Raw genomic sequence first — 57,671 nt, 5'->3', positions numbered from 1 at the left:
AATCGAGCCTGCCATGGCCTTTCAATTCGGCATTCCAATCTTATTAGTGAGGGAGAAGGGAACGGACGTCAGTAATGGAATTTGGGCCGGAGGAATCACACCTCTCAACATATTTGTTGACTGGGATTCCGACAATCAATCGGTAGACGATTTCTTTAACAGTGTCCAATGGAGAGAAGTATTTGCTTATTGGGCCGCAGAGGTAAGGGGTAACTATTTGCTTCGCACGGAGCCATTGTTCAATAATTAAACTTCTGGGCTGATGGATACTGGACAAGAAAGAGGACCCTATCATTCCAATGAATGATGGGCCCAATCTACAATACTCTGTTTAACGATTACGAAGAAAATCTCAACAATTCACTTACCGTGACCAATCGGTACCCTTCCGCGACAAGTTCATCCACCAGCACTCGAACTGCTTCCACTGTCTCGGAACGATCCCCGTACCCGTCATGGAAAATTAACACGCTCCCGGGTTTCACCGCAGACCGGGTATGCTCCAGAATGTGCTCAACGCCGGGATTGTCCCAATCCTTCGCATCACCGTTTACCGCACCAATCGTTTGATATCCGCGCTCCGCCGCCAGAGACAGAATGTCATCGTTTACGCCAAAATACGGCGGGCGGAAGCAGCGGGTAGGTTGCCCCGTAATTTCTTGAACCAGACTTTCTGCACGTTGCAGTTCCTCTCCAGCTGCCTTCAGCGTCAGCTTTGTCAGGTCCGGATGCGTGTACGTATGGTTTCCAATCTCATGCCCTTCACGGTGCACCTCCGCCGCAATCTCCGGGTGAGCCTCCATCTCTTTGCCGATCATGAAAAACGTCGCCTGCCCACTCGCACGGCGGAATATCTCAAGCACTTGACGTGTATAGACTGGATGAGGCCCATCATCAAACGTGAACGCCACAACCTTTTCCCTAACAGATACCTGCTCTACCAACGCGATATTAACCATAAAGCAATGACCCCTCTCTGCAACTGCTACGTTCTCCCTTATTATTCCATGACTATATGCTCCGGTCTAGTCCAGAGATCACAATATGCAATTGGAATAGGATGGCGATCAGTGCCACGATTCGAGCATCAGGATTCCATTGCATAAGCTGTCTAGCAAAGGTAAACCATCCTCCAACTCTGCCAAAGTCGGCGTCAATTCGTCATCATGCTTTCAGAAGATTGCCAAGGATGCAGGGGATAGTTATTCCAAAATATGAAGTCCGTTGGCTTTCACCTTGAACTAGATAACACTTTGCCCCATATGATGGATGCTGTCAGTTCTGCAATCCGTATAGCGCCTTACTCCTGTTTTAAGTGATTATATCATAAAATGAAAAGCCACCATCCAGATCACTGGGTGGTGACTTTTGCTTACTCTAATAGAGGCGAGGGGCATCGCCCCCCATTTGGTACTTAATATTATCGATACTTGTAAGACTGGAATAATTGATGTAAGATGTGGGAAATTATCGACAAACGGAGGTATGTTGATGCATCCAAATCGAGAACAACTCCAAGATATTCTGATGCGTGCCAATCAACATGCACGTAAACAAGCGAGAGAATTAGGTGCATCAATTTACTATATAAAGGACAACACACGAATTCGTGAAGATGCTGAAGGAAACATGTTCGAGATCTCTTTTAATTCAGAAGGTAATCGATTAGAGGTTCGTTTTGATAAGTGGTAGAAGAAGTAGAAAGAGACCAGTCAATTGATCCAGTCTCTTTTCTTATATATGTGTGCATGTCTCATATATACCAGCTTTAAACACTTATACAAACAGGTCAACAACGTTGCGGATAATCTCCTCCTTTTTATATGCAAAGTCATTGATACTTGAGAAATATAACTTGTTTGAATTCATAGGAGTTACCATAACAGGCTGTTTAAATAACAGCATGACATAAAGTGAATTATCGGCACCAACCTTAATGTCCTTGTCAAAAAGTCCTTCCCATATCTGCTCAGCCATTTCTGGCATAAATAGATCAGAGTATCTCTCCATGTATGTTTTAACACCGTACTCAGACCACCACCACAAGGAAAAAGTCTTCCATACTCTTTCAGATGTATGAAAAACTGAATCCTCTCGAAACAAACGTTTAAAACAATCTCTAAAATGGATCGTTTTAAACGGGTTATCCATATACTGTTGTTGCTCATACTCCTTTACAATTTCATCCCAACTTGTGCTCAAGTTTTCTTTAAAACTCTCATATTCCAGTAATTCCTGTTCGTTTGAAATTAAGTACTTCCCCGGGAAGATTTCTTTTTCTCCATGGTAGCATTCATAAATATTTTCTATATATAAAAGAAAATTTAAGTCCATAGGGCAGAGGTTACTTATATTCAACTTCTTATGATTACGTGAATGTGCCATATCAGACATTTAATCCTATAACACATGGCGGTACGTACCAACTAAAGAGCTGAGAAGCATCTCTTGCTGAGCCAATTATGGAGACACTGTACTCACCTTTTGGTAAACCTAAACTTACAGTATCATAAGGTGTGGGGAGACCATTTATATATCTTGATATTACCAGTGTACCTGTAAAAAAGTGTACTGTAGAGAATCGAGGATTAACCTCCCATCTGACCGCACCACCAAGGCCAAATGCTGGCTCTATACGAGCATATCCTCCGTCTCCAGAACAAGTACTCAGTGGTCCAACCTCACCGTCAACTGATTGGAGCGCTAAATCATCATCCACACAGACATAATCGCCTTCGACAGTAATACTTTTAGGAAGTGATTCAAAATCTTGTGTGATCTCTACCTCTGGTACTACTTCATTAACTTTACCATCATGCGCAAAAGCATTAAGTGGAAGGGTGAACAGAAAAACAAGTAGCAGCAAAACAATTTTTTTCATCTTTTGTCCTCCCCTTATTTTTTTCATCACCCTTACTATATTACTATTATTTTCTATATTATCAATACTATGTTTGTAAAGATTTCTTAGGATTTTTCAAGTTTTTATCAATACTGATTAATAGTATTTATAGTACTTCAACCTTTACAACTTCGCGCTGATAATCTTATTTCTTCTCTGCTGGTATCGCCTCGAAGCTCTATGAGTCGCTTAGCAATCAATTGTTTCATAGTTGTTGGCCCCACCTTCCAAAAACACATTTCGTGTTGTTGACCTTATTATGTTGAATACATTTCGTGGTGTCAACACGTTTTGTGTTTCTGAATATTTTTTAACACGTATTGTGTTAATATTATGAATGGGTGATAATTGATGGCCACTTTTGGGCAAAAGTTACGTGCAATTCGCACGGGAAATAATCTAACGCAAAAAGACCTTGCTACAATATTCAAGGTCAGTGAAAGCGCGATTGGTATGTATGAAAGAGACGAACGGGAACCGTCATTCAAATTTATTAATGATGCTGCAGACCGTTTTGAGGTAACCACAGATTACTTACTAGGAAGAACTAGTGATACAAATCAAGGTACATCTAAGGTTATTTCAAAAGGAGTAAAAGAATTCCTTAGTGCAATTGAATTAGCTGACGATGAAGCAATTTTGAAGCTAAAAGGAATGTTGCGCCACGAAGGTAATGAGTTATCAGATGATGCTATAAGAGAAATTATTTCTTATGCTCGTTACAAAGCAAATCAAGAATAATGTCTGGTAGTTCAAATCGGAGTTCTTCAAAAATGTCCTTAACTTCGTATTCTTCTGTTTTCTCTTGGTCCATGCTGCCACTTCCGTTCCTGTTTCTTGATAAAAAATAGAACAATTGTTCCTATTTAATTCTAACATGTGCTCCTATGATTGGTAAATCCTCAGCAGTTATTTCTTATAATTATATATGTGGATCAGCACAGGAACGCTCACACTGGAGTAAAGAGTTACATCTGAAGAACGGCTGCATCAAAACAACATCTTACCATCATCTCGTAAATCGTCTTTACGAAGTGATGTTTACATATATAACACCTAATGTACGAGCAAATTCCCCAACCGATGGGACAGAGAAAAGAGAAGGTATAGAAAGATGAAAAAAATAGCTTTATTTACTATGGTTTTTGCACTTGTAGCAGTATTATCAGCATGCGGAGATACAAAGGAGAATTCTTCTTCGCAAGCCAGCCAAACAGAAACCAAACAAAAAGAAATTGAAGCAGAAAACCAAAAACTAAAAGAAGAAGCTGAAGCTTTGAAAAAAGAGTTGGCTGAAAAAGAAGCTTCCGAAGTTGAAACTGCAGCTACTGAGGTGAACACAGAAACGCAAGAACCAGAAACTAAAAGTGCTGTTACCGCGGAAATGATGAGTGTAGTTGTTCCTAATCTTGTAGAGGGTGGCGCTGTTGACCAAAAAACCTACGATTATTTGGTAAAACATGCTGATCTCTTTCCAGCTGTAACTGCTGAAACAAAAAAAGCTGCAACCAAGGAAGTAGATAGCAAAATCACTTCGAAGCACCTCTTTAAAAATATTACCCCTTACCTTGATAAGATGGTAAAAGTAACTGGTACCGTTGTGCAAGTACAAGAAGAAGAAACAGATTTCGGCACTGTAGCGTCTATACATATCATGGACGAATCCGGTAACTCCTTAATCGGTTATTATAATAATTCAACAGGAGATATTCTCGACGGTGATGATGTGACAATGCGCGGAGTTCCTACAGCAGTCTATTCTTTTGACAATATAAGTGGTGGAACTACGAATGCTATTATGTTGGCCGTTTCTACAGTTCAAAAAGTCCAATAATAAACTAACAGCAGATAAGCCCTACGGGGCTTTTCTTTCGCACAAATAACCGAACATACATTCCTAAAAGGAGCGAGTAAAATGAAGGCGGCCCTATACATCCGCGTCAGTACCGACCGACAACACGAGGAAGGATTCTCGATGGAGGCTCAACATGATCTCTTATGGAACTACTGGAGAAGAAAGGAATGGAGTTATACCGCGTTTACTCCGATCCAGGAATCAGTGGTAGAACGATTAAAAAGCGCCCTGGTATTCAAAGGCTTATAGAAGATATGAAAGCTGGAAAGTTCGATGCTGTATTGATTCATAAGTTGGATCGACTCAGCCGCAACCTGGGAGACTTGTATGACTTTATTGCCATGATCAACAAGCTTAATAAGCGTTTCGTTGTGGCATCTTTGGGGAGCGAGGAAATAGACACACAATCTCCAATGGGGAAAGCTTTCCTGTACTTTAACGGAATTTTTGCTGAAATTTATTCGGATAACCTTCGGGAGGAAACCTTAAAGGGATTTACAAAGAAAATGGAGAACGGTGGGCTGCATATGTCCAAGGCTCCTCTCGGGTATGATATCGAATTGATCGATGGAGAGCGTAAGCTGATAGTAAATGAATACGAAGCAGGACTGATTAAAGAAGTATTCCGGCTGTACCTTGCTGGCAAAGGGGTTGTGTCCATAGCGAAACATATGAATGGGCACAGTCGTGGAAAAGAAGGTGGAGTATGGGACAGCAAGTATGTAAGGATCTTACTGCAGAACCATACTTACACCGGTCATAATCACTTCAAGCCGGTACTGTGGGAAGAATCCAAAAGAATCATCAAACCTGGGGAACATGAAGCAATTATTTCTATGGAGGATTTCCTGAATGTACGTAGATGATGGAGCGACGTGGAGAGAATCACATGAGCAAACATAGTTATGATTATCCGTATGGAGGAATTGTTAAATGGGGGGCATGTGGGGCAACATACATTGGTAATGCGTCAAGACAGACACTCGTAGATGGAACCGTACGAGTATATAGGAGTTACCGCTGCCGAAATCAGTATTCAAACAAAACTTGTGATGCTCCAGGGATTTCAGAACATCACCTTCAGCAGCTCGTCTTCGAGGGACTGCAGATCACCAATAAAAAACTTCAGGACAAAAAAACGAGCGCTCAGGCTAAGAATGATCAACGCATGCTGCAAAAAGAAATAGAAGTGTCGAATCGCCGGCGAAAGAACTGGATGCTTGCCCTGGGAGACGGTAAACTCTCTGCTGATGATTATGCTGGGCTGATCGATGAGGAAGAAGCAAGAATGAAGGCAATCAATGCTCAATATGAAGAAAAAGAGGATTATTACATCAACGAGCTGTCGACCGAGGAAATAAAAGAGATGATGGCAAACTTAAAAGAAAACTGGATACTGATCGAACCAGAAACCCAAAAGCTACTGGTGCAATCCATGTTCCGTCAGGTTGTAATAAAAAAAGAATCAGCTCGGTGGACCATCCCTCAGATGCTCACCGTCTGATTCTTTTTTTTCTTGGAGATTTTCTCTAAACGCCTTCAACATAGTACTTAGTCGTTAAGTACCATCTTGGAGGCGAGGGGAGTCGAACCCCTGTCCGAAGATAACGACACATAAGCTTCTACGGGTGTAGTCACAGTTTTGATGTCACCCGAGTATCGCCCCGTAACCGGCTATACGTTGGGTCAGCCTGATTGTCTTCTTCAGCACACCCCAGGCGGAGATGTGACAGCGTATCCCACTACTTGTTAGCCCCTAATCCTGTCACATGGGCGATGCAGGTTAGAAGCACGCACACAGTTTCTTAGGCTGCGAAAGCGTAGTTTGTTTGTTGTTTGCCGTTTAATAGGCTTTAGCGTTGATGAAGTGGACGCGTCCCCACTACCCGCTACCCATGCTCGAACTATCCCCGTCGAATCCATAAACGCCCCCTCATATAAGAAGGGCTCCAGGATTAATCCGTGAATACGGAGCAAAGGTGCTGCACATCTTTTTCCTCCAAGGTAAAAAGATGCTTCTTTCAAACTCGGCATTCCTGTCTGCTACAAGAACATCATAACACAGGAACAATCACCGATATAGTACAGATTGCTGGAAGACGTTCCAGCAGGCTGAGCAACTGTGCAAGTTTAACCAACACACATATGAGGCTCAAGCGTCTACATATTATACCGCGTCCCTCAAGGGAAGTAAAGTTGAGTACCGAAGTGCAGACAATTCATGAACATGAACAACTTTTCTTAACTATCTTACCCACGATCCGAACAAAGTACGCAGTTATCAGCAAACTTACTCCAACGATTCTTTCCAGCAAACTTCAGAAGTTTTACCCGGTACCACATTACTAACATTTTTATTAGACAGGACGTGGCAACAACTGGGGTATCTCATATCAGAAACTGGCACAATAATCTGACAAACTTGGCCGTTATATTGCAGGTCAGCGTGATGCGCCAAACTCATCACACCGCTCCCCCGTAGCAAGGCCTCTCTAATCAAATCAAAAAATCCCAAGCTCACCCCATTACGGGCAAAACTTGAGATCCTGATTTATAACACAACTCGGGTTTCTCACTAACTACCATGTGCTATTCAACACATAGCAATCCGCAAATCCCAATCAACGAGCAACCTTCTGCTTCTCGCGCAGTACCCGTTGAATATCACGTTGTGCATCGCGTTTTGCAGCAGACTCCCGTTTATCGTACTGCTTCTTACCTTTACCCAGTCCGAGCAATAGCTTCGCATACCCGTTACGAATATAGATCTTCAGCGGCACAATGCTGTATCCGTCCTGCTTCGACAGCCCAAGCAGCTTGTGAATCTGCACTTTATGCATCAACAACTTGCGCGTACGTGTTGGATCAATTGGATTATGACGGTTCCCTTGTTCAAAAGGACTAATATGCATATTGTGAATATGAATCTCACCGTTCCGAATCGTGGCAAATGCATCGCCAATATTCGCACGGCCGTTACGAAGAGATTTGATCTCCGTTCCGGTAAGCACCATGCCCGCTTCATACGTATCTTCAATGAAGTAGTCATGGGAAGCCTTTTTATTCTGTGCAAGCACTTTACTCTGTCCATCATTCTTGCCCATGTCCTCACTCCTTCTCCGTAAAATAAGCCGGTACCTATGCTCTACAGCAGCGCACCACACATTTCTCTTGGTACCACATGCCAGACCTTAATTGTAGCAAGGACCGCTGTTAAAATCAAGAAAGAGGCGGTCTGCGCCGCCCCTTCTCATTCCATTCATTTCTTGCTCAGCGAAACGCGATTACTTTTTCTTCTTCCGTACAAACGCTGCCGTGCCATTACCAGCTGCACCTTTATTCTTCTTGCGCTTACGACGTGGTGCTCCGCCTTCCTGAACACCGCCTGGTGTAGCTCCTTCTCCGATAAACACACCGCTAGGTGAGGTGTTTTTGCGTCCACTACCGCCTTTTCCACCTTTACCGCCGCCCTTGCCGGACTTAAAGCTACCTTCACCGCGACTGCTGCCGCTGTTCAGACCAGTCCCTTGTCCACTAGCTGAAGTGCCTTCCTGGCCACCCGCTGTAGAACTATAACCGCCTTTGCCCGAGCCAAAACCAAAGCTTACCGCTCCCTTGCTCCGGCCAGCTGATCCGCCAGTATCTCCAGCACGACGCTCTCCTCTCGGTTTGCCGCCACCTTTGCCACCCGCGCTTCCTGCTGTGTTCGAAGCTCCGCTACGACCGCCACGGCCGCCTTTGCTGCTCTCATCGGCAGATCTGCCACCACGGCTGCCTCCAGCACCAGTTGGGGCACCTTTACCACCACGCGAGCCACTGAATCCACCAGAACCACTCTTCGCACCGCCGCGTCCTCCGCCACCAGCAGGACGTCCACCTTTACCGCCACGTCCACCATTGAAGCCACCTGGACGTTCGCCGCGAGGTTTCATGTCGACCATTTCAAAGTCAATTGTGTACTCCTCCATGCTCACACGCGCCACACGAATCTTCACTTCATCACCGATGCGGAAGACTTTGGAGGTGCGTTCGCCAATCAGAGCCATATGTTGATCATCAAAATGGTAATAGTCGTCTGTGAGCGCACTCAGGCGAATCAGACCTTCTACCGTATTCTCCAGTTCAATGAACATACCGAAGCTGGTAACACTGCTGATCATGCCTTCGAACTCTTCGCCGACTTTATCGAGCATGTACTCGGCTTTCTTCATTTTCTCTGTATCCCGTTCAGCTTCAACCGCCACACGCTCACGTTCCGAAGATTGCTGTGCAATATCGGCCATACGTGCAGCCAGATACTCTTGACGGTTCTCAGGCAATGCCCCATTGTTCTCAATCACTTCCCGTATAACACGGTGAATGACGAGGTCGGGATAACGACGGATTGGTGATGTGAAGTGACTGTAGAACTCTGCCGCCAGGCCAAAGTGACCGGACATCTCGGAATCATACTTGGCCTGTTTCATGGAACGCAACATCATTGTACTGATAACCGTCTGTTCCTTTGTTCCGTTAATATCCTCAAGCAGGGATTGAAGCGCCCGTGGATGAATCGCGTTGCCACGTCCTTTGACGTGGTGTCCGAAATTCGCCGCAAAGGCGAGAAAATTTTGCAGTTTTTCCTGATCTGGATCTTCATGCACACGATAGATGAACGGAACCTTCAACCAGTGGAAATGCTCTGCTACCGTTTCATTAGCTGCCAGCATGAATTCCTCAATGATTTGCTCCGCAATCGAACGCTCCCGTTTCACGATATCGACTGGTTTGCATTCTTCATCCACAATGATTTTGGATTCTTCAAAATCAAAGTCAACCGCACCGCGGCGCATACGCATCGCACGAAGCTTCAAGGCAATCTCTTTCATCAAGTGGAAATCATCCACCAGATCCTTGTAACGCTCCAACAATTCAGGCTCTTCACCTTCAAGAATTTTACGAACGTTGGAATACGTCATCCGCTCTTTGGTCTTGATCACACTTGTGAAAATGTCGTGTTTCACAACCTTCATCTGGTCGTTGAACTCCATCTCACAAGAAAGGGTCAAGCGATCTACTTGTGGGTTCAAACTACAGATCCCGTTGGACAACCGTTGCGGAAGCATCGGAATAACACGGTCCACCAGATACACGCTGCATCCGCGGTTGTAAGCCTCCTGATCCAACTTGGAGTTCTCCTGCACATAATAGCCTACATCGGCAATATGAACGCCCAGACGGTAGTTACCGTTAGGCAGTTTCTCCACATTGACAGCGTCATCGAGATCCTTCGCGTCTTCGCCATCAATCGTAACGATATTCAGCCCACGCAGATCGCGGCGACCTTGCTGGATAATTTCTTCTTCCGTAATGGCATCCGGTGCTTTTTCGGATTCTTCCACCACTTCATCCGGGAAGGCTTCAGGCAGCTGATGTTTACGAATTACGGACAAAATATCAATACCCGGCTCATCCTTATGACCGAGAATCTCGATCACTTCACCTTCTGCTGCTGCCCGGCCCTCTGGATAGCTGACGATTTTGGCAACCACCTTTTGCCCATCTACAGCTCCATTAAAGTTCGTACGCGGGATGAAGATATCCCGGTTAATCCGCTTGTCGTCCGGAATGACGAAGCCATAAACCTCGTGGCTTTGGAATACACCAACCACTTGCGTGACCGCACGGGTAACAATACGGACGATCTCACCTTCCAAGCGACCGCCAGAAGGGCCTTGGGACGTGACTTTAACCAATACCGTGTCACCATTCATCGCGCTTTTCATATCATTGGCATGGATGTACACATCCGGGTGCTCCTGATCCTCAGGGATGAGGAAAGCAAACCCTTTCGCATGAGCCTGCAAACGTCCGCGCACCAAATCCATACGTTCTGGCATACCGTAGCGGTTATTGCGGGTCAGCAGGACTTTACCGGATTCCTCCAACGTATTAAGCATAATTAAAAAGGCTTTGAAATCAGCTGCGTCTTCGATCTCGAAGTGCTGTTCCAGTTCCTGATAAGTCATCGGTTTATAAGCGGTCTCCCGCATGAAGTCGAGCAATTGTTGTTCTGTTATCATTAATATTCACCTCGGGAAACATAAAAGTGTAATCTTGTCTCATCTCTCTATGTATCAGTAACCTTACAGATGTAAAAGCCCTTTACCGCAGGCCACACTATCTCATACCCTAGTATACACGAATTCAATCCGGCGCATCCGTACCCTGCAAAATAAACCAAGCATGCATGGCCCCTTGCATAACCGCGCTTTCATGCATCATAACTGCATTTATGCTACATGTGTTTTGCTCTCGAAAAGACAGAAAAGAATCGGCCCAGAACAGGGCGAATATGTAGGAAGGTAACCGTACAGAAGTGAGAAGAAATCGAAGATCAGAATCATGTGGTTCATTGGAAAAGACTGGTCATGGATGAATTTATTAAAAAACCTCCGTTTCTTCTCGAAACGAAGGTTAATCATTCAAGCGTTCCTGCTCGAAACTATCTCGTTACATAAGGCACTCCGGCTTACTTGGAGACAACCGTAACGATGATAGACAAAATGAAGAATCCTGCACCCAGTACAACTGTTGCACGTTGCAGGAAAAGATCCAGTCCGCGCGCTTTCGTTTTACCGAAAAGATGTTCCGCACCACCGGAGATGGCACCCGCCAAACCAGCGCTTTTCCCGTGCTGCAGCAATACTACAGTGATTAGACCGATCGAAAACACCACGAGCAGCAATTTCAAAGCAATATCCATTCTTTCCACCTCCTACCCATGTGGGCATAACATCTCACCATAAAAACAGTTACTTTAATTGTAACACAGCTATTAACGTGATACAAGTAGTGGCATTTCCTCAATTACTGAGATACAGCCAATATTTTCAACCCTTTTAATCTTAAGCAATTATAGTGAACTTAATAAAAAAGACAAGCCGGTTATCCGGCTTGCCTAATGTTGTCGTAAGACAACTTATTTTTTGAGGTTGTAGAATCCTTTGAGACCATTGTATTGAGCCAGTTCACCCAGTTGATCCTCGATGCGGAGCAATTGGTTGTACTTCGCGATACGGTCTGTACGGGAAGGAGCACCCGTTTTGATTTGACCTGCGTTTGTTGCAACAGCGATATCAGCGATTGTGCTGTCTTCGGACTCACCGGAACGGTGGGAGATTACAGCAGTGTATCCTGCACGTTTAGCCATTTCGATTGCATCGAATGTTTCAGTCAATGTACCGATTTGGTTTACTTTGATCAGGATGGAGTTACCGATACCTTCTTCGATACCTCTACCCAGGCGCTCTGTGTTCGTTACGAACAGGTCATCACCAACGAGTTGTACTTTGTCTCCCAATTTTTCTGTGAGCAATTTCCAACCATCCCAGTCATCTTCGGACATACCGTCTTCAATTGTGATGATTGGGTATTTCTCAACCCAAGAAGCCAGAAGGTCAACATATTCAGCGGAAGTGTAAGATTTACCTTCGCCAGCAAGTGTGTACTTACCATCTTTGTAGAACTCAGTGGAAGCAACGTCCATACCCAGGAATACGTCAACGCCTGGTTTGTAACCTGCTTTTTCAATTGCTTCGATGATTGTAGTGATTGCTTCTTCGTTCGAACCAAGGTTCGGTGCGAAACCACCTTCGTCACCCACAGCTGTGTTCAGGCCTTTGGAGCTCAGTACAGATTTCAGGTTGTGGAAGATTTCTGCGCCTACGCGGAGAGCTTCTTTGAATGTTGGTGCTCCAACAGGAAGAACCATGAACTCTTGAACGTCGATGTTGTTGTCAGCATGCTCACCACCGTTGATGATGTTCATCATTGGTACTGGAAGTGCTTTAGCGTTGAATCCGCCCAGGTAAACGTACAATGGCAGATCCAGAGCGTCAGCAGCTGCACGAGCTACAGCCATGGATACAGCCAGGATTGCGTTAGCACCCAGTTTACCTTTGTTTGGCGTACCATCCAAAGTGATCATCAATTTGTCGATACCCAGTTGATCCAATGCATCCATACCGATTACTTCTGGAGCGATTGTTTCGTTTACGTTTTTAACAGCTTGCAGAACACCTTTACCGAGATAACGGGATTTGTCGCCATCGCGAAGCTCAACAGCTTCGTGGGCACCAGTGGATGCACCGGATGGAACGATAGCGCGTCCGATTGCGCCGGACTCCAGGTATACTTCAACTTCAACTGTAGGGTTACCGCGGGAGTCGAGGACTTCGCGAGCGTACACGTCAGAAATAATAGTCATGAGTGATAATCTCCTTTAATTTTAAATTTATTTTTAATACGTTCAGAATAGCCTGAGTTTCACCAGTCCACTCCGCACGCAGTACCATCTTCCGATCGCTGTTATCCCCTGATTCCTTTGAACTTATTTTCATAAGTTGGAATCATGTGATAAAGGCGAACGCTTCGCTTCTTCAGATCGGTTCTGCTTGCTTCGTTCCGGGTTCCACTTTGTATTATTCAACAACCTATTAAAACTAATTATTTACGGGTAGCGATGACAGATGTTCCTGTCATTTCTTCCGGTTTAGGCAATTGCATCAAGTCAAGAATCGTTGGAGCGATATCCGCGAGGATTCCGCCCTCACGCAGGGTAACATTAGCATCTGTAACGATGAATGGAACCGGGTTCGTTGTGTGAGCCGTGAACGGACGTCCTTGCTCATCAAACACCATATCCGCGTTACCATGATCCGCAGTAATCAGCACAACGCCGCCTTTAGCGAGAACTGCATCCACAACACGGCCCATGCATTCATCCGTTACTTCTACTGCCTTAATCGTAGGCTCCAGCATGCCGGAGTGTCCAACCATATCAGGGTTAGCGAAGTTCAGAATGATGGCGTCATGTTTGTCTGCTTCAATCTCGCGAACACATGCGTCAGCTACTTCATACGCGCTCATCTCCGGCTGCAAGTCGTACGTTGCAACTTTTGGTGAGTTGATCAGCACGCGTGTTTCGCCCGGAAGCTCAACATCACGGCCGCCGCTGAAGAAGAAGGTTACGTGCGGGTATTTTTCGGTTTCTGCAATACGCAATTGTTTCTTGTTATTCTGTACCAGAACTTCACCCAGCGTGTTGTCGAGGTTTTTAGGCGAGTAAGCCACATAACCTTCAACGGTCTCGCTGAACAAGGTCAGGCACACGAAGTGCAAGCCCACAGGGAACTTCGGACCACGGTCGAAACCACGGAAATCCTGGTTCGTGAATACTTGCGACAATTGGATCGCACGGTCAGGACGGAAGTTGAGGAAAATGACGGAATCGCCGCTCTCCACCAGACCTACAGGCTGGCCATCCGCTTTAACGATAACCGTTGGTTCAACGAATTCGTCAAAGACGGATTTTTCATACGATTCTTCAACTGCTTTGAGTGGATCAGTGTATTTAGGTCCATCACCATAAACGATGGCACGATATGATTTCTCAACACGTTCCCAACGTTTGTCACGGTCCATCGCATAGTAGCGACCTTGAACCGTTGCGATTTGTCCTACACCGACTTCTTCAATTTTGGCAATCAGCTTCTGCATGAATTCTTTACCGCTATCCGGCATAACATCACGGCCATCCAAGAAGGCGTGAATGTATACGTCATTCATTTCTTCTTTTTTGGCGAGATCCAGCATAGCGAACAAGTGGTCGATGTGACTATGTACGCCGCCATCGGACAACAAACCATACAAGTGAAGCTTTTTACCGTTTTGTTTTGCTTCGCGAACAGCTTTGACAAGTGTTTCATTGTCGTAGAACTCACCGTCACGAATCGATTTGGAGATACGAGTCAAATCCTGGTATACGATCCGGCCGGCACCAATGTTCAGGTGACCTACCTCGGAGTTCCCCATTTGCCCTTCTGGCAAACCTACAGCTTCACCGCAAGCAGTGAGAGTTGTGTGTGGGAATTGGCTCATAAAACGGTCATAGTTCGGTTTCTTGGCTTGCGCAACCGCGTTGCCTTCCTCCGTGTTACGAAGACCAAAGCCGTCCATAATGATCAGCGCTACAGGTTTTGGAGCTGTCATTACTTCGCCCCCTCAACAAGCGCGATGAACGAAGCCGGCTGCAAGCTGGCACCGCCAACAAGTGCGCCGTCGATGTCGCTTTGTCCGAGGTATTCTGTTACGTTCTCAGGTTTAACACTGCCGCCGTATTGAATACGAACTGCATCTGCTACCTTTTGGTCGTACAGATCCTTCACCAGCGTACGGATGTAAGCAATAACTTCATTCGCATCTTGGGAAGTGGAGGATTTGCCTGTACCAATCGCCCAGATTGGCTCATAAGCGATAACGACTTGTGCCGCTTGCTCTGCAGACAGACCTGCCAAAGCAGCTTCTGTTTGCACTTTGCATACGTCTTTCGTTTGGTTCGCTTCGCGCTCTTCTAGCGTTTCACCAAGGCAAAAGATTGGAGTCAATCCGTGACGGAATGCTGCATGCAACTTTTTATTGACAGTCTCATCGGTTTCCGCAAAATATTGACGGCGCTCCGAGTGACCAATAATGACATAATCCACACCCAGTTCTTTCAGCATAACGCCGCTGATTTCACCTGTGAATGCACCGTTGTCTTCAAAATGAAGATTTTGTGCACCAATTTTGATGTTTGTGCCTTTAACAGCTTCTACCAGGGATGGCAGATTCGTAAACGGTGCGCAAATAACAGTCTCTACGCCTTCAACTTCCGCTTTTCCTTTGACTTCCTGAATGAAGTCATTGGATTCGGAAACCGTTTTGAACATTTTCCAGTTACCTGCGATAATCGGTGTTCTCATGGTTTTCAACTCCTTCATGCTATAGCTTAAAGCTTACTTGTCGTTCAATGCAACTACGCCAGGAAGCACTTTGCCTTCCATGAACTCGAGCGATGCACCGCCACCTGTAGAGATGTGGTCCATTTTGTCAGCCAGTTTGAACTTCTCAGCTGCTGCTGCGGAGTCACCGCCACCAATGATGGTGTATGCCGATGTCTCAGCGCAAGCTTCTGCTACTGCACGAGTACCGTGGGAGAAAGGCTCGATTTCGAATACGCCCATTGGTCCGTTCCATACAACAAGTTTGGAGTTTTTAACAACGTCAGCATAGATCTCACGTGTTTTAGGACCGATGTCGATACCTTCCCAATCTGCAGGAATGTCGCCAACTTCAACAATCTTCGTATTTGCGTTAGCGCTGAAGTCATCGGAGATAACGATATCAACTGGCAGATAGAAGTTTTTACCCAGTTTCTTTGCTTTTTCGATAAAGCCCAGAGCAACATCCAGTTTGGACTCATCCAGCAGGGATTGACCTACTTCATGACCTTGAGCCTTCATGAATGTGTAGGAAAGACCGCCACCGATGATTACGTTGTCTGCAATGTTCAACAGGTTGTCGATCACATCGATTTTGTCTTTAACTTTGGAACCACCGATGATGGCTGTGAAAGGACGCTCAGGGTTGGAGATGGCTTTACCCAACACTTCCAGTTCTTTCTCCATCAACAGGCCGGATACTGCTGGCAGCAGGTGAGCGATACCTTCTGTCGAAGCATGTGCTCTGTGCGCTGCGCCGAATGCATCGTTAACAAATACGTCAGCCAGTTCAGCAAATTGTTTCGCGAGTTCCGGATCGTTTTTCTCTTCGCCTGCGTGGAAACGAACGTTCTCAAGCAACAATACGTCGCCGTTGTTCAGTTCAGCGACTTGAGCTTTTACGGTTTCGCCAACGGAATCGTCAGCTTTAACCACTTTTTTACCAAGCAACTCGGACAAACGCTCAGCCGCTGGAGTCAAACGCAAGGATTCAACCACTTCGCCATTTGGACGACCCATGTGGCTTGCCAAAATAACTTTAGCGCCTTTTTCGATCAAATAGTTGATCGTAGGAAGCGTGGCACGAATACGTTTGTCATCTGTAATTTTACCATCTTCGAGCGGCACATTAAAATCTACACGGACAAAAGCCCGTTTTCCTGTCAATTCGATATCACGTACACTTTTTTTGTTCATCTGTATTTCCTCCGCACCCATGTATTTGGTGGACCAATCAAGGGCCCAAATCCCTTGTCAATCCTGGTGTTTTTGAGAAATTTGCAAAATATTGATATATAAAGAGCGGAAACAATAGCATCTGTTTCCGCTCTATGTTATTGCAGATATTACTTGATCATTTTTGCAAAGTGCTCCAAAGTGCGAACCAGTTGAGCAGTGTAGGACATTTCATTGTCATACCAAGCTACAGTTTTAACCAATTGTTGGTCGCCAACAGTCAGAACTTTAGTTTGAGTTGCATCAAACAGGGAACCGAAAGTGATACCTTGGATATCGGAAGATACGATTTCATCTTCTGTGTATCCGAAAGTTTGTGGATCGGAAGCTTCTTTCATTACTGCGTTAACTTCTTCAGCAGTAACTTTTTTGCCCAATACAGTTACGAGCTCAGTCAGGGAACCAGTAGCTACTGGTACACGTTGAGCTGCACCGTCGAGTTTGCCTTGCAGTTCTGGAATAACCAAACCGATTGCTTTAGCAGCACCAGTTGTGTTAGGGATGATGTTTTCAGCTGCTGCGCGAGCACGACGGAAGTCACCTTTAGGGTGTGGAGCATCCAATGTGTTTTGGTCGCCAGTGTAAGCGTGAATTGTAGTCATCAAACCTTGAACGATTCCGAATTTGTCTTGCAGCGTTTTTGCCATAGGTGCCAGGCAGTTTGTTGTGCAAGATGCGCCGGAGATTACAGTTTCAGTACCGTCGAGGATTTCATGGTTTACGTTGTAAACGATGGTTTTCATGTCGCCAGTAGCTGGTGCGGAGATAACAACTTTCTTAGCTCCACCTTTCAAGTGTTTCTCAGCTGCTTCTTTAGTTGTGAAGAAACCAGTACATTCCAGAACGATATCTACGCCGAGGTCGCCCCATGGCAGTTCTTCTGGGTTACGGTTAGCCAATACTTTAACTTCTTTGCCGTTCACTTTGAAGAAGCCATCGTGTACTTCAACATCGCCATCGAAGCGACCTTGAGTTGTATCATATTTAAGCAAATGAGCCAGCATTTTAGCATCAGTCAAGTCGTTGATTGCTACAACTTCAATGCCCTCTACATTTTGAATACGGCGGAATGCCAAACGACCAATACGTCCAAAACCGTTAATACCTACTTTAATCATGAGTAAGTTCCTCCCAAGTTTTGATTGATTTTTTTATGAAGCTTATATATTCAAGACAGACGGTGAAGTCCGTCAAGACAACAATAGTTGTGGTGCAAAATAAAACCTTATTCCATTTCGGCGACGATGACTTCAGCAGCAGCCTCATCAATAATCAGAATATCTTCCTGACCAAATCGCAGGACAGAATGTATGGCAGCAGCCTTGCTCTTGCCACCTGCAATGCCAATTACGACATCGGTTCGTTCTATATCCTGGAGTCGCATGCCCAGCGTAAGCATGGTATGTACCACCTCACCCTGATCATTAAAGTAATAACCGAATGATTCAGATACGGCCCCTTGCTCCTGGAGTTCATCTATGATCTCTGTCGCAAGTTTGCGGCGCCGTGCCATCTCTACGGCATCACCAATTCCATGAATGACGATCCGCGATTTTCGGATCAGCTGCAGAATCTCCTGAACACTCGGGTCCTGGATTAGTGATTCATAGGCATGATCACTCAGCAAATCCGGTACATGCAGGAGTTTGTATTGGGCTCCTACCCGTTTTGCCATCGTGGATGCTATCGTATTGGCCTGAATTTCGAGGCTTTCTCCCAGCCCACCGCGTGCCGGTACGAACCAGACACCTTTCAGCGATGTTGGCGGAGTGAGTTGCTCTGCGACTTCAGCCGTTGTTGAACCGCCAGTTACGGCGACAACATCGTTATCACTCATGATATTACCCAGAGCCTTCGCTCCGGCTCTGCCCAGCTCCCGTTTGGCAAATGGAGAAATGTCCGAATCGCCGGGAACCACAACTACCTTTTGCAGACCGTAGGCTTGCTTGATGCGTTCTTCCAGTTCGGATAATCCAAACAGCTCTTTGGCGACGGGTTCCAACTGCTGCAGCAATTCATGCCCTGCCTCACTGATCTTCATCCCTGCACTGTCAATTTCAATAAGTCCCTGAGCCTTTAACAAATCGGTCTCAGCCCTCAGAACCCGCTCGGTCATCTGCATGGAATTAGCTAACGTTCTTCGTCCGATCACATCCGATAACATGATCTGGCGCAGAATCGTGTACCTCTTCTTCAAGACATCCATGAGATCAGGCAGAAGCTGCTTTTGTACTTCTAAAATCGTTCGCATGCTTTCCACTCCCGCAAGCTTCTCGTTCCAAGCTTTCTTTCATGGCCCTAAAACGTCCCGGGTTAACTTTTTAAGTCCCACGTCTATTCTACCTAAAACTGACGCGACATGCAAGTGTTTCAAAGCCTTATTTCGACACGTTTCAGGCGTTTGTACGCGCCTATTTTCACAATGTCACCCTACTCTGATCGAGAACAACCTGTTCGATACCATATATAGAAGCAAAGTAAATTTTCCATCTACATATTGCTTGCTGTTGTTTTTCATATGGCATATCCAAAACCTCTTTTAGCATTTACCTATTTGCGCTCTTTATCCACTTATCTTCATCATGATCATTTTCAAGCTTATCCAAACCACAACAGTAAACATCTGCTTGCAATTCAATTATTCATGAGCTATAATCAATATTGCTGTCACATCTTTGAAACTTCTATTTCAAAACAGCTTTATGCAGCTATGCTTGCAGCAATAATCAATGTGCGCCCGTGGTCCAATGGATATGACGTAGGCCTCCGAAGCCTGAGATCCAAGTTCGATTCTTGGCGGGCGCGCCACTCTTAATTAGTAGCTCATAACCCTTTTAACCAATGAAACCGAATAGGTTTCTTTTTTTTCAAACTTAGTTTGACTTTCTTTGACTTTTTGTTTGAAATTGTTTATGATGTGGGTAATACGGTAACAGTTTATATATAAACACCAATTTAACATTTACATTTCCGAGGAGGTTTTTCACGTGAGTTATATTCCAATGGTCGTTGAACAGAGCAACCGCGGTGAGCGCGCCTATGACATCTATTCCAGATTGCTGAAGGATCGTATCATCTTCCTTGGCAGTGATGTAAATGACGTTGTAGCGAATTCCATCATGGCACAGATGTTGTTCCTTACTGCGGAAGATCCGGAGAAAGACATTCACTTATACATCAATAGCCCAGGCGGATCCATTACAGCCGGTATGGCGATTTACGATACTATGCAATTCATCAAACCGGATGTATCTACCATCTGTGTAGGTATGGCGGCTTCGATGGGTGCATTCCTGTTGAACGCAGGTGCCAAAGGTAAACGTTTTGCATTGCCTAACAGCGAAATCATGATTCACCAACCGCTTGGTGGTGCGCAAGGTCAAGCTTCGGACATCGAAATTCGTGCCCGCCGCATCCTGAAAATGCGTGATACCTTGAACCGCATCATCGCTGAGCGCTCAGGCCAACCGCTGGAGCGTATCGAGAAAGATACAGATCGTGACTACTTTATGAGCGCTGCTGAAGCTGCTGATTACGGTATCATCGATAAAGTTATCGAAAACGTAGGTTCCCAAGGCATCTAAGCCGAGGCGAATCGCCAATTAAACGGATATACCATATAGGCAACTCAAAGGGTAACGCCCAGTTGAGTTGCCTATATGAAAAAAGGGCGCTCTCGTCAATATGACGAGGGCGTCCTTTTTTTTGAAGATAATTTAAGAGTGCATAATTCGTTTAAATCTAATAGCATTACAATGGCCCTAGAACCTATGTGAAGACGGACACTACAACAACACGAACACAGCTAATATTAACGTACATCACATCTAACGAACTGAGCACACGCTATTGACCATCATTTCAACGAAATGGAATTCTAACGAATCACAGGAATGTTATCGTTGCTATATGTTCCCGTTTTCTTTCGATTTCCCCGTTTCTTCACTCCATAGCCTCTCTACGATTCGTTACAATATCCCAAGCCTCATATCTAGCCTTATAAGATGCAACAGGTTCGTTAGAGTTCCAGATATCCAATGAATTACTTAAGGAATGACTAATACTTCCGATACTCTTACTTGTTGGCCGTTAAGCCACTGAACGGCTCTGTGCCTTTAGAAAGCAACTCTTTGTATGTGAACGGGAATTCTGGGAAACCCTCCGCATAAGCTGTGTACTCATACAACTGGAAGAATACAACTACACCAGTTGGGGTTACATAGAAATCCTGATCTTTATTTAGACCTTTATAGCCTTCAAGGTAACCACCACGGGCTTTAAGCTGATCTCCCACTTTTTTGCTTACTGTCTCACGTACGGTTTTGTTATTTTGGATCACATCATCCAGACTCAATTCCTTACCGGAATCCAGAGCAAAGGTGTGACCTGTACGGAACGTCATGCCATGTGCGCCTGCATAGTCCTGATAACTTTGCGTAATGAGCCCAAGTACACCATTTTCGTTGTATGTCACGACATAAGAACTCTCAAATGCATATGGACGGTTCGCTGCTGCATCACCAAATTCCTTGGTTTGTTTTTTGAAATCTGCTACAAAAGCATCGACTTCATCTTTCAACACCTTGTTGATAGCCGCTTCCGCTTTATCGTTCGCCAGTCCGCTCACCTGAGGATATTGAATATCGACTTCAGCATTCTTGATGCTGACTTTCACTGTTGCCGCTTTGACTGCCACGTTATTTTGCTTCACTTTGCTCAGCGACAGTGTCTTGGCTTTACCATCCCAGTTGCCCTGTACACCCAAATAATCTCTCATTGCAGAGAACGGAATGTACAATCGGCCATTAATCAGCTTCGCTTCTACCCCTGGGTAATACCCATTTATTCTCAGCATTGGATCACCATCCAACAGACTGATCGTCATTTTGTTATTGGCTGCTGTCAGGGCATACTCTTTGGTTTTCGCATCATATTTCAAGCTTCCACCCGCTACATCTTTGACAGCCGTAAGCGATACCCAAGTGGAGCCGCCTTGAAGGAGTCCTTTTTGAGTAAGCGTTTTGCCTCCCGATTTCAGAGTTACCTCAGTAGGTGTTGTCACTTTCGTGGATACTGAAGCTGCCTTTACAGAACTATCCTGCCATACAGCCCCGCTCCCCACAATAATTCCTGCCGCCAATAGTGCACTTGTCCATTTTTTCCATGATGTCATATATAAAACTCCTCTCTCGAATTCAAATTTTGAGTGTCATTGCGTATGTATCCTGATTTGATCGTATGCCTCATACGCTCACCTCTTTATTATAATTAACCCGATTCCGGAAAGGTTTACAGCTCCAGTTACAATGTTGTTTGATCCAGATGCCTATAATGAATGTTTTGTTACGAACAAATAGACAAAAAAGATACCAATAACCAGCAATTTATTTCGTCATATTTCATCTCTTCTTTTCAAACTTCATCAAGTCCGCCTTTATAACAAAAAAGACGCTGTCCATCGGACAACGTCTTTGTCATTATTGCCTTTCGCCTGCTCAAGCATATCTTTAACGGACATTCAGCCTTTATTTATTTCACCTATTTCATTTCATAAGTAATATTCAGCGTTGTGCTTACTTTAACCTGACCTGTTTCAATGGCTGTACCGCCATCTGCCTCTGACTTCGCTTGGGACATCAGAGCCTCATTTGCATAGAACACAGGTACATTGGCATCACCTTGGCTCACGGACAGAACAGCACCCAGTTGACGTTTAACCGCTTTTGCAATAGCTCCAGCTTTCACATCAGCATTGGCAACAGCTTTTTCAATCACTTGAGCTTCAAAGCTCTCCGGTTTTTCTACCGTAAAACGAACATTTTCAATGTTGTTGGCACCAGCCTGGGATGCTGCATCCAGGAGTTCACCAATCTTGTCCATCTCCCGGTAAGTTACAGTCAGTGTGTGATGAGCTGTGTACCCTTTGATCTTCTGTCCGTCTTTTTCACTATACGTATAGTTAGGCTGTACGTAGAACTGGCTGGTTTGAATATCATCCGCACTGATTTTCCACGTACTTTTCAGCAGATTGCTAACTTTTTGAATTTTCGCTGCATTCGCTTTTTGAGCAGAGGCTGCTGTGTCTGCCGTACTGTTCACTCCGATGGAAAGATAAGCGATGTCAGGCTTCACCTGAATCTCACCTGTACCCACAACATTAATCACGTTTTGCTGTACCCCCTGTACCTCAGCAGCATAGGCATAGTTACTAGGTGCCACCCACGCAGTACCTCCAACAAGCAATGTACCAGCAACCATCACCGCGCCCAGCGGTTTCATCCATAATTTACCCATCATGTTAGCCTCCTTAAGTTTTAACATCTCATACTCAAATCGATTTGATACCTAACAGACGGGCTTAATTCCATAATGTTGCACTTGACAGTCCTAAAACGCAAAAAAGCCCCTTTCGGGACTTCTTCATTGGATTCAAATCATATCTTATTGGTTCTCAAGCTCTTCCTTGCTTACCAGACTAACTAAAGCGTTTACAGCCTGTTCGGCGTCCGCGCCCTCTGCACTAATCTGGATTTCCGTACCAGTACTGATTGCAAGGCTCATGATCCCCATGATACTTTTTGCATTTACTTTTTTGTCGTCCTTCTCGACGAACACTTCAGATGAGTACTTATTCGCTTCTTGAACGAACAGTGCCGCAGGTCTGGCATGGAGACCCGTTTTCAAACGGACAACTACCGGGTGCTTTGTCATGGAAACTTACCCCCTATTATGAAATCTAGACATTAAATACACAATTATATTTATAACATTATACCATATAACCAGAGCAGGACACTAGAAGAAAAAACTCAGGGTGATTGGATGTCATTATTATGACCCATTTTAGCCTTTTTACATCGCTTCATTTCACCTGAGCAGATCTCCAAGATCCTTAAGGCTGACTTCAAGCTGACCTTTTGAAGAAAACGAAAGCAATCAGCTTTGCCAGGCTGCCCTACCCTTATTTTAACCGTAACGCTCGGTACGAACCTTCTCTGCCAGCTCATCAATCTTGCGAAGCCGGTGATTCACCCCGGACTTACTTACTGTACCCTTAAGCAGTTCGCCTACTTCCTTCAAGTTGATATCCGGATGGGCGAGCCTCACTTCAGCCACTTCACGAAGCTTTTCGGGCAACGACTCCAGACCAACTTCTTTTTGCAACAGTCTGATGTTATCGATCTGTCTGACTGCCGCTCCAATCGTTTTGTTCAGATTCGCCGTCTCACAATTGACGATTCGGTTGACGGAATTACGCATATCTCGCATGATACGCACATCCTCGAACTTGAAAAGGGCCTGATGTGCACCAATGATACTGAGCAGCTCAATGATTTTCTCGCCTTCCTTAATGTATAGGATGAATCCTTTTTTGCGTTCTATACAACGGGCATTGAGATGAAATTCATTCGCCAGGTCCACCAGGGCCTGACAGTGCTCCTCATACATGGACGCAATCTCCAGGTGGTAGGATGAACCTTCGGGATTGTTGACTGAGCCACCTGCCATAAATGCGCCTCGAAGATAAGCACGTTTACAGCAGTTATTATTGAACAGCTCTCCACTAATCCCGGGAGTAAACAGAAATCCTTCGGATACAATGTACAGATCTTTTAAAATCTCTTGTACCATAGTTGGAATCCGAACAATATATACATTGTTCTTTTTCAGCCGCATTTTTTTGCGGACAAGCAATTCCGTATGCACTTGAAAATGCTTTTTAAGCAGAGAGTATGCCCGTCTTGCAATGGCGGCATTCTCCGTCGAAATATCCAAGATGACTTTTTTATTCGATAACTGCACCGCACCAAGCATACGGATGAGGGCTGAAAGTTCCGCCTTTTCGCAGCACGGTTCGCTTTCAATCATCGTTAGTTCTTTTTTGGTCTGTGCTGCAAACGACATGGGACTTCACCTCTTCCGTAACATCCAATTTTGTACAAGTTGGTAGATGTGATGGCTCAGTTTGTCGGCATCATGACGCAGATAGGTTCGGAATAGGACCAATGTATCCGCAACGACTTGATAGCCGGCACTCTTCAGCACATTCATATCCAGTACAACCGGTTTAGCTCCTTTTTCCGCATACTTATTCTGCACCTGCAGCGGAATATCACCATTATTTACAATAACATAGTCGAAAATTTGATGTCCTACATGTTCATGTACCGCCTTGAGGTGGTCACTCACCGTGTAATTATCCGTCTCTCCTGGCTGTGTCATCACATTACAAATAAACATTTTCACTGCGTCCGCCTCAACGACAGCTTCAGCCAGCTTAGGTACAAGCAGATTGGGCAAAATACTCGTGTAGAGACTACCAGGCCCAATCAGGATGGCGTCTGCCTGACGAATAGCCTCAACAGCCTCTGGCAACGGCTCCACGTGATCCGGTTCAAGGAAAACACGTTTGATCCGTAAGCCAGCTTCAGGGATCTTGGACTCGCCCGTAACAATCGAGCCATCCTCCATCTCTGCATGCAGTATAACGGCCTGCCCGGCTGCGGGCAATACCTCACCCCGAACGGCAAACACGCGGCTAAGTTCCCGCACAGCGGTCACAAAGTCGCCCGATATATCCGTCATTGCAGCCAAAATTAAGTTACCCAGGCTGTGGCCTGCAAGCCCCGCGCCTGTATTGAAGCGATAATTCAGCATATCCGACAACAACGGTTCTACATCTGCTAGCGCCGTGAGTACGTTACGAATGTCGCCCGGAGGCGGCATTTGCAGCTCATTACGCAGGATGCCCGAACTTCCTCCGTCATCCGCCACCGTCACGATGGCCGTGATGTCCAGCGGCTTTTCCTTCAAACCGCGCAGCATCACGGATAATCCGGTTCCGCCGCCCATGACTACAATTCTCGGACGTTCTCTTCGTGGTCCGGCTTCTTTCATCCCTTCACCCTCTTCAATGACGGTCCCGGTCGGCGTCGCGATGGCTCACGGTGACAGCCTCAGTTTCGCTGCTTCCCAACATTTTGCCCAAATATTCCGATATTGCTACCGAACGATGCTTGCCTCCGGTACAGCCGATTCCAATAATAACCTGGCTTTTGCCTTCCTTCCGGTATTGCGGAATCAGAAAATGCAGCATATCCAGCAGCTTGGTCAGAAACGCTTGCGTCTCCGGCCATTTCATAACATATTCGTATACATCACTATTCTGTCCCGTATTCGGACGTAAATGCTCAATATAATGCGGATTTGGCAAGAAACGAACGTCAAACACCAGATCCGCATCGATTGGAATACCGTATTTGAACCCAAACGACGTAATATTTACCGACAGCATATGGCTTTCCAGATGAGAAAAGCGGGATATGATACGCTCTTTCAATTGAGCAGGCTTCATCGTACTGGTATTCAGTACCTGAGTGGCGGAGTTTTTGAGCTCCTCCAGCATCTTACGTTCCAGCCGGATGCCATCAAGCGGCATACCCTCAGGAGCCAGCGGATGTCTGCGCCTGCTCTCCTTATAGCGCTGGACTAATACAGAGTCTGTCGCGTCCAGGAATAATATTTCACAATGAATGGTAAAATGATCTTTAATATAGTTCAGTGACTCGGACAAAGCCGTAAAGAACTCACGACCGCGCAGGTCGATAACCAATGCGACCTTGCCAATTTTGCCGTTCGATTGCTCAATCAACTCCGCGAATTTCGGAATCAATACCGGTGGAAGATTATCCACACAGAAGAAACCAAGATCCTCCAGGCTTTGTACTGCAATCGTCTTGCCTGCTCCGGACATGCCCGTAATGATAATGAGCGTGGCGCCTGTGCCCGGTGAAACTTCACCTTCAAGCATAAATGTCCCCTCCTTATCATATTGCTGTCGGATTATACTGTTACGAGGTTACTAGGAACGCAGGAGAAGACCAGCCGCGCCAACAATACCTGCATTGTTGCCAAGCGTTGCTTCAAGGATTTTAACCCCTTCTTGCAGCGGTTCAGGTGTCAGTTTCGCAAATACAGTGCGTACTTCATCAAACAAAATATTACCCGCTTTGGATACACCGCCACCGATAATGAACATCTCAGGGTTAATCACAGCCGCTACAGCCGCCATCGATTTACCCAGATAGAACGCTGCACGATTGACGATACGAAGCGCAACTTCATCGCCCGCCTTGGCTGCATCAAATACTTCCTTGGCTGCAATCTTGTCCACGAGTGCCAGTGATGTATGGTCTCCACGCTCTACAGCGTCTTTGGCCATACGAATAATTCCGGTTGCTGAAGATACAGTTTCCACGCATCCCATTTTGCCACATCCGCACTGAATCGCTTCCAGATCAGGAACAACACTGACATGACCAAGCTCACCAGCCATACCGGAGAAACCTTGATAGATCTTGCCGTTCAAGATCAGTCCGCCACCAACGCCTGTACCAAGCGTATAGCATACACAGTTGTCCACTCCCTTGCCGGCACCTGCCCAGGCTTCACCCAGTGCAGCCACGTTTGCATCGTTATCTATTTTGACTGGCTTGCCCAGACGTTCTTCCAAAATCGAACGAATGGCTACATTCCGAAATCCAATGTTAGGGGCAAGAACGATAATTCCCTCGCGTACATTGGTGAACCCAGCCACTCCTGCTCCCACACCTTCAAGCTGTTCCCAGCTGTAAGGCGATTCGGCAACGATATGACGGACATACTTTTCGATGTTGGCAATGACCGTGTCAACGCCCTTATCCACTTCAGTCGGTCCTTCATACGTATGCATAAGCTGACCGTGTTCATCACATATACCGACCTTGATTGCTGTTCCGCCGAGATCGACCCCAACGTAGATTTTCTCAGACATGCTACAAGCCACCTTTATCTATCTATAATAGTTTAATCCTACGTACCAACTATAATTGAAGGATACGCCTGGGTCAAGACGATAAGACCTTTGCTGTGATTAGCTTCCCCGCTATTGTGAACAACATCACAGGCTATTTTTGAATACGTATACAACCTCATTTGTCTCTATCAAAAACGCAAGCTTCTTTCCTTCCTCCATAGAGGAGGAAGCCTCAACTCATGATATTGCATATCCACTCGTTCCATGCGTAAAAGATGACAATTGTCATCTGAATTTCATGACAATCCTTACTAATCACGTCTAGGGCAGTTCGGTAAGATGGAAATATCTTATAGAACAGAACAAGGACGTGATTCAAGATGAGCTCACCCGTAGTACAGTTGTTGCAACCCTTAGCCCTAACGACGCAAAAAAACGCCTTCCCATAACAGGAGGCGTTTCTCTAATTTTATGAACATTACCTAACCTAGCCTTCAGCAGTTATTCAGCTACTGGTCACAGTTTCGTTTCTACACGTACGGGTTCTTCCGTTTTTTCCATCTTGTTGACGTCCAGAATATCGAGCAGGAAGACAAAGATCGGAATACCGATGATAAGCCCCCAGATCCCCAGGAAATGTTGAGACAGAATCAGTACGATAAACGTGTAAAACATCGGCAATTTGGTTTTGTGCGCCATCAGCTTCGGATTCAGGAAGTACGTCTCCAACGCATGAATAATGATGATCATAATGACCACGATCACGCTGAGCTGCAACCCACCCAGTTGATAGCCGATTAGACACAGCGGAATCAGTGAGATGATAACCCCCGCAACGGGTACCAGACTCAGCATGAATACCAGAATGGTCAAGGCGAACAAGTACGGGAAGCCGAGTATCCATAATCCCAAAATCGTCAAAGCTGTATTGAACACCGCAATCAACAACTGTGCCTCGATTACTTTACCAAAGGAAGATACAAATTTATCTCCAAGGTACGCCACTTCATTATAGAACCAGCCGATCTTGCTTGTTTTGAACTTGGAGGTAAACTTGGAAATCTCCCGCTTCTGCAACAAGAAGAAAAGGCTCAGGATGATGACCAGTAGAATGAACTCCAACCATTTACTTAACGCAAAAATATACTTCAATGCATCGTTGGTATAGTTTTTGATATCGAACGATTGAAGATAACCTGCAATTTTGGAAGCAAAATTATCCCCGTCAGCAGTATCAAGAAATTTCATGATCTCATTCGTTAACTGAACAACCTGATCCACAATTCGTGGTGAATACCTGGAGATGCCCAGTACTATGGCTGCAATAACGATAAGGTAGAGCAGAATGACTACAACTTTATAGTTAATCGGAAATAAACGATTCAACTTCTCTGTGATAAAATGCTGCAGCCTGTTCATGACATACGTCACCAGGAATAACAGCAAAATCATGTGCAGCATACTCCCCATGCTGAAAAGCACCAAACAAAACAACAGCAGGATCAAAAATCGCCGCACTGTTGCATTCTGTAACCAATCTTTTATCATTTCCCCCAAAGTCTTCACCTCACAGCTAATATGCCCATTATGTATACGATCTCATGCCCACTTTGGTTTCAAAAAAAGAGAAGCCTTCCGGCTTCTCACATCATGAGACTTCCCGTTGTCTCTTATCCTTAATTTATGCCAAAACATACCCTTTTCATGCTTACTTATCCAGTGTTTCGCTCCAGTCATGCACAATACTGCCTTCAAGGAATTTCTCGCAGTCCATTGCGGCCATACATCCTGAACCTGCTGCTGTAATGGCTTGACGATACTTCGTATCCTGAACGTCACCACAGGCGAATACACCTGGAATGTTGGTCTCGGTTGTACCCGGTTTAACGACAACATAACCGTGCTCATCCAAAGTAATCTGGTTGCCCAGGAACCCCGTATTCGGTGTGTGTCCAATGGCAATGAATACCCCATCCGCCTGAAGCAACTCTTCCTGTCCGGTCTCGTTATTGCGGACCTTAAGTCCTTTGACGCCAAGAGCCTCAGGCACAACTTCGAGCGGTGTACGGTTCAAGGCCCATTTCACCTTCTCGTTGCTGCGAGCTCGATCCTGCATAATTTTCGATGCACGTAATTCGTCCCGGCGGTGAACCAAGGTAACGTCTGTTGCAAAACGGGTCAGGAAGCTGGCTTCCTCCATCGCGGAGTCTCCACCGCCAACAACGACGATCTTTTTACCACGGAAAAAGAATCCGTCACAGGTGGCACATGTACTTACTCCACGTCCCACATTTTCCTGCTCTCCCGGAATGCCGAGATAACGGGCCGAAGCACCGGTAGAGATAATGATCGATTCGGCTTCCAGTTCACCGATGCCTCCAACTTTAACCTTGAAGGGCGGTTTGCTGAAATCCACTTCTTCCACCCAGCCATTTTTGAACTCAGCTCCAAAACGCTCCGCTTGCTTGCGCATATTGTCCATCAGTTCCGGACCCATAATACCTTGCGGAAAACCAGGGAAATTCTCAACTTCCGTTGTCGTCGTCAATTGACCACCCGGCTGTAGACCTTCGATTACCAGTGGGTTTAGATTAGCACGAGCCAGATATATCGCTGCTGTCAGACCCGCAGGTCCGGTACCGATCACAATCGTTCTGTATTTAGACATATAGATACAGCCTCCTTAATAAGGTTGAGAGTGTGTTGAGTGGCGATTAACTTGCTATGATGATATCCTACAGGCATGTCGAGACCTATCGTTAAGTTTACCCGTTTTCCAGGCCTATGTATCCTTCACGCAATGAAGTCTATCCCCAAGCGAGAAATTTCAAGGAACATTTACTGGACCGGTGGGTTGGAATTGCACACTTTATTGATTTGCCGTGCATATTTGCTGACTGTGGCAGCTGATATGCCATACCGGTCGGCTATGCTTTGGTAGGTCACTGGACGACTGTGAATTTTCGCAGCCAGATATTCCAGTCCCGCAGCCAAGCCTTCAATTTGCTTCGCGCCAGGCACCTCCGGGTGTACGCGAGATACATAGTCGGTCCACAGCCGCTCCATTTCTTGCTGCAATTCGGCTTTGGCTTCAGACATCTGTAACGCCCGGTCCACGACCGCCTGCCAATGCGGCGAAGGTTTCATTTCCGATTGTTCCGTCATCGACTCCATCTTCGGAATGGTGCGATTGCTCGATGCAGTTAGCGGCCGCAGAACAGAAGATTCATCCTGCTCAGCTCCTTCTGCATCCAGACCGTTTAATACGGAACGAGCGGCTTCCACCAGATCCTGATCTTCACCAGGTTCCTGGATGAAGGATTGCAGTGCCTGCTGCACCTCATAATCACCGATCATACCAAGAGCATGAATGACCTGGAGCTTGGTTGCCCGATCCCCATGTCGCAACGCCCAGAAGAAAGAGGAACGGATCAAGGGATCATTTTTCATCTCCTCAGGTATGCCGTTGCCATAGTTCTCCCATTGTCTGAATTGCTCGTCAAATGGCAGATGATAGTGATAGCTTAGTTTCTCCGGATCTTTCTCTCCCTGTCTCACAGCCTCAAGACCCGACAGATAGTACCGGGATACTTCCGAACCTGGGTCCAGCTTGCCCACATGGCGCCACAGACGTTCAGCGGAATCGTAACGTTCGGTATTATAAGCGGCGACTGCCGCATAATGTGCAAGAGCCGGATCAGCAGCGGTCTCTTCATCCTTCAACAGGCGACGGAAATGTACATAAGCCGTATCATGTTGTCCCAGGATACCCATCGTGGTAGCCAGTTTGTAGACCTGTTCGTGCTGGAAAGGCACGATAACACGCAATTTTTTGATCAGAAGCAGCACTTGGTCGACTCGATTCTCGTTCTGGTGAAAGATCGCCAGATTACACAGTGCATGCAAATTACCTGGCTCCTGCTCCAGTACCTCGGCAATCGTCTCTTTCGCTTTGGGAAACAGCCCCATATAATAATAGGCAAGCGCCAAATTGTTGCGAGCAGCCAAATAATCAGGATAATCAGGTGACATACCTTCCAGCAGCTCAGCCGCCTGTGCAAACTTCCCTTGTTCCAACAATTCTCGCGCCTGATCGTGTTCAACGACACCCTTACGTGATTTGATCCGGTTCAGTTTGGCTGGTCGATCCAGCTCGTAGTACAGAAGCTCCATCATCTCTTCGGCTTCCGTCATAAACTGCCCCTGGGTATCCTCCTCCAAATACGTAACAAGCGCTTGCTCAGCTTCTTCAAACCGATCCATATTCGCATAATTGTTCGCCATGTAGAAATAACATTCCGTCATGGACGGATCTACCACGTCGAGCACATGTGCAAGAACGGCATTGGAAGCCTCGTAATCCCCCTTCTCTGATAATATACCCGCCATATTACAATGATTCACCGGATTTTCCGGTTCATATTCAACAGCTTTACGAAAATATTTTAATGCCTTGTCGACGTGATTACGGTCCAGCGAGCGGACAGCTCTCTCAAAAAAGAAAGAAGCATCCAAGTGAATCGGTATTACATTGGCAAGGTGTCCCTCAGCCCGCAGTAGCTTGCCCTTCATCTTCCAAGGCACCTCCTCTTTGCTTTCATTCATACTCTCCAGTATACCACATCTTAAGGCCCACTTCTCAATATGTAGTTTCATGTCGTTTATGCCAAAAATGCGCAAAAAAGATGACACCCCCTCATCCCTTTCGAATGAAATGTCATCTTTTGCTTCTTGTACTCTTTCCTATAAAGAGATTCACAGAATTAAAGCTTCAAGGCCATGGATGGCGAAAGAGAGATATTAACCGTCTTGTGAAAAGGCGTCATAAAGTTAACCAGCACAACCTTACACTTATCAGGCAACCTCGCCTCACGTACGGTTGCCGCCAAATGTCCTACCTCTCCACCAGTCAGCTCAATCCAGTCATCTCCACAGGAATAACGCAATGTGCCGCTCTTCCACAGATAATGGCCTTCATCCGTCTCAAGCAATTCCCCATGGGAAAGCTCGCCCTCGCTTCCGAACACGAAAGACAGCTGCACCATAATCTGTTCCGGCTGCTCTCCTGCCAGTTTCAGTGTCCAGCCATTTTCCGTTCGTAGTACTTCCGTCTGTACATGGAATGTCTGCTCATGGGTGAGCGATCGACTCTGATGAGGCAATAAATACCACGGACTGATGGCTGTTCTCGCCGTTTCAGGCAGTTGGCTATCCGGGATCGGACCGTAATAGCCTTTCTTCTGTTCGCCCGTCAGACAGTAACCTGCTGGCAATCGGGACATGTGCTGCATCGGCACATATCCTGGATTGAAATAGGAGGCCAACTGAACGGCCAGCAGACGTACGGCACCATGACGAAGGGCAAAGAAGGAAGGCACCTCCGTCATTACAGTCGCACTTGTATTACCGGTACGAATTCGTGCTACAGGTGCGCCGAAGTCCGTATGCAACCGGCTGTGCGAGATGTGTCCATGATGACCTGCCGAATCCACTCGCTGTAAATAGTCCTCCCGCACAAATCGTTCATTCAGTATGATCTCGTACCGCTCAGGCAGCTGATCGCGTGCTTTACGTGCCTGCTGAAGCTCCGGCTCCAGCAGCAGTCGGACGAGCGCATTGACCGAGCAGACGCCGGGATCTGTTAACATTTCTCCCGCCCAATCGGCCATGCCGGCAAAGATCGGATCACCGTCTAACCGGGCCATAATGGCATACGGCAAGTAATACGGTGATAAATCATGCACGCTCCCCAGATCCTGGCGACCTGAGTAATCCGTAACCACCTCACCTGTTGGATGTACAAGATACACCATCATACGAAGATTGAGTCTCACCGGGTCCAGCAATTCGGGACGGTTCAACAGGCGTGCCGCATGAATCAGCATGATGTCGCTAACCGCGCTGTAGATTCCGTTGCTTCGTTCAGTCCACTCCCCATCAGGCGTAATATCCATACCTTCAGCCAGCCATTGCTCTGCACGCTGCACAGCTTCCTCCAGGTCAAACAATTGATGCAGGAAACCGAGCGCCGCGCATAGCACCCAGCGATGATTCGGCGTATGACAGCCTCCAGTCACCAAGACCGGAACAGTACGTTCCAGAAACAGGCGCATATTATCCAGCACAGATTGCAGTGGCTCCCAATCCTGCTGCTGAAGAAGCTGATATAACTGGGCATATCCCACGACGAGAAATGCAGTATCCGGCGGAGAATGGGAATTGGTCCAACCGGGGGAGATTGAGCCGTCTCCATGCTGATTACGAAGTACGTACTCCGAGGCAAGCTGCAGACGATTTAACAGATCTTCATCCCGGTAAAAGATCGAATCCGGATTTGCGATTGCCGCTCCCCAGTAACACATATCCGTAGGTGTTCCGGTCGTGTGGTTAACCCAGGCAATACCTGTAGAGGGATCAATCGTTCCTCCATAATAACGGCTATCCGGGTCAAGCACCTGCCGGGATATACCTCTTTGCACCGCTTTGTCATTGCTGTCCACCAGTTGCCTGTACATGTGTATTCCCTCCAAACGAATGCATTTGCCGTGTGCCACGATCTGCGGTTTCCCTTCCTGATTCGGCCGGAATACAAGCAGATCCTTTAACATGGCAGTTCATCTTGCCGACAGTAAATACAGGTTTCTTATCGTAGATAGTCGCCATAAAATTTTCGATCTGTTGACTCCCTAATCACGTAAGCCCTATGCCCCTTACGTCAACCCTTGACCGCCCCAAGCATGGCACCGCTAACAAAATATTTTTGCAGCCATGGGTAGACAAGCAGGATCGGTACGGTTGCGAAGATAACAGTGGCAGCCTTGAGACTTTCCGGAGTTAAAGGTGTACGGTTCGCCCCCTCCATCTGTGTAAGCTCGCTAACCATGTTATTCTGTACCATTTGGAAGAGCTTCAGCTGTAGTGGGTACAGCTTCGGATCATTGATGTACATCAGGGAGTCCTGAAAGCCATTCCAGCGTCCAACTGCATAGAAAAGAGCCAAAGTAGCCAGCACAGGCATGGATAAGGGCAAGATGATTTTAAAGAGCGTATGAATATGTGAGCTACCATCAATCTCTGCCGATTCCTCCAGACTTTCCGGTATACCCCTGAAGAACGATATCAGGATAATCAGGTTAAACGGACTTACGAGACCCGGCAGAATCAGTGCCCAAACCGAATTGAGCAAGTGCAGGTCACGAATGAGCAAGTACTCGGGAATGATCCCGCCGCTGAAAAACATCGTAATGATGATCACATACATGAAGAGCTTGCGACCTTTCAATTTTTTCTTGGTCAACGGATAAGCCGCAGCGAGCGTGAATAGCATACACAGCACTGTAGTGGCGATCGTAAGAACAGTTGTATAACCCAGTGAATAGATCATCGACTGATCAGAGAACACCTGAATATACGCATCCCAATTGAACTCTTTGGGGAATATGGTCACTTCACCTGATGTAATTGCCCGGTTTGAGCTGAACGATATCGCAATCGTGTGCAGAAATGGAGCCAGACAGAATATAACAAACAGGGTGATAAAGGAGATATTAACGATATCAAAAATCCGGTTCGAGGTGCGTTCACTCATCTGCGCACAACTCCTTTACTGATGGTCTATACAAATAAGCCGATTGGCGTATCTTTCATTCTTTAAATATCTACAAAATACCTTCACCGGTTGCCTTCTTCGAAATATAATTGGAGCCGAGTACGAAGATCAGTCCCACAACGGCCTGGAACAATCCAACAACGGTTGCGAGCGTGTACTGTCCTGATTCAAGACCAACCCTGTATACAAAGGTACTAAGTACATCCGAATATTCACGAACGGCCGTGTTACCGATAATATAAGGACGATCAAAACCGATGCTGACCATATGTCCGAGATTAAGAATAAGCAAGGTGACAATAGTTGGTTTGATACTTGGCAGCGTAATATGCCAGATTCTCTTCAGCCGCGTTGCGCCATCAATCTCCGCCGCCTCAAACAATTCCCTGTTCACGCCGGTTAATGCGGCCAGATATAAAATGGTTCCCCACCCTGCACTTTGCCAGACACCTGTGAACAGATACGTAACAAGCCAAGGATTTTTCTCTGTCAAAAATGGGATCGGATTTAACCCTATGCTCTCCAGTACTCCGTTAACCATACCGGATTGATTGCCGAACAATTGGTATACAATCCCCCCGATGATGACCCACGAGATAAAGTGAGGAATGTACAGAATCGTCTGCGATATTTTTTTGAACCACTTAAATCGAACTTCATAGAGCATAATGGCGAGTATGATTGGAGCAGGGAACGAAACGATCAGATCAAGAAAATTCAGCATAAAGGTATTGCGTAATGTGGTGTAGAAGTCTCGCATCCCAAATACCTCACGAAACGCATCGAAACCGATCCACTCACTGCCGCTGATACCCTGAAACAGGTTGAAGTCTTTAAAGGCGATCTGCACACCGTACATCGGTCCATAACGAAAAATCAAAAAGTAAATGAGGGGCAAGGAAATCAGTGCGTACAATTGCCAATACCTTTTCAAGTATGTGAAGGTCATGTCGGTTTCCTCCTATCAACAAAGAAACGGCAGTGCCGCCAAGCCGGCGGCACAGGTTTCTTTCAAAGTTAAGCAGTCGTATGGGTTATCTGTCTCAAATCATGAAAGAATAAGATGGTTTAATTTGCAGTGAGTTACTTTAAGGCTTCTTCAAGCTCTTTCTTCAGCTCTGTGCCGCCCAGGGACATAAAATCATTCATTTCCCGTTCATATACCGCGTCGAATTCTTCAGGCTTCGCCATCGCGGTTTTAACAATGATGACGTTCAGCTTGTCTTTGAGCGCTGTACTGTACTTCATCTCCGCCTCAATCGGTTTGTCAAAGATGATAGGTCCTACCGTGTCCGTGTTGGCGATATCAATCGATTGTTTTAACAAATCCTGGTTGTTTTGCGGAAAGCCCAGAATCCATGCTTTTTCATTCGTTGCCTGATCGCCAATATTTTTACCGTTCGAGATAATCGCTGTATCCCCTGCGTTGAACAAACGATCCTTCGCTTCCTGGGAAGCATCTTCCTTCACAACCGGAATGCCATCTACCAGATCATAGTTCTCCCCTTCCACACCGCTGTAGATATCGATCAGGTTGTTGCCGGAGGCCATCCAGTCCAAATATTTAATGGCTTCCACAGAACGTTTGCTGCTCTTCGGAATCATAATATACATGCCGTTTGTTCCGTAGCGGGACTTGATGTGTTTGTTATCTGCATTCGGATTCGTGTATACATCAACCGGCAGTACTTCGCTGCCGTCCACATTTTTGCGCAAATTATCCAGTGTACCGTCTCCGTAGAACATGGCATCGACATCTTCAGACCAATAACCTACGTTGCCATTCTGTATGTCCTTACCTAACTGTGTTTTATCTTCATCCAAACTGAAGTCTTTGCTGATCAGTCCTTCATTGTAGAGCTTGTTCAGGAATTTCATCGAATCTTTGAATCCTTCATGCAAAGGCAATTCATAACGTTGACCATAAGTCAGATCTCCACTTACCGGCTTGATAAACGAATAAATCAGTGTCTCGAACTGAGCCGGTGCAAGTGCCATACCCATTGGGATGTTTTTGCTGCCAAGTCCGCCAGGATCCTTCTCTTTAAAGGCTTTTAAAGTGGTATAAAGTTCATCTGTGGTTTTTGGCACCGGCAATCCCAGCTTATCAAGCCAATCCTGACGAATATAAGAGCTATATCTACCTGTAATTGCACGTTTACCCGGTACGGCGAACTGTTGCCCTTCCACTTGCCCGAATTTCAATGTATCTTCACCCAGGAACTTCTTCAGGTTTGGTCCATACTGATCAATCAGTTCACCAACATCCGTCAGTCCGCCCTGCTGGGCATAGCGGTAAAACACGCTGGAGTCATAGACAAAGACAATATCGGGGACATCTGTATTGCTCGCCATCAGGACATTCAGTTTGGTGACTTCCTCTGAACGCTGAACGGGTACAAACTGCACATCAATGTTATTGGGGTCGCCGAACTTCTCCTGAATCATTTTAGATAGATAGTTGTTCGTGATGGTGTACGGCGAAGGGCTGTTACCACGATCGAATATCTCCACCTTTAAGGTAACGCGCTCACCACTGCCTGATGTGCCACCTTCTGCTGATTCTTGATCTGATGCAGACGAGCACCCCGCAAGCAGTGAAACGCCCATTACCATCGTAAGCGCCAGACCCATCCATTTCTTGAGACTCCCTTTGGTTGCTTTTCTTGTCATTTTGTCATCCCCTTTGGCTATGCGTGAATGTTTAAAGCTTGCCCAGAGTATTCCACATCTTTGCGCACCCTTGCAATAAACTCGTTTCGTAAACGCTTACATATGGATAATAGTTTATCTCCTGTGACGATTTTCGCAGACTGACTATATTCTTCGCTACTCTGTTAATGCCCGCGGTGCCTGCAGTCGTCGTCACTCAAGCGCTCCCCCTCTCCGGTTCAACTGTAATCAGATACAATAAACCATTTTCATATACTGCCTATATTCGTAAAAGGGCCTAAAATGGGCCTAAACCAGGGGGTTCTTGCATAAGCACAGGCCTCCAGCCGGAATTTGAGGTTATACCCACAGCAAAAAGGTGGACTTCTACACGTCTTCTCCTGAGAGAAGTCCGTATGAATTCCACCCCTATTGCTTGCCATATTGTAATCGCATATTAAGTCTGTGCTTACGACTCGGGATCGTGATGTTCACGTTTCATACGGCGATAGTCTCCTGGTGTAATACCCTCAACCCGTTTGAATACACGTCCCAAGGTAATTCCATTGGCATACCCCACCTTCAAGGCAATGTCCTGTATGGAAAGATCCGTACTCCGCAGAAGACGCTCCGTTTCCTTCATCCGCAATTCGGTAAGGAAGTCTACAAACTTCATATTGAACTCTGTCTTGAACAAATAACTCGCATGTTTGCCGGTAATCTGGAATCGATCGCTCAGATGCTTCAGTGAAAGATCAGGATTCGCAAACTGTTCTTCGATATAGTTTTTCATTTCATTGACCATCGCTTTATAGCTCTTGGTTTCAGTTACAGACACATAAGTTCTGAACAGGTCCGTCAGGTCATCAAAAAGAATGTCTTTGACACCCTCAAGTGTCTCCGCTTCTTTCATCAGCATCAACCACTTGTTTATGTTTTCCTCCGATAATTTCTCCTGCAGCTGTTCAGACATGACCGCTACTTCCCGGCTGAGCATCTGTAGCATCGCCTGAATCAAGGAGTGAATCTCATCATCTGGCAGCTTATCGCGTTCAAAAGCAGCGAAGATCTCCTCCAGCTGATCACGCCATTGACTGCTCGACATCCGAAACCTTTTAACAAAATCAGCGATCATTTGCAAATACGTATAGGTATCAAGCAGCTGCTGCTGGGTATCTCCATACCCGGCCAGAGCCACATCACCGTCCCTCAGCAATCTGCGGTGCATCACAGTCTCAGCCGCCGCGTATGATTCACGAATGGCCTTGATGCCCTCTGCAATCGGTCCGATTCCGAAACTCAATGATATACGCAGATTCTGCTCAACCCAGGATCGGCATTCCTCCGCAACTAAGCGAATCTGATCAGTCATATCCGGGCTGCCGTCTGTGGACAGGAAAAGGATTGCAATCTGATCCGAGCTGACCCATTCCGTCCAGCATTGCATGCCCGCATTGCGTGAGAGCTCCTGCAGCACATTCATTAACGCAAATTTGAGCGTATTCTGCTCACCTCTCGTAAAGCGTTCCTGGAATCCCTTCTCGTATCGGTTGATTTCACCAACCACAACGGCGAAGCATGACGAAGTATCCACACCAGTTAACGGGGAAAGGTCTTTTAGTCGCTCTACTGCATGATCCAAATTCTCTCCATTCAGTAGATCGTTAAAAAGTTTGCTGCGTTGCAGAAGCACATTTTCCCTGCTTTTTTTGTCCGAATCCATCATGTGGTTGATCAGGTTCTCCAACACGCCATCAATCAATTTCATCTCATCGGTCCGAGATCCGGATTGTTCCAGCACCCGAATCTGATGGGCCTCAATCCGATTCATGATAATCTGAATGGGTTTATAGTTGCGGCGAGTGATGTAGATAATATAGACGATTGCACAAATGACGGTAACAACCGCAATAATCACCCATACATAGGAAACCACCGAGACCCAACCATATAAGTTCCCCTTCTTGATCCCACTGGAGATCGTCCAACCCAATCTTTCCAGCGAAAGGGTGTTCAGCTCTTGTCCTTCTAAAGCACCTTCACGATCTGAATGCGCATCGTAAACAACCTGACCGTCACGGTCAAGAATACTCATGAAAGAAAGCTGTCCATTAACCATACTATCAATGCTCTGCTCGATGCTGCTCATCTTGATATTAATGACAAGCACCCCATCGGAGCCGAATGGCAAGGGCATGTCCTTATTCACCGTCAACACCCGAATAGGCGTACGCTGATTAACTCCTGCATCGTATTCCCTTACAGGCTGCCAGCCTGAAGTAAGGGAACCGGACTCGATCCGGTCGATCCACGCCTTGTCTGAAAAGCTGTCTACATCCTTGGAGCCGCTCGAGGTTAAAACGCTTTCATTTTTCTTGTCATACAAATAAATCGATTGGATCCAAGGGTTGGAACTCGTCAGCTCACGCAAGCTTTGTGCAATGCTATACACGGTCTCTTTGCCTACCTGGTTCTGGCTATTAAAATAATACTTATAGGCCTGCTCACTCTGCACCGCTTCCATCACCGACAGCTCAATATCCCGGATCGTCCGGTCCAGACTGTCCACCAAATAGCTGGAGGAGATACGGTCTGCTTTCCTTGTTTCTTCCCTGGAGATGTCATTAATGAAAACAAAAGCGATAAAAATGAGTACGGTCATGGTAAGAAAGAAAATAGGAAAATAAGAAAACAGTAAACGATAATACCAAGTCCGGGACAATAGACCCCACTCCTCACTCCACGACACCGCTGTATAGTAGCCGTGGTTCTACTGTTCTTCACATCAGTTACATCTCTGGGATTGGAATCCCCATACACGCAGCTACTAAATCAATTTTAAGTTATTATAGCACAAGCCTCCAGGTAGCAAGACAGGAATCGATTTTCTCCTTCTCCTTAACTCCTCGCATTTCTACCCTAATCCATTATCATAAAAAAACAAAAACCGTGCTGAGCAGCAAACTACTCAAACACGGTACCGTAAACCTGGATTCGCGCAAGTCTGTACAGTATGATTAAATCCCTGAATCCTTGAACAACGTCGCCATAGACCCGCCATCCACAATAATGCGTATAGCACGAGCAAGCATTGGAGCTACAGGCAACACTTTGAAGCATTCGGGATGATCATCCGGCAGTGCGATGGAGTCTGTAACCACCACCTCGGCTATAGACGGGTGGTTGAGCTTACTTAGCGCTCCGTCCGAGAATAGACCATGTGTTGCGCATACATATACGTTTTTGGAGCCTCGCTCCTTCAACCCTTCAACAACATTGAGAATTGTCGTTCCGGTATCGATCAGATCCTCAATAATAATCGGGGTCCGACCCTCAACATCCCCAATAACGTGTGTGATGATGGATTCGTTGTGGCTTGGACGCTTTTTGATCATAATGGCAAAAGGAGAATCCAGACGATTCGCCAGTTTCTCCGCCATGGATGCTCGTCCCGCATCAGGGGAGACAACCACCGGATTTTCAATCCCTTTACTCAGCAAATAATCACTAATAAGGTCCAATGATGTCATGTGGTCGACTGGAATATTGAAGAATCCCTGAATTGCTGCTGCATGCAGATCAATGGTTACTACCCGGTTCGCTCCGGCCGTAGTTAACACATCCGCAACCATCTTGGCCGAAATCGGCTCACGCGGAGCAGACTTGCGTTCCTGACGGGCATATCCGTAGTAAGGAACAATAATATTTACCGTACGGGCAGAAGCCCTTTTGGCTGCATCAATCATGACGAGCAGTTCAACGAACAACTCATTGATTGGATGAGATAATGATTGAACCAGAAACACATCACAGTTGCGGATCGTCTCTTCGTAGTGAACGTATATTTCTCCGCTCTTGAACCGGGACAGTTTGATCTTGCCTAGTTGTACACCCAGCTTGTCGCATACCTGTTCTGCCAGCTTAGGGTTCGATGAACCGGAAAAAATACGTAACGAATGCTGCATAATGCCCTCCCGAGGGTTGAAGTCCCAATATAATCCTTTATCAGTCTAAAAGTGAATGTTCAAAAAAAACGATTTTCAGTACCTTTTGAACTACCTCTAAAAAGGTTATTTCCTACCCTCATTATACTCCACTGCCTTATACATTTAAAGAAAGGAACGAGCGCTGTCGGCCTTCAAAAACGGCTACCTCCGTACAGCCCAGCTCACGCAGGAGCGCCTCGGCCTCAGGCAGATAATCGCCCAGCTTCAGCGGATCATGTGCATCGGAGCCAAGGGTCAGCGGAATCCCCAATTGAATGGCCTCCATTAACATCCGGCGACCAGGGAACATCTCTGCACATGGCTTCGATAATCCTGATGCATTGAGCTCCATGGCACAGCCACTTTTCGCGATAGCTTGCAGCGCTGCATTCTCCAGAGCTATACGCTCTTCAGTCTGCTCTGGTGCCGGAGTGAAGCCAAAGCGCTTGATTACATCCGTGTGACCCATAATATCGTACATTCCCGTCGCTGCTGCTTTGCTCACAGCATCATAGTACTGACGATAAACTTCCAATACGTCTTTCCCTTCCCAATGATGGGTCTGGCGAAAATCCGTAATGTCCCATTCCCCGAGGAAATGAACTGATCCAATCACATAGTCCCATGGGTACCGCTCAATAATGGCCCGGATTTCCGTCTCCCAGCCTTCAATATAGTCGCCTTCAAGGCCGACACGTACATCGATCTGACCACGGTAGCGCTCCTTCAGAGAGAAACACTCTTCCACGTAACGCGGCAGCTCGTCCATCGGCATGGCCATCTCAGGATAATATTGAGCGGGGTCTACATGCAGCAAGGGCATGTGATCCGACAGCCCGATCTGCGACAGGCCAATCTCTACCCCACGCTGCACATAAGCCTCCAGCTTGCCAACCGCATGACCACACCGCTCATGGTGTGTATGATAGTCTATAAGCACAGGCTCGCCTCCTAATCGCGGCGAGGCCGCTCGTGGCGACGGCTCAACTCTGACATGATGTCATCCAGCGGCAGCTTGCGCTCTTGCAACAGAACGAGCAAGTGGTACATCAGGTCACTGACCTCAAGACGAAGCTCGTCATTGTCTTTATTTTTGGCGGCGATAATCGTCTCGGACGCTTCTTCACCGATTTTTTTCAGAATTTTATCAACGCCTTTATCGAACAGGTACGTCGTATATGCGCCTTCCGGACGCTCGCGTTCACGCTCTGCAATGACTGATTCCAGTTCAGCCAGTACTTCAAAACGACTTTCGGAGCTAGCACTTGAAGTCGCTGCACTAGAATCACTTGAGGTCTGGTCAGCCGATTGTTCTGGCAAGCCCACGATTTCATTATGGAAACACGTCACCGCTCCGGTGTGGCAAGCAGGACCATTCGGTTTTACCTCAACCAATAAGGTATCGCCATCACAATCGTATTTCAATGAAGTAATGGTCTGTACGTTGCCTGAAGTTGCACCCTTGTGCCACAGCTCTTGACGCGAGCGCGACCAAAACCACGTTTCACCGGATTCCAGTGACAATTTCAGCGATTCCCGGTTCATATAAGCCATCATCAGAACTTGACGCGTCTTTGCATCCTGCACAATGGCAGGTACCAAACCATCGCTCCAGCGAATGTGTTCTACAACCTGCTCCAAGGATAACTGCTCCTTGATCTCATTGCTTACGTTAGTCACGGATCTCCACCCCTTGCTCTCTCAAATGTTGTTTTAACGCCGGAACGGCGATTTCTTTGTAATGGAATATCGTTGCTGCTAGACCTGCGTCCGCTTTGCCTGTCGTGAACACATCATAGAAATGGGATTCCTTGCCGGCACCGCCTGAAGCAATGACCGGAATACGTACCGATTCGGATACCGCTGCGGTCAGCTTCAGATCGAATCCGTCCTTCGTTCCGTCCGCGTCCATGCTTGTCAGCAGAATTTCGCCAGCGCCTAAGGCCTCCGCCTGTTTAACCCACTCCAGCGCCTTAATCCCTGAAGGTTTACGTCCACCATGCGTATACACTTCCCATTCGCCCCATGCCTCATTATACTTGGCGTCAATTGCAACAACGATACACTGGGAGCCAAAGCGGCGTGCCCCGTCTGCAATCAGCTGAGGATTAAGCACAGCCGCTGTATTTACCGCAATCTTGTCCGCTCCTGCACGCAGAATGCGCTTCATGTCTTCCACCTTGGAGATCCCTCCACCTACGGTAAAAGGAATGGCGATCTCGCCTGCGGTTTGCCGCACCACTTCTTCCATCGTTTCGCGGCCTTCCACAGAAGCGGAGATATCGAGAAACACCAGTTCGTCCGCACCCTCGCGGTCATACAGCGCCGCCAGCTCCACCGGATCACCCGCATCGCGGAGATTGACGAAGTTAACGCCTTTGACAACCCGGCCGTCCTTTACGTCCAGACAAGGAATGATTCTTTTTGCCAGCATGCTCCTCTTCCTCTCTATCCGATTATCGCATACCTGTATAAGTTCAACTATAGAACATTCACACTAGTCACTCCGATGACAGAACAGCCTTACGATCGCTGTTATCCCCAGATTTTTCGATCTGTTTAAAGGGAAAATCCGGGGATAAAGGTGAACGTTTCATTTCCTCAGGTTATTTCTGTCCTCTATGTTATCGTGCAAATGTTTATTTGAGCTTATATAGTACGGCTATTATTTATTAACCGCGTTCACCGCTTCGGACAGATCAATACTGCCAGTATACAGTGCTTTTCCTACGATTGCTCCTCCAACACCATCTTCCGCATGCTTGCTTAAACGAAGCAGGTCATCCATAACACTTACGCCCCCCGAAGCAATCACTGTACGGCCACTCGCCTTTGCAAGAGACACGATCGCTTCCACGTTAGGACCCTGCATCATGCCATCACGGGAGATGTCTGTGAAAATGAAGGTTTCGGCACCGAATGCCGCCAGCTCCTTCGCCAGTACCTCAGCCTGAACTTCCGATGTCTCAAGCCATCCACGTGTCGCCACATAGCCGTTGCGTGCATCGATACCAATAGCTACTTTGTCTCCATACCGTCCCAGTACTTCTTCTGTAAAAGCGCGATCTTCAATCGCAGCTGTCCCGATAATCAGACGACTTACACCGAGACCCAGCAAACGCTCTACATCAGCCACTGTACGAAGACCTCCCCCCACCTGAACAGGCACGTTCACGGCCGAAGCAATACGTCCGATCAGCTCATCATTCACGGGATGACCTGCTTTTGCACCATCCAGATCCACTAGATGAACGTATGTACCACCTTGCTTCTCCCAGGAAAGAGCAACTTGAACCGGGTCATCGTTATATACCGTCTCCTGATTGTAATCTCCCTGCACCAGTCTTACACATTTGCCGTCCCGGATATCAATTGCCGGATATATGATAAAAGATGACATACAAGGCCTCCTGAATATATTCATATTTGTCTCTATATAAATTGAAACTAAAGAATATTTACACTTGCCACTCCGATGACAGAACAACCTTCCGAGCGCTGTTATCCCCAGATTTATTTTGAATCCCTTATTTAAAGGGGAAAAATCCGGGGATAAAGGCGTAGCGTATGATTCCGATGCAGCTTTCTTTCAGAAAACTTTTAGCTCCGCTTCTTCAGGTTTTTTCTGTCCTCTCCGCTATCGTGTAAATGTTTAGTTCAATTTATATAGATTAGATTTTATATAAGTTTAGTTACGTATTATTTTATAAGGATGAAATTAAAAAATCATATGATCCCGAATTATGGTTACGCCTTCGATTCCGTCAATGCCAGGAAGTTTCCAAGCAGCTTCATACCCAGCTCACCGCTCTTCTCCGGGTGGAACTGCATGCCGAAATTGGAGCCTCTGCCAACAATCGCCGTAACCGGATGTCCGTAATCCGTTACTGCCAATAGATCGCTCTCTACGCCCGTACGTGCATGATATGAATGGACAAAATAGACATGACTTGCCTCAAGCCCCGCGAATAGCGGATTTTCCGGGTGCAGGAACTGCAAACGATTCCAGCCCATATGTGGAACCTTTAATTCTCCCGGTGCGAATCGCACCACTTTACCCGGCAAAATATTCAATCCTTCATGCTCGCCATGCTCCTCACTTGAGCTGAACAACAGCTGCATGCCCAGACAGATCCCGAGCAGCGGTGTTGGTCCAGCTGCTGCTTCCTTCACCACAGCGTCCAATCCACTCTCTCGCAAGTGCACCATGGCATCGCCAAATGCACCTACACCTGGCAAAATCACACCATCTGCACCAAGAATCGCATCCCGGTCACCTGTGACCAGCGCTTCGTAGCCAAGACGTTCGACCGCTTTGCCGACGCTGTGCAGGTTCCCCATACCGTAATCGACAATTGCAATCGCCATCGTCTACAGCACTCCCTTCGTGGAAGGCACACCTGTTACACGTGGATCAATCGTTGTTGCCTCATCCAATGCACGTCCCAGTGCTTTGAAGATCGCCTCGATCATGTGATGTGTATTTTGTCCATAGTGCACGATAACGTGCAATGTAATACGCGCTTCCAGCGCCAGTTTCCACAGGAACTCATGTACTAGCTCAGTCGAGAAGCTGCCCACTTGCTGAGACGGGTATTGTGCACGGTACTCAAAGTGAGGGCGGTTGCTGACATCGATGACTACCTGAGCGAGAGCCTCATCCATCGGCACAAATACACTAGCATAACGTTTAATGCCCCGCTTGTCACCCAATGCTTCACGAAGAGCCTGTCCCAGACAGATCCCGATATCCTCCACCGTGTGGTGGTCATCAATATCAACATCGCCGCGCGCCTGTACGTTCAGATCGAATTGGCCATGCTTTGTGAACAGATCGAGCATATGATTTAGGAAAGGTACGTCCGTTTCAATCTCGGATTGCCCGGTTCCATCTACGGCAAAAGAAAGCTGAATGTTCGTTTCATTTGTTTTGCGGTCTACCTCTGCCTGACGTACAGCACCCTTGTTCTGAAGGTCCAAACCATTATCCTGCTTATCCATTATCCGATTCCGCCTTTCCTTCCTGTTCTAACCGTACAGCGATCGCACGGGCGTGTCCTTCGAACCCTTCATTCCGGGCCAGCTCTATAATAGCCGCTCCATTTTGGAACAGCGCTTCCTTGCTGTAATAGATCAAACTCGATTTTTTGATAAAATCATCCACGTCCACAGGTGAACTGAAACGGGCCGTTCCATTTGTCGGAATGATGTGATTCGGTCCGGCAAAATAATCCCCTACCGGCTCCGAGCTATACGGGCCGAGGAAGATTGCTCCGGCATTCTCGATCCGGCCAGCGTAAGCCATCGGCTCCTGCACCATGATCTCCAGATGCTCCGGTGCGAGCCGGTTCACCACATCGATTCCCTCATCGATGGAATCGACCACAATAATCGCGCCATGCTGCTCCACGGAAGCAGCAGCGATATCGCGCCGCGGCAGCACTTCCAGCTGCTGCCGCACTTCGGCCTGCACGGCTTCCGCCAGCACGGCCGAGGTCGTGACGAGAATGGCCGATGCCATCTCGTCATGCTCCGCCTGCGACAACAGGTCTGCGGCGACATACACCGGATTCGCCGTATCATCGGCGAGCACCACAATCTCACTCGGCCCGGCGATACTATCGATATCGACTGCGCCGTACACCTCGCGCTTCGCGAGCGCCACGTAAATATTGCCCGGTCCACAGATCTTGTCGACCGGGGCAATACTCTCCGTGCCGTAAGCGAGGGCGGCGATCGCCTGAGCGCCGCCAACCCGGTACATCTCGCTCACGCCTGCTTCCGCAGCAGCCACGAGAATGTACGGGTTAATGCCTTCACCGCCATTCGTTGACGGCGGCGTCACCAAAACAATCTCCGGCACGCCAGCCACCTGTGCCGGAATCACATTCATCAGCACTGACGAAGGGTACGCTGCTTTGCCGCCAGGTACATACACGCCGACCCGCTTCAGCGGCCGGATCACCTGGCCCAGCAGACTGCCGTCCGGCTGCCAATCCATCCATGAGTTGCGTTTCTGCTTCTCATGAAACGCACGAATGTTCGCGGCGGCCTGACGGATCGCCGTCACGAAGGAAGGCTCCACGGCTGCATAAGCCGCCTGCAGCTCTTCCTGCGGCACGCGCAGATCAGCAGCCGTCAGCTTCGTGCGATCAAGCTGCTCTGTGTAACGCAGCAGTGCCGCATCTCCTTCCCGGCGAATGTCGCTGACAATGCGCCGTACCGCTTCATTTTGCTCCGTTGTACCGTATTCGACTTCCCGCTTCAGATCAAACTCCCGTGCAGGTACAATTTTCATGCGTACATCCTCCCTGTCCGTCCTAGTAATGCCTGTGAAATTTTAATTTCTTTAATACCACTAATGCCCATATGTCCTATATGATCAATTGCAGATGAATGAACTCATTCCACCGTGCAAGATACATTCTTATACGCCGCATTTACCCCCGATAAATTCCTGCCGACACCTCATTCGAGGCTGGAATAACCTGCTGGAGAGCATCGCATAATGCCTGAATCCGTGCGTTCTTCATCCGATAGCTGACCCGATTGGCAATAAGGCGGCTTGTAATATCCAGAATACCCGTCATCTCCACGAGTCCGTTCTCACGCAGCGTCTGACCCGTCTCTACCAGATCGACAATCCGGTCAGCCAGACCGATCAGTGGCGCCAGTTCGATGGAACCGTTCAGTTTGATCACTTCCACCTGCTGTCCTTGCTCGCGGAAATACTGGGAGGCAATCCTCGGGTACTTTGTTGCAACCCGCTGCTGAATGCCAGGCGTCCAGTCCGGTAGTCCAATAACAGACATGCGACACTGTGCGATTCCCAGGTTCAACAATTCGTATACGTCCCGATTTTCCTCAAGCAGAACGTCTTTACCCACTATACCAATATCCGCTACTCCATACTCCACATACGTTGGCACGTCTACAGGCTTCGCCATGATGAACTCCATTCCCGCTTCCGGCACTTCGATAACCAATTTGCGCGTATCGTCCACGTCTACCGGAATATCAAGCCCTGCTTCGCGGAACAGTTTGGAGGCTTTCTTATAGATTCGGCCCTTCGGCATAGCTACCTTCAAAATATCCGACATCTCAGCGTCCTCCTCCTTCTTCAGATGCGAACGTGATAACCTGTTCATTCTGAATCGTCTTCCCACCAGTTATGGCACCAACTTTTGTTACACTTACCTCTGCCTCATCTTCCGAAAGCAGAGACGTGACTACATTTTGACCGATGCTGCGTAGTCTCGCCGCCTCCGTTAGAGCCTCTGCCCGGCGTTCCGAAGTATATTGAATAAGGACAGGCTTCTTCTCTTCCATCGTAATTCCATGAACACCATCGATAATCCGGTTTGTTTTGAGTGCAAACCCTGTAGCCGGTAATGAACGGCCAAACTGCTGTAACAGATTATCATATCGTCCACCGCTGCATACCGGGGATCCTAGCTCTGCCGCATACCCTTCAAACGTCATGCCTGTATAATAGGAGAAATCACCAATCATCGTCAGATCAATCAATACATGCTCAGAGACACCATACGCTTCCAACACCTCGAATACTGCACAGAGATGCGCAATGGACTGTGCTGCTTCAGTACTTGAACTCAGCTCTGCTGCGTGTGTACATACTTCTTTACCGCCACGCAGACGCAAAATGGCTTCAAGCTGCTCCTTCAGTTTCGGTTCTAGATTCAATGCTTCAATGGATTGGCGATAGCCGACATAATCACGTCCCAGCAATCCTTCTTTCAACTGTTCCTGTTGTACCGTTTGACCCGGAATGACTTCTTCCAGTAATCCGTTCAGAAATCCCATATGACCCATCGCAATTTTAAAGGAAGATACACCCGCTGCCTGCAAAGAAGCGATCGCAAGTGCTACAACTTCTGCATCTGCTTCCGGCGAATCATCACCGACAAGCTCTACACCCGTTTGGAAAAATTCTGCCTCACGCCCCGCTTCCTCTTCAATGGAACGAAACACATTTGCATGATAGGACAGACGCAGAGGAAGCTGCTCATCCTTCAATAGAGAAGAGACCACCCGTGCAATCGGAGCTGTCAGATCTGATCTTAGTACCAGCGTAGTCCCGCGACTGTTCAATAATTTAAACAGCTTGCGATCCGATGTGGAACTCGCTACACCTACGGTATCGTAGTATTCAATCGTTGGCGTAATGATTTGACGGTAACCCCAGCGTTCCATGCATTCCAGTACATTCCGCTCAATGGTTCGCAGCTTGGTCACCACATGTGGTGTATAGTCACGAAAACCTGTCGGTTTTTCAAAGCCTTTTGGTTTGGACATTGGTATTATTCACCCCGAGTCAGTAATTTAAGATTGGTAGACGTTCTATTTCAACAGGATTTATGTAGTGTAAATCCCCGTTCTATCTTGTAACCTGAATTCTTATCGTTGCTGCCAGGCAGCTTTCAGAAAATGTTTAGTACATGTTCATTGATGCTTAACTATACTTAACTTCTGTCCTATTTCTTTAACATGGTAAAGTGCTAACAAACTAAAGGATATGGGATATGATAACATGAATGACCATCCATCGTCAACAATACAGCCCCTTTGAGGTGCTTGTACTACATCCTCCAATTTGATGCCATTTCTAAACATGAATCTAATTATCTGTATACGAAAAAAGCTGCCATCAGCAGCTTTCTTACTCCAGTCGTTCGACTTATTGCTCTTCCCTGACTGAACCATTCAGGTTAATTTTCGTCCGTGTATTCTTTGTGATAATCTTTTCTAATATATCCGCAGGCCGTCTCCCAAAATCATTACTCATCAGCCTTTATGACAATCTCCTCTGCTGAAGCATTGGAGCGAGACAGATCACGAAGTGGATTCCCGCCTACAAAAGCTCCCGGAGCTACATCCTTATGAACGACTGCACCTGCAGCTACAACCGCACCGTCTCCGATGGTCACACCCGGCAGGATGGTTGAATTTGCACCGATCAGTACATTTTCCCCGATAATTACCTCACCGAGTCTGTACTCTTTAATAAGATACTCGTGAGCCAGGATCGTGGTGTTGTAACCAATGACGGAATTTTCGCCTACCGTAATTTTCTCCGGAAAGAAAACATCAACCATCACCATCAATCCAAACGCCGTATGTTTACCCACCTTCATGCCAAGCATGCGACGATAGATCCAGTTCTTGACCGATAGAATCGGACAGTACCGTGACAACTGAATCCAGATAAAATTGCGCACGCCTTTCCACGGACTCACAGTCTTATAGATATGCCAAAGTGCGTTATGGCCTTCTACGGGATAGCGGGTTACTTTTCTCATGAACGTTCCGTTTCAATCAGCTTAAGCAAGTCCTTCATGTCGTGCAAAATGTAATCCGGGTTATATCCGCTTAATACGGTCTCTCCCTTAAGGGACCAGGCTACGCCTGCCGCAAGCGCACCCGCATTCTGTGCCGATTGAATATCGACTGGGCTGTCACCCACCATCAATGTTTTGGACGGATCTGCACCCAACTCTTCGATCGCCTTCAGGACCGGTTCAGCATGCGGTTTGGGATTGGTTACATCGGTAACTGTCACAATCGATTTCATATACTTCAACAGGTCGAAACGCTCCAGCACCTTAAGAGTAGATGGACGAATCTTTGTCGTGACAACACCCATCACGATTCCTGCCTCATGAAGAGCTTCAATGACCTCAATTACGTGAGGAAACGGCTGAACCATCGCCTCATGATGAACGTCGTTGTATGCCCGATATCCTTTGACATACTCCGCAACGTCCTCTTTCCCAGAGAACGTACGCATCTGATTCTCCAGTGTTCCCCCCATATGAGGAATGATCTGTTCGCGTGTCCAAGGGGTGGATAACTGCAAATCCTCCATTACATGAAGGAAAGAGTTAATAATTAACTCATTCGTATCAATAATCGTTCCATCCAGATCAAACAAAACCGTGTCAATCATGTTGCATTACTCCTTTTTCTCTTCAGCTTGCTTCAGATCCTCTTTGGTCGAGACTGGAGTTACCGTGTCCTCTTTACCTGCAACCGGGCCTGTGTGCACCATATCATCCGATGATTCTGAAGGAACCTTGGAAGATACAATCGGATCACTATAACGTACATTTGCCTTGCCTGTCATTCTTCTCACGACGATGAAGACTACCGCAACAATAATGATCCCAATAGCCAGCAGCTGCGAAATTCTTACGTTACCATAGGCTGGATCAAGATATCCTTGCTCGAAGCCCATAGCTGTCATCGGTGACCATAATCCATTAACCATGGAGGCAACCCATTGAGGAGCCTGGAATCCCAGACTGTCGGTACGCAGCGCTTCGATAAAGAAACGACCGATCGAGTACCAGATAAAATAGGACATAAACAGCTCACCAGCACGCAGAAACTTCTGACGACGAAGCACCAGCAAGATGACCAAACCAACAAGACTCCACATCGATTCATACAAAAATGCAGGATGATGGAATACACCTTCCACATTCATCTGATTAACGATAAAGTCTGGCAAATGAAGCTTGTCTCTCAAAAATGATTCTTCTACAGGACCACCATAGGCCTCTTGGTTTACAAAGTTACCCCAGCGTCCGATCATTTGTCCAACGATCAATCCAGGTGCACAGATGTCGGCCATGCGCCAGAAATTATACCCTTTACGACGGAAGAAAATGACTGCACATATGATTGCACCAATCAGTGCGCCATATATGGCGATACCACCATTCCATATTTTAAAGACATCCCACAAATTATCCTTATAATCGTCCCATCGAAATGCCACGTAGTATATGCGGGCACCGATAATGGCAGAAGGCACACCAAGCAGAACCATGTCCATGAACACTTCCTGCGGAATGTTATACCGTTTGCCTTCCCGGATGACAAGCAGCAAACCTACAAGTGCCGCTGTACCGAGTATAAGCCCGTACCAGTGAACCTTTAACGCTCCGATGGAGAACGCAATCGGGTTCAACAGTAATAATGTATCCATTCATTCACACTCCTATAAATTGACTCATTCACAAGCATGACCAATTGCTGCATGTCTCCACCACTCTATACAGAAGTAGAACACATCATCAATTGGCCTTTAATCATATAATAGGTCCTTCTCTTCTTAGTCCATGTCTTCCATATCTTCAGAGATCGTTGCTGTCAGCTTGTTCGTAAATTGCAGTGCAGCATTCAGACCCATCTGTTTCAAGCGATAGTTCATTCCCGCTACTTCAATGATAACAGCCAAGTTCCGTCCCGGACGAACAGGAATCGTTACAAGTGGTACATCTGTGTCAATGATGCGAGTCGTCTCTTCATCCAGACCAAGACGATCATATTGTTTATCCTGCTGCCAAGCTTCCAGACGAACAACCAGTGTAATTCGTTTGTTATTACGTACCGCTCCCGCACCGAACAATGTCATTACGTTGATGATGCCGACGCCACGGATCTCAAGCAGGTGACGGATCAATTCTGGTGCAGTTCCATGCAGCTGGAAGTCTGATGTCTGACGAATTTCTACCGCATCATCGGCAATCAATCGGTGACCACGTTTCACAAGTTCCAGTGCAGTCTCACTCTTACCAATGCCGCTGCTTCCCGTGATCAACATCCCTACACCATACACATCACAGAGTACACCGTGAATTGTTGCTGTAGGGGCGAGTTTTTTCTCCAGGAATCCAGTAATCCGGCTTGATAGAATCGTTGTAGCCATGTTGCTGCGAAGCACGGCCAGGTTCTGTTCTTCACTGATGTCAATCAGTTCCTGTGGCACTTCAAGTCCTCGGGTTACTACGATACATGGCGTTTCTTCCGTACAAAGGCGCTGCATCCGATCACGGCGCTCATCTTCCGGCAACATTGCAAAAAAGGCCAGCTCTGTTCTACCAAGCAGCTGTACCCGTTCTTGTGGATGATATTCAAAATAACCGGCCATTTCCAGGCCAGGACGGTTCAAATCGTCTACAGTAATGACTCTCTTCAGTCCGTGAGATCCAGAAACAACCTCCAACTGGAACTGTTGTACCAATTCAGATACTTTCACTTTTTTCGCCATTTGTCTCTTCCTTTCAGCATTCGCTGCCCTCTATGTACATCAGCATAAGCGTCATTCCATTGCCTTAATAGCGCATTCATGTTGTTTGTTACAGCATCTAACCTTCAAATAATCTTAAATGAATTCCGGGATGAATGCAATCTTGGCTTCCACCCGTTTAAGAGTAAAAAAGCCCCTTCCAGCAATAACGGAAGGGGCTCAGATTACAATGTATAATTGCATTAACTGATAGATTCCATCGTTACCGATGAATCTCAGTACTATTAGTCTTGAAGAAGAACGTTTGCTTCAGTCTCTTTGTCAAAGATATGAACTTTGTTCATGTCAATTGCCATTTTAACTGTGGAACCATCACGAGTGTTGGAACGTCCGTCTACACGTGCGATTGTAGTGTCGTTACCTACACCGCTCAAGTAGAGGAGCATTTCGTGACCCAGGTTCTCTGTTACGTCTACGTGTGTAGAGAATACAGAGTTCGGGGATGCTTCCAGGAATACTGGCTCTTCGTGAATGTCTTCTGGACGAACACCCAGAATGACTTCTTTGCCAATGTATCCTCTTGATTTCAGCACTTGTGCTTTACCTTGTGGGATTTCAACGTCCACACCAGGAGCTACGAAATGCAGGCTAGCACCTTGCTCAGCCAATTTACCCGAGATAAAGTTCATTGTCGGGGAACCGATGAAACCAGCTACGAACAAGTTAGCAGGGTGGTTGTAAAGCTCTTCCGGAGAAGCTGCTTGTTGGATGATACCATCCTTCATAACAACGATCCGATCACCCATTGTCATTGCTTCAATCTGGTCATGCGTTACGTAGATAACAGTTGTTTCCAAACGTTTCGCAAGTTTAGTGATCTCAGCACGCATTTGACCACGCAGTTTGGCATCCAAGTTGGAGAGAGGCTCATCCATCAAGAACACTTGTGGATCACGGACGATCGCACGTCCCAGAGCGACACGCTGACGTTGACCACCGGACAATGCCTTAGGTTTACGCTCAAGCAAATGCTCGATATCCAGGATTTTAGCTGCTTCACGTACACGTTTGTCGATCTCATCTTTTTTCACTTTACGCAATTTCAGACCAAACGCCATGTTTTGGTATACGCTCATATGCGGATACAAGGCATAGGATTGGAATACCATCGCGATATCGCGGTCTTTAGGAGCAACGTCATTAACGACACGGTCACCGATATAGAGTTTACCTTCAGAAATTTCCTCAAGGCCTGCGATCATACGCAGTGTTGTTGATTTACCACAACCGGACGGACCTACCAGTACCAGAAACTCTTTATCTTTAATGTCCAGGTTAATATCAACTACTGTTGCTTTATCAGAACCCGGGTATTTTTTGAAAATATGCTCTAAACGTACACCAGCCATGATTGTTGCCTCCTCAGAGATCATTTTGTAATCGAATACATTTTGTAGTTTTATATTAACCCATTTACATGATGTTTGACTATTCGCAAACTGCACAAAAATATCAAAGCTTTTTCGTCACTTTGTACATAAGCAATAAAAGTCGCACCAGAACAGCACTTTCGAAGTTTCTGACATCATATCCGATCTCCTGTTTGATCTTATCCAAACGATATACCAAGGTATTTCGATGAATGAAGAGTCGCTTTGCCGTCTCGCTGACATTACAATCGAGATTGAAGAAGGTCTCCAGCGTAGCCAGTGTCTCACTATCATTAAATAACACAGTGCCTCTGCCCGTTTCCTGTATAAAACGAAGACGCTGTTGCACAGGAATGCTATCTACCAAACGTTCGAGTTGCAGATCCCAAGGGAGATGGATGTGTTGTGCGACATGGAAAGCCCTGCCCAAGTGAACACTCTCTTGAAGAAGTGCCGTGACAGGAGATAGCTGCTTTGCAGGGATACACGGTAAGGATGCAGACAAATGAAACACACCCGCCCACTCGCTGGCAACCAATTCATAGAGCCCCTGACAAAAGGCATTCAATAAGTCCTTTCTGGCTTCTGTTGTATCCTCTTCAGCTTCGCCAGTGACAATCTGTTCATCACCTAGAAAAACCCACTCCTGCTCTCCTACAGGAATCAGTATAATTTCTTCTCCGAAGTAACTTTCGAGCAACTTATTCAATTCCTTCGAACGTATGCGATGAGCATCAGGTGTCTCACATTGCAGCAAAAATGGGATTTTCTCTGTGTTCAATTCTCCATCCAGCGAATAATGATCCGGAATGGGTTCCTGCTGGACTTTTTGCTCGATCTGCTTCCGAAGCCATTGTCCCAATTCAGCAAGCTGTTGTTCTCTATCGTTTTCATAAATCACTGGCTGTTCTTCATCTAGCGCTTCCCTATGACTACTAATGAGAAGTTCAATTAAACGCTGTACTTCCAGCGTAACGGCATTAACAGAGCATGCCCAATATAAAACAGTACCTTCTTTCTCGTTCATCCCAACTTTAAAATAGATACGGTCTCCTATACACCAACTGCTTACATCCGTATCCAAACCATCCATCATCTCATCATCCTGCATGAAACCTTCGGCTTCTTTTGTAAGAGTATTATGAGCCACTGGGACCGTTCTACGGTGAGTTGAGCTTGATCCATATTGATTCCATTCTTCTATAGTTATCACGGATTCGTCCAATGTAGTACCTATAATTGCTTCAATTTGTTGTTTTAGATCAGGTATGAGCTTCATATAATGAACGCCACCACTCTGCTTTTTTCTATTATTTTATCATATCTTGCGCAGCATCGCCTTTTTCAGTCGTTATCATAGGTTTCCACATTAATAATTTATTTATCTATAACAAAAAAGAGTGATTGATCAAATTAATGATCAATCACTCTTTCTTAAAAGATGAGTCATGAAGGGCTCGAACCTTCGACACCCTGATTAAAAGTCAGGTGCTCTACCAACTGAGCTAATGACTCGAAAAACTGGTGGAGGATGATGGATTCGAACCACCGAACCCGTACGGGAGCAGATTTACAGTCTGATGCGTTTGGCCACTTCGCTAATCCTCCAGGATTATATGGTGGCTCGGGACGGAATCGAACCGCCGACACGAGGATTTTCAGTCCTCTGCTCTACCGACTGAGCTACCGAGCCTTATTTAATTTTTTAGATTAATGGCGGAACCGACGGGATTCGAACCCGCGATCTCCTGCGTGACAGGCAGGCATGTTAGGCCAACTACACCACGGTTCCAGGCATTAATGGTGCCGGCGAGAGGACTTGAACCCCCAACCTACTGATTACAAGTCAGTTGCTCTACCAGTTGAGCTACACCGGCGTATATGGTGGAGGCTGAGGGGATCGAACCCCCGACCCTCTGCTTGTAAGGCAGATGCTCTCCCAGCTGAGCTAAGCCTCCTGGGTAATATGGTAGCGGCGGAGGGGATCGAACCCCCGACCTCACGGGTATGAACCGTACGCTCTAGCCAGCTGAGCTACACCGCCATATTAATAATATTGATCTTGATTGCTTGTCCATCTTAGGTAAAGATGGCGGAGAGAGAGGGATTCGAACCCTCGCACCGCTTACGCAGTCTAACCCCTTAGCAGAGGGTCCCCTTATAGCCACTTGGGTATCTCTCCAAATAGACAATCATGAACAATGCTTACAAGGATTGCTCCCTGAAAACTAGATCCGAAACGAAATTTGCGATGTATAACCTGCATATCTTGGATAAGCCCTCGACCGATTAGTACTGGTCAGCTCCATGCATTGCTGCACTTCCACCCCCAGCCTATCTACCTCGTCG

The 57,671-nt window shown here is 46.6% G+C and carries 50 protein-coding genes, 9 tRNA genes, 1 rRNA gene and 1 other RNA gene (1 of these 61 running past the window's edge); 8 read left to right on the top strand and 53 right to left on the bottom strand.

Going from position 1 to position 57,671, the window contains the following annotated elements; all coding sequences use genetic code 11:
* Positions 1–250: the final stretch of a hypothetical protein gene (locus BMY78_RS30450; protein WP_090905011.1), read on the top strand. The gene continues 473 nt to the left of window position 1, outside the view; the window shows 250 of its 723 coding nt (coding positions 474–723); its start codon lies beyond the left edge, outside the window; its stop codon occupies positions 248–250.
* Positions 251–338: 88 nt separating this feature from the next.
* Here BMY78_RS30450 and BMY78_RS30445 read toward each other — a convergent pair whose 3' ends face one another.
* Positions 339–959, bottom strand: coding sequence for a polysaccharide deacetylase family protein (locus BMY78_RS30445; RefSeq protein ID WP_090905008.1), 621 nt, complete (start codon positions 957–959; stop codon positions 339–341).
* A gap of 532 nt (positions 960–1,491) precedes the next feature.
* Here BMY78_RS30445 and BMY78_RS30440 point away from each other — a divergent pair.
* Positions 1,492–1,692 (top strand): hypothetical protein, encoded by a 201-nt coding sequence (locus BMY78_RS30440; protein ID WP_090905006.1) that lies wholly within the window; start codon positions 1,492–1,494, stop codon positions 1,690–1,692.
* 84 nt (positions 1,693–1,776) lie between these two features.
* Here the strand turns inward: BMY78_RS30440 and BMY78_RS30435 are convergent, their stop codons facing one another.
* Together BMY78_RS30435 and BMY78_RS30430 are read right to left on the bottom strand one after the other, a co-directional pair.
* The gene (locus BMY78_RS30435) at positions 1,777–2,385 is read right to left on the bottom strand and encodes a hypothetical protein (protein WP_090905003.1); all 609 of its coding nucleotides are present in this window, start codon (positions 2,383–2,385) and stop codon (positions 1,777–1,779) included.
* Position 2,386: 1 nt separating this feature from the next.
* Complete coding sequence (locus BMY78_RS30430; protein WP_090905001.1) at positions 2,387–2,881, bottom strand: hypothetical protein; 495 nt, start codon at positions 2,879–2,881, stop codon at positions 2,387–2,389.
* A gap of 372 nt (positions 2,882–3,253) precedes the next feature.
* On the opposite strand from BMY78_RS30430, the gene BMY78_RS30425 reads away from it, so the two are divergent.
* The 4 genes from BMY78_RS30425 (at position 3,254) to BMY78_RS30410 (ending at position 6,261) form a co-directional block, all read left to right on the top strand.
* Entirely contained in the window at positions 3,254–3,643 is a 390-nt protein-coding gene (locus tag BMY78_RS30425) for a helix-turn-helix domain-containing protein (protein ID WP_090904999.1), read from the top strand.
* Between the two features lie 373 nt (positions 3,644–4,016).
* A complete protein-coding gene (locus tag BMY78_RS33665) occupies positions 4,017–4,736 on the top strand; it encodes a hypothetical protein (RefSeq protein ID WP_090904997.1) in 720 nt (239 codons plus the stop codon).
* 164 nt (positions 4,737–4,900) lie between these two features.
* Positions 4,901–5,623: a recombinase family protein gene (locus BMY78_RS30415; protein WP_090904995.1), complete on the top strand. Its 723-nt coding sequence runs from the start codon at positions 4,901–4,903 to the stop codon at positions 5,621–5,623.
* A gap of 23 nt (positions 5,624–5,646) precedes the next feature.
* A complete protein-coding gene (locus tag BMY78_RS30410; protein WP_177185925.1) occupies positions 5,647–6,261 on the top strand; it encodes a recombinase zinc ribbon domain-containing protein in 615 nt (204 codons plus the stop codon).
* A 66-nt stretch (positions 6,262–6,327) separates the two neighbouring features.
* On the opposite strand, the gene ssrA is transcribed toward BMY78_RS30410, so the two are convergent.
* The 10 genes from ssrA to BMY78_RS30360 form a co-directional block, all read right to left on the bottom strand.
* Positions 6,328–6,690, bottom strand: a transfer-messenger RNA (tmRNA) gene (gene ssrA / locus BMY78_RS30405).
* A 688-nt stretch (positions 6,691–7,378) separates the two neighbouring features.
* A complete protein-coding gene (smpB, locus tag BMY78_RS30400; protein WP_024629496.1) occupies positions 7,379–7,861 on the bottom strand; it encodes an SsrA-binding protein SmpB in 483 nt (160 codons plus the stop codon).
* 180 nt (positions 7,862–8,041) lie between these two features.
* Positions 8,042–10,819 carry a ribonuclease R gene (rnr, locus tag BMY78_RS30395; RefSeq protein WP_090904991.1) on the bottom strand — a complete coding sequence of 926 codons (2,778 nt, stop codon included), beginning with the start codon at positions 10,817–10,819 and terminating at the stop codon, positions 8,042–8,044.
* A 449-nt stretch (positions 10,820–11,268) separates the two neighbouring features.
* Entirely contained in the window at positions 11,269–11,502 is a 234-nt protein-coding gene (secG, locus tag BMY78_RS30390) for a preprotein translocase subunit SecG (protein ID WP_024629498.1), read from the bottom strand.
* A 216-nt stretch (positions 11,503–11,718) separates the two neighbouring features.
* Complete coding sequence (eno, locus tag BMY78_RS30385; protein WP_090904989.1) at positions 11,719–13,005, bottom strand: phosphopyruvate hydratase; 1,287 nt, start codon at positions 13,003–13,005, stop codon at positions 11,719–11,721.
* A gap of 239 nt (positions 13,006–13,244) precedes the next feature.
* Positions 13,245–14,789 carry a 2,3-bisphosphoglycerate-independent phosphoglycerate mutase gene (gpmI, locus tag BMY78_RS30380; protein ID WP_090904987.1) on the bottom strand — a complete coding sequence of 515 codons (1,545 nt, stop codon included), beginning with the start codon at positions 14,787–14,789 and terminating at the stop codon, positions 13,245–13,247.
* Entirely contained in the window at positions 14,789–15,541 is a 753-nt protein-coding gene (tpiA, locus tag BMY78_RS30375) for a triose-phosphate isomerase (protein WP_090904985.1), read from the bottom strand. Before tpiA ends, gpmI begins: the two co-directional genes overlap by 1 nt.
* Positions 15,542–15,574: 33 nt before the next feature.
* Positions 15,575–16,756 (bottom strand): phosphoglycerate kinase, encoded by a 1,182-nt coding sequence (pgk, locus tag BMY78_RS30370; RefSeq protein WP_090904983.1) that lies wholly within the window; start codon positions 16,754–16,756, stop codon positions 15,575–15,577.
* A 149-nt stretch (positions 16,757–16,905) separates the two neighbouring features.
* Positions 16,906–17,913: a type I glyceraldehyde-3-phosphate dehydrogenase gene (gene gap, locus BMY78_RS30365; protein ID WP_056695277.1), complete on the bottom strand. Its 1,008-nt coding sequence runs from the start codon at positions 17,911–17,913 to the stop codon at positions 16,906–16,908.
* A gap of 107 nt (positions 17,914–18,020) precedes the next feature.
* Positions 18,021–19,046, bottom strand: coding sequence for a sugar-binding transcriptional regulator (locus BMY78_RS30360; protein WP_076291987.1), 1,026 nt, complete (start codon positions 19,044–19,046; stop codon positions 18,021–18,023).
* Positions 19,047–19,528: 482 nt separating this feature from the next.
* Here BMY78_RS30360 and BMY78_RS30355 point away from each other — a divergent pair.
* Both BMY78_RS30355 and clpP read left to right on the top strand, forming a co-directional pair.
* Positions 19,529–19,603, top strand: a tRNA-Arg gene (locus BMY78_RS30355).
* A gap of 179 nt (positions 19,604–19,782) precedes the next feature.
* Complete coding sequence (gene clpP, locus BMY78_RS30350) at positions 19,783–20,379, top strand: ATP-dependent Clp endopeptidase proteolytic subunit ClpP (RefSeq protein ID WP_063566492.1); 597 nt, start codon at positions 19,783–19,785, stop codon at positions 20,377–20,379.
* Positions 20,380–20,870: 491 nt separating this feature from the next.
* Here clpP and BMY78_RS30345 read toward each other — a convergent pair whose 3' ends face one another.
* The 40 genes from BMY78_RS30345 to BMY78_RS30145 form a co-directional block, all read right to left on the bottom strand.
* Complete coding sequence (locus tag BMY78_RS30345; RefSeq protein ID WP_090904981.1) at positions 20,871–21,968, bottom strand: PdaC/SigV domain-containing protein; 1,098 nt, start codon at positions 21,966–21,968, stop codon at positions 20,871–20,873.
* A gap of 365 nt (positions 21,969–22,333) precedes the next feature.
* Positions 22,334–23,089, bottom strand: a complete 756-nt coding sequence (locus BMY78_RS30340; RefSeq protein WP_090904979.1) for an SIMPL domain-containing protein — start codon at positions 23,087–23,089, stop codon at positions 22,334–22,336.
* 147 nt (positions 23,090–23,236) lie between these two features.
* The gene (locus tag BMY78_RS30335; RefSeq protein ID WP_017691248.1) at positions 23,237–23,506 is read right to left on the bottom strand and encodes an HPr family phosphocarrier protein; all 270 of its coding nucleotides are present in this window, start codon (positions 23,504–23,506) and stop codon (positions 23,237–23,239) included.
* Positions 23,507–23,761: 255 nt separating this feature from the next.
* Positions 23,762–24,700, bottom strand: a complete 939-nt coding sequence (gene whiA / locus BMY78_RS30330) for a DNA-binding protein WhiA (RefSeq protein ID WP_076291990.1) — start codon at positions 24,698–24,700, stop codon at positions 23,762–23,764.
* A gap of 6 nt (positions 24,701–24,706) precedes the next feature.
* Positions 24,707–25,693 (bottom strand): gluconeogenesis factor YvcK family protein, encoded by a 987-nt coding sequence (yvcK, locus tag BMY78_RS30325; protein WP_053782950.1) that lies wholly within the window; start codon positions 25,691–25,693, stop codon positions 24,707–24,709.
* Positions 25,694–25,706: 13 nt separating this feature from the next.
* The gene (rapZ, locus tag BMY78_RS30320; protein ID WP_053782949.1) at positions 25,707–26,606 is read right to left on the bottom strand and encodes an RNase adapter RapZ; all 900 of its coding nucleotides are present in this window, start codon (positions 26,604–26,606) and stop codon (positions 25,707–25,709) included.
* Between the two features lie 51 nt (positions 26,607–26,657).
* Positions 26,658–27,608 (bottom strand): ROK family glucokinase, encoded by a 951-nt coding sequence (locus tag BMY78_RS30315; RefSeq protein ID WP_063566497.1) that lies wholly within the window; start codon positions 27,606–27,608, stop codon positions 26,658–26,660.
* Between the two features lie 498 nt (positions 27,609–28,106).
* Positions 28,107–29,138, bottom strand: a complete 1,032-nt coding sequence (locus BMY78_RS30310) for an AI-2E family transporter (RefSeq protein WP_090905143.1) — start codon at positions 29,136–29,138, stop codon at positions 28,107–28,109.
* 160 nt (positions 29,139–29,298) lie between these two features.
* Complete coding sequence (trxB, locus tag BMY78_RS30305; RefSeq protein ID WP_090904977.1) at positions 29,299–30,258, bottom strand: thioredoxin-disulfide reductase; 960 nt, start codon at positions 30,256–30,258, stop codon at positions 29,299–29,301.
* Between the two features lie 170 nt (positions 30,259–30,428).
* Positions 30,429–32,162 carry a tetratricopeptide repeat protein gene (locus BMY78_RS30300; protein ID WP_090905141.1) on the bottom strand — a complete coding sequence of 578 codons (1,734 nt, stop codon included), beginning with the start codon at positions 32,160–32,162 and terminating at the stop codon, positions 30,429–30,431.
* A 191-nt stretch (positions 32,163–32,353) separates the two neighbouring features.
* Entirely contained in the window at positions 32,354–34,105 is a 1,752-nt protein-coding gene (locus BMY78_RS30295) for a hypothetical protein (protein ID WP_090905140.1), read from the bottom strand.
* 200 nt (positions 34,106–34,305) lie between these two features.
* Positions 34,306–35,178 (bottom strand): carbohydrate ABC transporter permease, encoded by an 873-nt coding sequence (locus BMY78_RS30290; protein ID WP_090904974.1) that lies wholly within the window; start codon positions 35,176–35,178, stop codon positions 34,306–34,308.
* A gap of 70 nt (positions 35,179–35,248) precedes the next feature.
* On the bottom strand, positions 35,249–36,148 hold the full coding sequence (locus BMY78_RS30285) for an ABC transporter permease (protein ID WP_090904972.1): 900 nt from the start codon (positions 36,146–36,148) through the stop codon (positions 35,249–35,251).
* Between the two features lie 134 nt (positions 36,149–36,282).
* Positions 36,283–37,872, bottom strand: a complete 1,590-nt coding sequence (locus BMY78_RS30280; RefSeq protein ID WP_090904970.1) for an extracellular solute-binding protein — start codon at positions 37,870–37,872, stop codon at positions 36,283–36,285.
* A 448-nt stretch (positions 37,873–38,320) separates the two neighbouring features.
* Complete coding sequence (locus BMY78_RS30275) at positions 38,321–40,573, bottom strand: helix-turn-helix domain-containing protein (protein WP_090904968.1); 2,253 nt, start codon at positions 40,571–40,573, stop codon at positions 38,321–38,323.
* A 295-nt stretch (positions 40,574–40,868) separates the two neighbouring features.
* Complete coding sequence (locus BMY78_RS30270) at positions 40,869–41,816, bottom strand: ribose-phosphate diphosphokinase (RefSeq protein WP_090904967.1); 948 nt, start codon at positions 41,814–41,816, stop codon at positions 40,869–40,871.
* 136 nt (positions 41,817–41,952) lie between these two features.
* Positions 41,953–42,777 (bottom strand): histidinol-phosphatase HisJ, encoded by an 825-nt coding sequence (hisJ, locus tag BMY78_RS30265; protein ID WP_090904965.1) that lies wholly within the window; start codon positions 42,775–42,777, stop codon positions 41,953–41,955.
* Between the two features lie 11 nt (positions 42,778–42,788).
* Positions 42,789–43,517, bottom strand: a complete 729-nt coding sequence (gene hisIE / locus BMY78_RS30260; protein WP_090904963.1) for a bifunctional phosphoribosyl-AMP cyclohydrolase/phosphoribosyl-ATP diphosphatase HisIE — start codon at positions 43,515–43,517, stop codon at positions 42,789–42,791.
* The gene (hisF, locus tag BMY78_RS30255; RefSeq protein ID WP_090904961.1) at positions 43,510–44,271 is read right to left on the bottom strand and encodes an imidazole glycerol phosphate synthase subunit HisF; all 762 of its coding nucleotides are present in this window, start codon (positions 44,269–44,271) and stop codon (positions 43,510–43,512) included. The genes hisIE and hisF overlap by 8 nt, the downstream gene beginning before the upstream one ends.
* Before the next feature lie 231 nt (positions 44,272–44,502).
* Positions 44,503–45,237: a 1-(5-phosphoribosyl)-5-[(5-phosphoribosylamino)methylideneamino]imidazole-4-carboxamide isomerase gene (hisA, locus tag BMY78_RS30250; protein WP_090904959.1), complete on the bottom strand. Its 735-nt coding sequence runs from the start codon at positions 45,235–45,237 to the stop codon at positions 44,503–44,505.
* 347 nt (positions 45,238–45,584) lie between these two features.
* Positions 45,585–46,205, bottom strand: coding sequence for an imidazole glycerol phosphate synthase subunit HisH (gene hisH / locus BMY78_RS30245; protein ID WP_090904957.1), 621 nt, complete (start codon positions 46,203–46,205; stop codon positions 45,585–45,587).
* 3 nt (positions 46,206–46,208) lie between these two features.
* Positions 46,209–46,838 carry an imidazoleglycerol-phosphate dehydratase HisB gene (gene hisB / locus BMY78_RS30240; protein ID WP_090904955.1) on the bottom strand — a complete coding sequence of 210 codons (630 nt, stop codon included), beginning with the start codon at positions 46,836–46,838 and terminating at the stop codon, positions 46,209–46,211.
* The gene (gene hisD / locus BMY78_RS30235; protein ID WP_090904953.1) at positions 46,831–48,135 is read right to left on the bottom strand and encodes a histidinol dehydrogenase; all 1,305 of its coding nucleotides are present in this window, start codon (positions 48,133–48,135) and stop codon (positions 46,831–46,833) included. Before hisD ends, hisB begins: the two co-directional genes overlap by 8 nt.
* A gap of 142 nt (positions 48,136–48,277) precedes the next feature.
* A complete protein-coding gene (gene hisG, locus BMY78_RS30230) occupies positions 48,278–48,937 on the bottom strand; it encodes an ATP phosphoribosyltransferase (RefSeq protein ID WP_090904951.1) in 660 nt (219 codons plus the stop codon).
* Position 48,938: 1 nt separating this feature from the next.
* Positions 48,939–50,153, bottom strand: coding sequence for an ATP phosphoribosyltransferase regulatory subunit (locus BMY78_RS30225; protein ID WP_090904949.1), 1,215 nt, complete (start codon positions 50,151–50,153; stop codon positions 48,939–48,941).
* A 482-nt stretch (positions 50,154–50,635) separates the two neighbouring features.
* Positions 50,636–51,157 carry an acyltransferase gene (locus tag BMY78_RS30215; protein ID WP_076292007.1) on the bottom strand — a complete coding sequence of 174 codons (522 nt, stop codon included), beginning with the start codon at positions 51,155–51,157 and terminating at the stop codon, positions 50,636–50,638.
* Positions 51,154–51,804, bottom strand: coding sequence for a pyrophosphatase PpaX (gene ppaX, locus BMY78_RS30210; RefSeq protein ID WP_090904945.1), 651 nt, complete (start codon positions 51,802–51,804; stop codon positions 51,154–51,156). Before ppaX ends, BMY78_RS30215 begins: the two co-directional genes overlap by 4 nt.
* Positions 51,805–51,810: 6 nt before the next feature.
* Positions 51,811–52,848: a prolipoprotein diacylglyceryl transferase gene (gene lgt / locus BMY78_RS30205; RefSeq protein WP_090904943.1), complete on the bottom strand. Its 1,038-nt coding sequence runs from the start codon at positions 52,846–52,848 to the stop codon at positions 51,811–51,813.
* A 126-nt stretch (positions 52,849–52,974) separates the two neighbouring features.
* On the bottom strand, positions 52,975–53,913 hold the full coding sequence (hprK, locus tag BMY78_RS30200) for an HPr(Ser) kinase/phosphatase (protein ID WP_063566521.1): 939 nt from the start codon (positions 53,911–53,913) through the stop codon (positions 52,975–52,977).
* Between the two features lie 263 nt (positions 53,914–54,176).
* Positions 54,177–55,301 (bottom strand): ABC transporter ATP-binding protein, encoded by a 1,125-nt coding sequence (locus tag BMY78_RS30195; protein ID WP_076292011.1) that lies wholly within the window; start codon positions 55,299–55,301, stop codon positions 54,177–54,179.
* A 103-nt stretch (positions 55,302–55,404) separates the two neighbouring features.
* Positions 55,405–56,601: a PucR family transcriptional regulator gene (locus BMY78_RS30190; protein WP_256222527.1), complete on the bottom strand. Its 1,197-nt coding sequence runs from the start codon at positions 56,599–56,601 to the stop codon at positions 55,405–55,407.
* 163 nt (positions 56,602–56,764) lie between these two features.
* Positions 56,765–56,837, bottom strand: a tRNA-Lys gene (locus tag BMY78_RS30185).
* 7 nt (positions 56,838–56,844) lie between these two features.
* Positions 56,845–56,930, bottom strand: a tRNA-Tyr gene (locus BMY78_RS30180).
* 9 nt (positions 56,931–56,939) lie between these two features.
* Positions 56,940–57,015 (bottom strand) — tRNA-Phe (locus tag BMY78_RS30175).
* Between the two features lie 21 nt (positions 57,016–57,036).
* A tRNA-Asp gene (locus BMY78_RS30170) sits at positions 57,037–57,114 on the bottom strand.
* 9 nt (positions 57,115–57,123) lie between these two features.
* Positions 57,124–57,199, bottom strand: a tRNA-Thr gene (locus BMY78_RS30165).
* A gap of 5 nt (positions 57,200–57,204) precedes the next feature.
* Positions 57,205–57,280, bottom strand: a tRNA-Val gene (locus BMY78_RS30160).
* Positions 57,281–57,289: 9 nt separating this feature from the next.
* Positions 57,290–57,366 (bottom strand) — tRNA-Met (locus BMY78_RS30155).
* Between the two features lie 46 nt (positions 57,367–57,412).
* Positions 57,413–57,504: transfer RNA gene (locus tag BMY78_RS30150), tRNA-Ser, on the bottom strand.
* An 87-nt stretch (positions 57,505–57,591) separates the two neighbouring features.
* Positions 57,592–57,671, bottom strand: a 23S ribosomal RNA gene (locus BMY78_RS30145); the annotation flags it as partial.

Origin of the sequence: Paenibacillus sp. OK076, assembly GCF_900110055.1 — a bacterium.
In the GTDB taxonomy this organism is placed as follows: Bacteria; Bacillota; Bacilli; order Paenibacillales; family Paenibacillaceae; genus Paenibacillus.
This window is presented reverse-complemented; position numbering and strand designations above follow the sequence as displayed.

Coding starts and splice junctions, on each gene's coding strand:
- BMY78_RS30445 (WP_090905008.1), bottom strand. CDS start 959: ATGGTTAATATCGCGTTGGTAGAGCAGGTATCTGTTAGGGAAAAGGTT.
- BMY78_RS30440 (WP_090905006.1), top strand. CDS start 1,492: ATGCATCCAAATCGAGAACAACTCCAAGATATTCTGATGCGTGCCAAT.
- BMY78_RS30435 (WP_090905003.1), bottom strand. CDS start 2,385: ATGGCACATTCACGTAATCATAAGAAGTTGAATATAAGTAACCTCTGC.
- BMY78_RS30430 (WP_090905001.1), bottom strand. CDS start 2,881: ATGAAAAAAATTGTTTTGCTGCTACTTGTTTTTCTGTTCACCCTTCCA.
- BMY78_RS30425 (WP_090904999.1), top strand. CDS start 3,254: ATGGCCACTTTTGGGCAAAAGTTACGTGCAATTCGCACGGGAAATAAT.
- BMY78_RS33665 (WP_090904997.1), top strand. CDS start 4,017: ATGAAAAAAATAGCTTTATTTACTATGGTTTTTGCACTTGTAGCAGTA.
- BMY78_RS30415 (WP_090904995.1), top strand. CDS start 4,901: ATGGAACTACTGGAGAAGAAAGGAATGGAGTTATACCGCGTTTACTCC.
- BMY78_RS30410 (WP_177185925.1), top strand. CDS start 5,647: ATGAGCAAACATAGTTATGATTATCCGTATGGAGGAATTGTTAAATGG.
- smpB (WP_024629496.1), bottom strand. CDS start 7,861: ATGGGCAAGAATGATGGACAGAGTAAAGTGCTTGCACAGAATAAAAAG.
- rnr (WP_090904991.1), bottom strand. CDS start 10,819: ATGATAACAGAACAACAATTGCTCGACTTCATGCGGGAGACCGCTTAT.
- secG (WP_024629498.1), bottom strand. CDS start 11,502: ATGGATATTGCTTTGAAATTGCTGCTCGTGGTGTTTTCGATCGGTCTA.
- eno (WP_090904989.1), bottom strand. CDS start 13,005: ATGACTATTATTTCTGACGTGTACGCTCGCGAAGTCCTCGACTCCCGC.
- gpmI (WP_090904987.1), bottom strand. CDS start 14,789: ATGACAGCTCCAAAACCTGTAGCGCTGATCATTATGGACGGCTTTGGT.
- tpiA (WP_090904985.1), bottom strand. CDS start 15,541: ATGAGAACACCGATTATCGCAGGTAACTGGAAAATGTTCAAAACGGTT.
- pgk (WP_090904983.1), bottom strand. CDS start 16,756: ATGAACAAAAAAAGTGTACGTGATATCGAATTGACAGGAAAACGGGCT.
- gap (WP_056695277.1), bottom strand. CDS start 17,913: ATGATTAAAGTAGGTATTAACGGTTTTGGACGTATTGGTCGTTTGGCA.
- BMY78_RS30360 (WP_076291987.1), bottom strand. CDS start 19,046: ATGCGAACGATTTTAGAAGTACAAAAGCAGCTTCTGCCTGATCTCATG.
- BMY78_RS30345 (WP_090904981.1), bottom strand. CDS start 21,968: ATGACATCATGGAAAAAATGGACAAGTGCACTATTGGCGGCAGGAATT.
- BMY78_RS30340 (WP_090904979.1), bottom strand. CDS start 23,089: ATGGGTAAATTATGGATGAAACCGCTGGGCGCGGTGATGGTTGCTGGT.
- BMY78_RS30335 (WP_017691248.1), bottom strand. CDS start 23,506: ATGACAAAGCACCCGGTAGTTGTCCGTTTGAAAACGGGTCTCCATGCC.
- whiA (WP_076291990.1), bottom strand. CDS start 24,700: ATGTCGTTTGCAGCACAGACCAAAAAAGAACTAACGATGATTGAAAGC.
- yvcK (WP_053782950.1), bottom strand. CDS start 25,693: ATGAAAGAAGCCGGACCACGAAGAGAACGTCCGAGAATTGTAGTCATG.
- rapZ (WP_053782949.1), bottom strand. CDS start 26,606: ATGCTTGAAGGTGAAGTTTCACCGGGCACAGGCGCCACGCTCATTATC.
- BMY78_RS30315 (WP_063566497.1), bottom strand. CDS start 27,608: ATGTCTGAGAAAATCTACGTTGGGGTCGATCTCGGCGGAACAGCAATC.
- BMY78_RS30310 (WP_090905143.1), bottom strand. CDS start 29,138: ATGATAAAAGATTGGTTACAGAATGCAACAGTGCGGCGATTTTTGATC.
- trxB (WP_090904977.1), bottom strand. CDS start 30,258: ATGTCTAAATACAGAACGATTGTGATCGGTACCGGACCTGCGGGTCTG.
- BMY78_RS30300 (WP_090905141.1), bottom strand. CDS start 32,162: ATGAAGGGCAAGCTACTGCGGGCTGAGGGACACCTTGCCAATGTAATA.
- BMY78_RS30295 (WP_090905140.1), bottom strand. CDS start 34,105: ATGTACAGGCAACTGGTGGACAGCAATGACAAAGCGGTGCAAAGAGGT.
- BMY78_RS30290 (WP_090904974.1), bottom strand. CDS start 35,178: ATGAGTGAACGCACCTCGAACCGGATTTTTGATATCGTTAATATCTCC.
- BMY78_RS30285 (WP_090904972.1), bottom strand. CDS start 36,148: ATGACCTTCACATACTTGAAAAGGTATTGGCAATTGTACGCACTGATT.
- BMY78_RS30280 (WP_090904970.1), bottom strand. CDS start 37,872: ATGACAAGAAAAGCAACCAAAGGGAGTCTCAAGAAATGGATGGGTCTG.
- BMY78_RS30270 (WP_090904967.1), bottom strand. CDS start 41,816: ATGCAGCATTCGTTACGTATTTTTTCCGGTTCATCGAACCCTAAGCTG.
- hisF (WP_090904961.1), bottom strand. CDS start 44,271: ATGCTGGCAAAAAGAATCATTCCTTGTCTGGACGTAAAGGACGGCCGG.
- hisA (WP_090904959.1), bottom strand. CDS start 45,237: ATGTCATCTTTTATCATATATCCGGCAATTGATATCCGGGACGGCAAA.
- hisH (WP_090904957.1), bottom strand. CDS start 46,205: ATGGCGATTGCAATTGTCGATTACGGTATGGGGAACCTGCACAGCGTC.
- hisB (WP_090904955.1), bottom strand. CDS start 46,838: ATGGATAAGCAGGATAATGGTTTGGACCTTCAGAACAAGGGTGCTGTA.
- hisD (WP_090904953.1), bottom strand. CDS start 48,135: ATGAAAATTGTACCTGCACGGGAGTTTGATCTGAAGCGGGAAGTCGAA.
- hisG (WP_090904951.1), bottom strand. CDS start 48,937: ATGTCGGATATTTTGAAGGTAGCTATGCCGAAGGGCCGAATCTATAAG.
- BMY78_RS30225 (WP_090904949.1), bottom strand. CDS start 50,153: ATGTCCAAACCAAAAGGCTTTGAAAAACCGACAGGTTTTCGTGACTAT.
- BMY78_RS30215 (WP_076292007.1), bottom strand. CDS start 51,157: ATGAGAAAAGTAACCCGCTATCCCGTAGAAGGCCATAACGCACTTTGG.
- ppaX (WP_090904945.1), bottom strand. CDS start 51,804: ATGATTGACACGGTTTTGTTTGATCTGGATGGAACGATTATTGATACG.
- lgt (WP_090904943.1), bottom strand. CDS start 52,848: ATGGATACATTATTACTGTTGAACCCGATTGCGTTCTCCATCGGAGCG.
- hprK (WP_063566521.1), bottom strand. CDS start 53,913: ATGGCGAAAAAAGTGAAAGTATCTGAATTGGTACAACAGTTCCAGTTG.
- BMY78_RS30195 (WP_076292011.1), bottom strand. CDS start 55,301: ATGGCTGGTGTACGTTTAGAGCATATTTTCAAAAAATACCCGGGTTCT.
- BMY78_RS30190 (WP_256222527.1), bottom strand. CDS start 56,601: ATGAAGCTCATACCTGATCTAAAACAACAAATTGAAGCAATTATAGGT.